This is a genomic window from Erythrobacter sp. MTPC3, assembly GCF_042854385.1.
Taxonomy (GTDB): Bacteria; Pseudomonadota; Alphaproteobacteria; order Sphingomonadales; family Sphingomonadaceae; genus Erythrobacter.
The window spans coordinates 115344-169281 of the sequence record NZ_BTGP01000004.1 but is presented as its reverse complement, the minus strand read 5'-3'; the positions used below and the strand labels follow the sequence as shown (position 1 = coordinate 169281).

General features: G+C 60.4%; 67 protein-coding genes (2 of these 67 only partly in view). 31 read left to right on the top strand and 36 right to left on the bottom strand.

Going from position 1 to position 53938, the window contains the following annotated elements; all coding sequences use genetic code 11:
- From ACGHU1_RS07445 to ACGHU1_RS07430, 4 genes are all read left to right on the top strand, one after another.
- Positions 1–145: the 3' end of an ATP-dependent DNA helicase gene (locus ACGHU1_RS07445; protein WP_390585557.1), read on the top strand. 2621 nt of this gene lie to the left of the window's left edge; 145 of the gene's 2766 nt are visible here — the last part of the coding sequence; its start codon lies off the left edge, out of view; the stop codon is at positions 143–145.
- Complete coding sequence (locus tag ACGHU1_RS07440) at positions 142–1224, top strand: helix-turn-helix domain-containing protein (protein ID WP_390585233.1); 1083 nt, start codon at positions 142–144, stop codon at positions 1222–1224. The genes ACGHU1_RS07445 and ACGHU1_RS07440 overlap by 4 nt, the downstream gene beginning before the upstream one ends.
- A 105-nt stretch (positions 1225–1329) precedes the next feature.
- The gene (locus ACGHU1_RS07435) at positions 1330–2187 is read left to right on the top strand and encodes a sterol desaturase family protein (RefSeq protein ID WP_390585231.1); all 858 of its coding nucleotides are present in this window, start codon (positions 1330–1332) and stop codon (positions 2185–2187) included.
- 185 nt (positions 2188–2372) lie between these two features.
- The gene (locus ACGHU1_RS07430; protein WP_390585229.1) at positions 2373–2915 is read left to right on the top strand and encodes a SixA phosphatase family protein; all 543 of its coding nucleotides are present in this window, start codon (positions 2373–2375) and stop codon (positions 2913–2915) included.
- An 8-nt stretch (positions 2916–2923) separates the two neighbouring features.
- Here ACGHU1_RS07430 and soxR read toward each other — a convergent pair whose 3' ends face one another.
- Positions 2924–3379: a redox-sensitive transcriptional activator SoxR gene (gene soxR, locus ACGHU1_RS07425; protein ID WP_390585227.1), complete on the bottom strand. Its 456-nt coding sequence runs from the start codon at positions 3377–3379 to the stop codon at positions 2924–2926.
- Positions 3380–3479: 100 nt separating this feature from the next.
- On the opposite strand from soxR, the gene ACGHU1_RS07420 reads away from it, so the two are divergent.
- Positions 3480–3872, top strand: coding sequence for a VOC family protein (locus ACGHU1_RS07420; protein ID WP_390585225.1), 393 nt, complete (start codon positions 3480–3482; stop codon positions 3870–3872).
- 64 nt (positions 3873–3936) lie between these two features.
- Here ACGHU1_RS07420 and ACGHU1_RS07415 read toward each other — a convergent pair whose 3' ends face one another.
- Both ACGHU1_RS07415 and ubiA read right to left on the bottom strand, forming a co-directional pair.
- Positions 3937–4584 (bottom strand): SOS response-associated peptidase, encoded by a 648-nt coding sequence (locus tag ACGHU1_RS07415; protein WP_390585223.1) that lies wholly within the window; start codon positions 4582–4584, stop codon positions 3937–3939.
- 12 nt (positions 4585–4596) lie between these two features.
- On the bottom strand, positions 4597–5499 hold the full coding sequence (gene ubiA / locus ACGHU1_RS07410) for a 4-hydroxybenzoate octaprenyltransferase (protein WP_390585556.1): 903 nt from the start codon (positions 5497–5499) through the stop codon (positions 4597–4599).
- 119 nt (positions 5500–5618) lie between these two features.
- Here ubiA and ACGHU1_RS07405 point away from each other — a divergent pair, with 119 nt between their 5' ends.
- Both ACGHU1_RS07405 and ACGHU1_RS07400 read left to right on the top strand, forming a co-directional pair.
- Positions 5619–6389 (top strand): 16S rRNA (uracil(1498)-N(3))-methyltransferase, encoded by a 771-nt coding sequence (locus tag ACGHU1_RS07405; protein WP_390585221.1) that lies wholly within the window; start codon positions 5619–5621, stop codon positions 6387–6389.
- Between the two features lie 87 nt (positions 6390–6476).
- Positions 6477–7847, top strand: a complete 1371-nt coding sequence (locus tag ACGHU1_RS07400; protein ID WP_390585218.1) for a glutamate--cysteine ligase — start codon at positions 6477–6479, stop codon at positions 7845–7847.
- A 27-nt stretch (positions 7848–7874) separates the two neighbouring features.
- On the opposite strand, the gene ACGHU1_RS07395 is transcribed toward ACGHU1_RS07400, so the two are convergent.
- The 5 genes from ACGHU1_RS07395 to ACGHU1_RS07375 form a co-directional block, all read right to left on the bottom strand.
- A complete protein-coding gene (locus tag ACGHU1_RS07395; protein WP_390585216.1) occupies positions 7875–9284 on the bottom strand; it encodes a methyltransferase family protein in 1410 nt (469 codons plus the stop codon).
- 87 nt (positions 9285–9371) lie between these two features.
- The gene (locus ACGHU1_RS07390) at positions 9372–10718 is read right to left on the bottom strand and encodes a PQQ-binding-like beta-propeller repeat protein (RefSeq protein WP_390585214.1); all 1347 of its coding nucleotides are present in this window, start codon (positions 10716–10718) and stop codon (positions 9372–9374) included.
- Between the two features lie 59 nt (positions 10719–10777).
- The gene (locus tag ACGHU1_RS07385) at positions 10778–11575 is read right to left on the bottom strand and encodes a tetratricopeptide repeat protein (protein ID WP_390585212.1); all 798 of its coding nucleotides are present in this window, start codon (positions 11573–11575) and stop codon (positions 10778–10780) included.
- 166 nt (positions 11576–11741) lie between these two features.
- The gene (locus tag ACGHU1_RS07380; protein ID WP_390585209.1) at positions 11742–12887 is read right to left on the bottom strand and encodes a glycosyltransferase family 4 protein; all 1146 of its coding nucleotides are present in this window, start codon (positions 12885–12887) and stop codon (positions 11742–11744) included.
- Complete coding sequence (locus ACGHU1_RS07375) at positions 12884–13750, bottom strand: alpha/beta fold hydrolase (RefSeq protein ID WP_390585206.1); 867 nt, start codon at positions 13748–13750, stop codon at positions 12884–12886. The genes ACGHU1_RS07380 and ACGHU1_RS07375 overlap by 4 nt, the downstream gene beginning before the upstream one ends.
- Before the next feature lie 76 nt (positions 13751–13826).
- On the opposite strand from ACGHU1_RS07375, the gene ACGHU1_RS07370 reads away from it, so the two are divergent.
- Positions 13827–15236, top strand: a complete 1410-nt coding sequence (locus tag ACGHU1_RS07370) for a protein adenylyltransferase SelO (RefSeq protein WP_390585553.1) — start codon at positions 13827–13829, stop codon at positions 15234–15236.
- A gap of 183 nt (positions 15237–15419) precedes the next feature.
- A complete protein-coding gene (astD, locus tag ACGHU1_RS07365; protein ID WP_390585550.1) occupies positions 15420–16820 on the top strand; it encodes a succinylglutamate-semialdehyde dehydrogenase in 1401 nt (466 codons plus the stop codon).
- A 19-nt stretch (positions 16821–16839) separates the two neighbouring features.
- Here the strand turns inward: astD and ACGHU1_RS07360 are convergent, their stop codons facing one another.
- A complete protein-coding gene (locus ACGHU1_RS07360) occupies positions 16840–17580 on the bottom strand; it encodes a hypothetical protein (protein WP_390585203.1) in 741 nt (246 codons plus the stop codon).
- Positions 17581–17913: 333 nt separating this feature from the next.
- Here ACGHU1_RS07360 and rarD point away from each other — a divergent pair, with 333 nt between their 5' ends.
- On the top strand, positions 17914–18837 hold the full coding sequence (rarD, locus tag ACGHU1_RS07355; RefSeq protein ID WP_390585200.1) for an EamA family transporter RarD: 924 nt from the start codon (positions 17914–17916) through the stop codon (positions 18835–18837).
- Here the strand turns inward: rarD and pyrC are convergent.
- Positions 18834–19871 carry a dihydroorotase gene (pyrC, locus tag ACGHU1_RS07350; protein ID WP_390585197.1) on the bottom strand — a complete coding sequence of 346 codons (1038 nt, stop codon included), beginning with the start codon at positions 19869–19871 and terminating at the stop codon, positions 18834–18836. The genes rarD and pyrC overlap by 4 nt on opposite strands.
- A gap of 66 nt (positions 19872–19937) precedes the next feature.
- Between pyrC and ACGHU1_RS07345 the strand changes: the two genes are divergently transcribed.
- Both ACGHU1_RS07345 and ACGHU1_RS07340 read left to right on the top strand, forming a co-directional pair.
- Positions 19938–20825 (top strand): RimK family alpha-L-glutamate ligase, encoded by an 888-nt coding sequence (locus ACGHU1_RS07345; RefSeq protein ID WP_390585194.1) that lies wholly within the window; start codon positions 19938–19940, stop codon positions 20823–20825.
- Between the two features lie 2 nt (positions 20826–20827).
- Entirely contained in the window at positions 20828–21559 is a 732-nt protein-coding gene (locus tag ACGHU1_RS07340; protein WP_390585192.1) for a YgfZ/GcvT domain-containing protein, read from the top strand.
- Position 21560: 1 nt separating this feature from the next.
- Here ACGHU1_RS07340 and ACGHU1_RS07335 read toward each other — a convergent pair whose 3' ends face one another.
- A complete protein-coding gene (locus ACGHU1_RS07335; protein WP_390585189.1) occupies positions 21561–22157 on the bottom strand; it encodes a TetR/AcrR family transcriptional regulator in 597 nt (198 codons plus the stop codon).
- Between the two features lie 30 nt (positions 22158–22187).
- On the opposite strand from ACGHU1_RS07335, the gene ACGHU1_RS07330 reads away from it, so the two are divergent.
- Positions 22188–23117, top strand: a complete 930-nt coding sequence (locus ACGHU1_RS07330; RefSeq protein ID WP_390585187.1) for a metal-dependent hydrolase — start codon at positions 22188–22190, stop codon at positions 23115–23117.
- A gap of 70 nt (positions 23118–23187) precedes the next feature.
- Here ACGHU1_RS07330 and ACGHU1_RS07325 read toward each other — a convergent pair whose 3' ends face one another.
- From ACGHU1_RS07325 to rplU, 3 genes are all read right to left on the bottom strand, one after another.
- Positions 23188–23751, bottom strand: coding sequence for a GNAT family N-acetyltransferase (locus ACGHU1_RS07325; protein ID WP_390585186.1), 564 nt, complete (start codon positions 23749–23751; stop codon positions 23188–23190).
- Between the two features lie 208 nt (positions 23752–23959).
- Positions 23960–24229, bottom strand: a complete 270-nt coding sequence (gene rpmA, locus ACGHU1_RS07320; RefSeq protein WP_390585183.1) for a 50S ribosomal protein L27 — start codon at positions 24227–24229, stop codon at positions 23960–23962.
- A 12-nt stretch (positions 24230–24241) separates the two neighbouring features.
- Positions 24242–24793, bottom strand: coding sequence for a 50S ribosomal protein L21 (rplU, locus tag ACGHU1_RS07315; protein WP_390585181.1), 552 nt, complete (start codon positions 24791–24793; stop codon positions 24242–24244).
- 236 nt (positions 24794–25029) lie between these two features.
- Here rplU and ACGHU1_RS07310 point away from each other — a divergent pair, with 236 nt between their 5' ends.
- Both ACGHU1_RS07310 and ACGHU1_RS07305 read left to right on the top strand, forming a co-directional pair.
- Positions 25030–25539, top strand: a complete 510-nt coding sequence (locus ACGHU1_RS07310) for a hypothetical protein (RefSeq protein WP_390585178.1) — start codon at positions 25030–25032, stop codon at positions 25537–25539.
- Complete coding sequence (locus ACGHU1_RS07305) at positions 25536–26234, top strand: Crp/Fnr family transcriptional regulator (protein ID WP_390585176.1); 699 nt, start codon at positions 25536–25538, stop codon at positions 26232–26234. Before ACGHU1_RS07310 ends, ACGHU1_RS07305 begins: the two co-directional genes overlap by 4 nt.
- 42 nt (positions 26235–26276) lie before the next feature.
- Here the strand turns inward: ACGHU1_RS07305 and ACGHU1_RS07300 are convergent, their stop codons facing one another.
- The 16 genes from ACGHU1_RS07300 to coxB form a co-directional block, all read right to left on the bottom strand.
- Positions 26277–26717 carry a hypothetical protein gene (locus tag ACGHU1_RS07300; protein WP_390585175.1) on the bottom strand — a complete coding sequence of 147 codons (441 nt, stop codon included), beginning with the start codon at positions 26715–26717 and terminating at the stop codon, positions 26277–26279.
- A gap of 76 nt (positions 26718–26793) precedes the next feature.
- Positions 26794–27243: a molybdenum cofactor biosynthesis protein MoaE gene (locus ACGHU1_RS07295; protein WP_390585172.1), complete on the bottom strand. Its 450-nt coding sequence runs from the start codon at positions 27241–27243 to the stop codon at positions 26794–26796.
- Positions 27244–27249: 6 nt separating this feature from the next.
- On the bottom strand, positions 27250–27492 hold the full coding sequence (locus ACGHU1_RS07290) for a MoaD/ThiS family protein (RefSeq protein ID WP_390585170.1): 243 nt from the start codon (positions 27490–27492) through the stop codon (positions 27250–27252).
- Between the two features lie 4 nt (positions 27493–27496).
- Positions 27497–28546, bottom strand: a complete 1050-nt coding sequence (gene moaA / locus ACGHU1_RS07285) for a GTP 3',8-cyclase MoaA (protein WP_390585168.1) — start codon at positions 28544–28546, stop codon at positions 27497–27499.
- Positions 28547–28556: 10 nt separating this feature from the next.
- Positions 28557–28877 (bottom strand): Rossmann fold domain-containing protein, encoded by a 321-nt coding sequence (locus ACGHU1_RS07280; protein WP_390585166.1) that lies wholly within the window; start codon positions 28875–28877, stop codon positions 28557–28559.
- 9 nt (positions 28878–28886) lie between these two features.
- Positions 28887–29267, bottom strand: coding sequence for a dihydroneopterin aldolase (locus ACGHU1_RS07275; RefSeq protein ID WP_390585163.1), 381 nt, complete (start codon positions 29265–29267; stop codon positions 28887–28889).
- A 9-nt stretch (positions 29268–29276) separates the two neighbouring features.
- A complete protein-coding gene (locus ACGHU1_RS07270) occupies positions 29277–30167 on the bottom strand; it encodes a class I SAM-dependent methyltransferase (RefSeq protein WP_390585160.1) in 891 nt (296 codons plus the stop codon).
- A complete protein-coding gene (thrC, locus tag ACGHU1_RS07265; RefSeq protein ID WP_390585548.1) occupies positions 30167–31582 on the bottom strand; it encodes a threonine synthase in 1416 nt (471 codons plus the stop codon). Before thrC ends, ACGHU1_RS07270 begins: the two co-directional genes overlap by 1 nt.
- Positions 31583–31660: 78 nt before the next feature.
- On the bottom strand, positions 31661–32227 hold the full coding sequence (locus ACGHU1_RS07260; protein ID WP_390585158.1) for an SURF1 family protein: 567 nt from the start codon (positions 32225–32227) through the stop codon (positions 31661–31663).
- Positions 32224–32673 (bottom strand): DUF983 domain-containing protein, encoded by a 450-nt coding sequence (locus ACGHU1_RS07255; RefSeq protein WP_390585156.1) that lies wholly within the window; start codon positions 32671–32673, stop codon positions 32224–32226. The genes ACGHU1_RS07260 and ACGHU1_RS07255 overlap by 4 nt, the downstream gene beginning before the upstream one ends.
- Positions 32613–33482 carry a cytochrome c oxidase subunit 3 gene (locus tag ACGHU1_RS07250; protein ID WP_390585154.1) on the bottom strand — a complete coding sequence of 290 codons (870 nt, stop codon included), beginning with the start codon at positions 33480–33482 and terminating at the stop codon, positions 32613–32615. Before ACGHU1_RS07250 ends, ACGHU1_RS07255 begins: the two co-directional genes overlap by 61 nt.
- 34 nt (positions 33483–33516) lie before the next feature.
- Positions 33517–34107, bottom strand: a complete 591-nt coding sequence (locus ACGHU1_RS07245) for a cytochrome c oxidase assembly protein (protein WP_390585152.1) — start codon at positions 34105–34107, stop codon at positions 33517–33519.
- The gene (locus ACGHU1_RS07240; protein ID WP_390585149.1) at positions 34104–34232 is read right to left on the bottom strand and encodes a hypothetical protein; all 129 of its coding nucleotides are present in this window, start codon (positions 34230–34232) and stop codon (positions 34104–34106) included. Before ACGHU1_RS07240 ends, ACGHU1_RS07245 begins: the two co-directional genes overlap by 4 nt.
- Positions 34229–35176, bottom strand: a complete 948-nt coding sequence (locus ACGHU1_RS07235) for a heme o synthase (RefSeq protein WP_390585546.1) — start codon at positions 35174–35176, stop codon at positions 34229–34231. The genes ACGHU1_RS07240 and ACGHU1_RS07235 overlap by 4 nt, the downstream gene beginning before the upstream one ends.
- A 114-nt stretch (positions 35177–35290) precedes the next feature.
- The gene (ctaD, locus tag ACGHU1_RS07230; RefSeq protein WP_390585146.1) at positions 35291–37024 is read right to left on the bottom strand and encodes a cytochrome c oxidase subunit I; all 1734 of its coding nucleotides are present in this window, start codon (positions 37022–37024) and stop codon (positions 35291–35293) included.
- 75 nt (positions 37025–37099) lie between these two features.
- A complete protein-coding gene (gene coxB, locus ACGHU1_RS07225) occupies positions 37100–38113 on the bottom strand; it encodes a cytochrome c oxidase subunit II (protein ID WP_390585544.1) in 1014 nt (337 codons plus the stop codon).
- Between the two features lie 276 nt (positions 38114–38389).
- Here coxB and pyrE point away from each other — a divergent pair, with 276 nt between their 5' ends.
- The 7 genes from pyrE (at position 38390) to ruvX (ending at position 43214) form a co-directional block, all read left to right on the top strand.
- Positions 38390–38971 (top strand): orotate phosphoribosyltransferase, encoded by a 582-nt coding sequence (gene pyrE / locus ACGHU1_RS07220; protein WP_390585542.1) that lies wholly within the window; start codon positions 38390–38392, stop codon positions 38969–38971.
- Positions 38972–38991: 20 nt separating this feature from the next.
- Entirely contained in the window at positions 38992–39747 is a 756-nt protein-coding gene (locus tag ACGHU1_RS07215; RefSeq protein WP_390585144.1) for a pyridoxine 5'-phosphate synthase, read from the top strand.
- A gap of 33 nt (positions 39748–39780) precedes the next feature.
- The gene (locus ACGHU1_RS07210; RefSeq protein WP_390585142.1) at positions 39781–40074 is read left to right on the top strand and encodes a pyridoxal phosphate biosynthetic protein; all 294 of its coding nucleotides are present in this window, start codon (positions 39781–39783) and stop codon (positions 40072–40074) included.
- Positions 40075–40208: 134 nt separating this feature from the next.
- Positions 40209–40610, top strand: a complete 402-nt coding sequence (acpS, locus tag ACGHU1_RS07205) for a holo-ACP synthase (protein ID WP_390585140.1) — start codon at positions 40209–40211, stop codon at positions 40608–40610.
- A gap of 34 nt (positions 40611–40644) precedes the next feature.
- A complete protein-coding gene (gene lepB, locus ACGHU1_RS07200) occupies positions 40645–41541 on the top strand; it encodes a signal peptidase I (protein ID WP_390585138.1) in 897 nt (298 codons plus the stop codon).
- A 21-nt stretch (positions 41542–41562) separates the two neighbouring features.
- Positions 41563–42732 carry a DUF3089 domain-containing protein gene (locus ACGHU1_RS07195; RefSeq protein WP_390585136.1) on the top strand — a complete coding sequence of 390 codons (1170 nt, stop codon included), beginning with the start codon at positions 41563–41565 and terminating at the stop codon, positions 42730–42732.
- 5 nt (positions 42733–42737) lie between these two features.
- Positions 42738–43214 carry a Holliday junction resolvase RuvX gene (gene ruvX / locus ACGHU1_RS07190; RefSeq protein WP_390585134.1) on the top strand — a complete coding sequence of 159 codons (477 nt, stop codon included), beginning with the start codon at positions 42738–42740 and terminating at the stop codon, positions 43212–43214.
- Here the strand turns inward: ruvX and ACGHU1_RS07185 are convergent.
- From ACGHU1_RS07185 to ACGHU1_RS07175, 3 genes are read right to left on the bottom strand one after another with little or no spacing between them, the layout of a single operon-like run.
- Positions 43211–44107 carry a transposase gene (locus tag ACGHU1_RS07185; protein WP_390585132.1) on the bottom strand — a complete coding sequence of 299 codons (897 nt, stop codon included), beginning with the start codon at positions 44105–44107 and terminating at the stop codon, positions 43211–43213. The genes ruvX and ACGHU1_RS07185 overlap by 4 nt on opposite strands.
- Entirely contained in the window at positions 44107–45084 is a 978-nt protein-coding gene (locus tag ACGHU1_RS07180; protein WP_390585130.1) for a HEAT repeat domain-containing protein, read from the bottom strand. Before ACGHU1_RS07180 ends, ACGHU1_RS07185 begins: the two co-directional genes overlap by 1 nt.
- Positions 45085–45102: 18 nt before the next feature.
- Positions 45103–45267, bottom strand: a complete 165-nt coding sequence (locus tag ACGHU1_RS07175) for a hypothetical protein (RefSeq protein WP_390585128.1) — start codon at positions 45265–45267, stop codon at positions 45103–45105.
- 127 nt (positions 45268–45394) lie between these two features.
- Between ACGHU1_RS07175 and ACGHU1_RS07170 the strand changes: the two genes are divergently transcribed.
- On the top strand, positions 45395–45892 hold the full coding sequence (locus ACGHU1_RS07170; protein WP_390585126.1) for a PaaI family thioesterase: 498 nt from the start codon (positions 45395–45397) through the stop codon (positions 45890–45892).
- Positions 45889–46278 carry a PaaI family thioesterase gene (locus tag ACGHU1_RS07165; RefSeq protein ID WP_390585123.1) on the top strand — a complete coding sequence of 130 codons (390 nt, stop codon included), beginning with the start codon at positions 45889–45891 and terminating at the stop codon, positions 46276–46278. The genes ACGHU1_RS07170 and ACGHU1_RS07165 overlap by 4 nt, the downstream gene beginning before the upstream one ends.
- A 31-nt stretch (positions 46279–46309) precedes the next feature.
- Here the strand turns inward: ACGHU1_RS07165 and ACGHU1_RS07160 are convergent, their stop codons facing one another.
- Both ACGHU1_RS07160 and cobS read right to left on the bottom strand, forming a co-directional pair.
- Positions 46310–48460, bottom strand: a complete 2151-nt coding sequence (locus ACGHU1_RS07160) for a transglycosylase domain-containing protein (RefSeq protein ID WP_390585120.1) — start codon at positions 48458–48460, stop codon at positions 46310–46312.
- Positions 48461–48507: 47 nt separating this feature from the next.
- Entirely contained in the window at positions 48508–49500 is a 993-nt protein-coding gene (gene cobS / locus ACGHU1_RS07155; RefSeq protein ID WP_390585118.1) for a cobaltochelatase subunit CobS, read from the bottom strand.
- Positions 49501–49655: 155 nt separating this feature from the next.
- Here cobS and ACGHU1_RS07150 point away from each other — a divergent pair, with 155 nt between their 5' ends.
- From ACGHU1_RS07150 to ACGHU1_RS07140, 3 genes are all read left to right on the top strand, one after another.
- A complete protein-coding gene (locus ACGHU1_RS07150) occupies positions 49656–50495 on the top strand; it encodes an oxygenase MpaB family protein (protein ID WP_390585539.1) in 840 nt (279 codons plus the stop codon).
- Between the two features lie 61 nt (positions 50496–50556).
- A complete protein-coding gene (locus ACGHU1_RS07145; RefSeq protein WP_390585115.1) occupies positions 50557–50916 on the top strand; it encodes a DUF1428 domain-containing protein in 360 nt (119 codons plus the stop codon).
- 4 nt (positions 50917–50920) lie between these two features.
- Positions 50921–51550, top strand: coding sequence for a glutathione S-transferase family protein (locus ACGHU1_RS07140; protein ID WP_390585114.1), 630 nt, complete (start codon positions 50921–50923; stop codon positions 51548–51550).
- Here ACGHU1_RS07140 and ACGHU1_RS07135 read toward each other — a convergent pair.
- Positions 51547–52140: a J domain-containing protein gene (locus ACGHU1_RS07135; RefSeq protein WP_390585111.1), complete on the bottom strand. Its 594-nt coding sequence runs from the start codon at positions 52138–52140 to the stop codon at positions 51547–51549. The genes ACGHU1_RS07140 and ACGHU1_RS07135 overlap by 4 nt on opposite strands.
- Positions 52141–52209: 69 nt before the next feature.
- Between ACGHU1_RS07135 and ACGHU1_RS07130 the strand changes: the two genes are divergently transcribed.
- The 4 genes in view from ACGHU1_RS07130 to ACGHU1_RS07115 are tightly spaced (at most 21 nt apart) and all read left to right on the top strand, a layout consistent with a single transcriptional unit that may run on beyond the window.
- Positions 52210–52479 (top strand): BolA family protein, encoded by a 270-nt coding sequence (locus ACGHU1_RS07130; RefSeq protein ID WP_390585109.1) that lies wholly within the window; start codon positions 52210–52212, stop codon positions 52477–52479.
- Positions 52479–52934, top strand: a complete 456-nt coding sequence (locus ACGHU1_RS07125) for an NUDIX hydrolase (RefSeq protein ID WP_390585106.1) — start codon at positions 52479–52481, stop codon at positions 52932–52934. The genes ACGHU1_RS07130 and ACGHU1_RS07125 overlap by 1 nt, the downstream gene beginning before the upstream one ends.
- Entirely contained in the window at positions 52931–53812 is an 882-nt protein-coding gene (locus ACGHU1_RS07120; RefSeq protein WP_390585104.1) for a pirin family protein, read from the top strand. Before ACGHU1_RS07125 ends, ACGHU1_RS07120 begins: the two co-directional genes overlap by 4 nt.
- A 21-nt stretch (positions 53813–53833) precedes the next feature.
- A protein-coding gene (locus tag ACGHU1_RS07115) for an SDR family NAD(P)-dependent oxidoreductase (RefSeq protein WP_390585102.1) crosses the window boundary here: on the top strand, positions 53834–53938 show its start. The gene runs 708 nt beyond the window's last position; 105 of the gene's 813 nt are visible here — the first part of the coding sequence; its start codon is at positions 53834–53836; its stop codon lies beyond the right edge, outside the window.

Here is a 53938-nt window from a genome sequence, read left to right as displayed (position 1 = left end):
CTTTCCCGAAGGCACATCGGTCCGCAGGGTGACTTTGGATGAAGCGCTTCACCGGATCGAACACGGATTGATCGGCGAAGAGACGGAGCAGATTGCCGAAACAGATGGTAATCGCTCGTCACAGGAGCCAGACACCATTCCATGATCGAAGAATGGGTCTTTCTCGTCCGCGCGCTTTCCATTGGTAGCGGACTGACGCTGATCGCCATGGTCGCGGCCAGCGAAGTGCGCTTGTCGCTGCGGGTGCCGCTGATCGGTATGCTGGTCGGCGTGATCGGTTACCTGCTCAATTCGACCCCGCTGATGGGTGCGCAGGGGCAGCTGGACCCGCTCGTGGATTTCGTGGCGCTATCATCGCCGTTCTGGATATGGCTGTTCGGTCGCCGTCTGTTCGAACGCGGGCCTGAACGGCGCATCATGTTTGGTGCTGCGGGGGTCATGATTTTCGCGTGGTTCATCCAGAATTTCGTGCCCGTGACAGGACAATCCGGGTTTGTCCTGCTGCATGTCGCCGCGCTCATATTGATCGCGGACCTTGTGCGCGTGGGTATATTCGAGCGCGAGGATGATCTGGTTGAACAACGCCGGATCATACGCCTGTGGCTCCCACTGCTTGCCGCTGCGCAGGCGGGGCAGATCCTGATCGTTGAATTGCTGGAAATGGTGTCGGATTTCGACAGCAGCTATCCGCCCGCCTCGCTGCTCAATTCGGTGATCATCCTCCTCATCATGCTGTTCGCCGCGCTCGCCCTGTTTCGCACCGAACACGAATTGCTTCCCGCGGCGAAAACCGTGCCGGATGAACCTGCTGTCACACCAGCATTGCCTGACCTTAGCCCGTCGGAAAAAGTGCTGAATGACAAACTGAAAGGCGCAATTGCAGAAGGTTTATTCCGCGAGCCTGGCCTGACGATTGCGGCGCTGGCAGAGCATCTCGACACGCCGGAACACCGCCTGCGCGCGCTCATCAACCGCCGCCTTGGCTACCGCAATTTTTCCGCCTTCCTCAACCTGCACCGCATTGCCGAGGCGCGCGAAAAACTGTCCGACCCGCAGGCCGTTGACCTGCCGATCCTGACCATCGCAATGGATCTTGGCTACAATTCCCTACCCACATTCAACCGCGCATTCCGGTCCGAAACCGGCACAACGCCCAGCGATTTCAGGCGTAAAGCGTTCGGCGGCGCGGGCGAAGAGCCTGCCGATGCGGTTGTTCAAAACTGAAAATCTAAGAACGATTTCGGAATTGATGCGGATTGTGCGCGGGTGAGACGCGCGGTGTGATAGCCTGCTTCATACAGCGGACATCAACCGCCCTGGAGATGCCCGATGACCGCACCCGAACAAAACCTAACCTTTGCAAATGCGGTGGACCGCGTGGGCGAGCATTTCCTGAACGTCATCTATTTCGACGGCGGCCGCTATCTGATCGCTGCCGGCGTGCTCACGCTGTTCCTGCTGGTGTTTAACACATGGGCCACCAATCGCCGCATCCAGCGCGCGCGAAAGGCAGGCGCTGCTGATTACCGGCGGGAAATATTGTCATCGGGCCGCACGATCCTGGTGTTCGCGGTAACGACGCTGGCGACGCTGGTGGGCCGCGAAATGGGCCTCATCAATTTCAAGATGAACGATCCGGCGCTGTTTACAATCCTGTGGCAGTTTGCACTGATCGTGCTGGTCCATGATGCGTATTTCTACTGGATCCACCGCGCGATGCATTCAAAGGCGCTGTTTCGCGCAACCCATCTTCACCACCACAAATCGCGCACACCAACACCGTGGACGGCCTACAGCTTTTCCAGTGCAGAGGCGGTGTTTGAGGCTGGTTTCATGCCGCTGTTCCTGCTCGTCACGAGCCAGCTCGGCCTTGCCTATGCGGGTTATGCGATCCTGTTTTTCCTGTGGCACATGATCATTCGCAACGTGATGGCCCATGCCGGGTCAGAGCTGTTTCCCGCAGGCTGGGTCGACAACCCGCTCACCAGCTGGATCAGCACCACGACGCATCACGATCTGCACCATTCGTCAGGCCACAATTACGGGTTCTACTTTACGTTTTGGGACAAGTGGATGGGCACCGAACATCCGCGATACAAGCACGAATTTCGCAAGAATGCCAAGCCGCTGATCATGTTCGGCCGCAAGGGCGATGCGGCTGCCGCGCCAGCCGCCGAAACGATCTGACAGCAAATCCTTTACAGTAACGGTCTGCGCTCTCCTCGCGCGGTCCGGCGGCAGTCTCTCTGGCTTTCTACGCAGAAGTCATGAGGCTGCCGCATTTGCTTTACACAGCAGCCCGGATCGTGCTCAAGGGAACGGCGCAGGTCATGCTTATGCCGCGCAATTATTGACATGGAGCTTGCAAGCGGGTGACGAAAATCCTCGGCCTCTTACGGCATGCCAAATCGGATTGGGACGATGTGGCGCAGCGCGATTTCGATCGCGGGCTGAATGATCGCGGACGCCGCGGGGCAAAGCTGATCGGGGATCACATTCGCAGCCACGGAATCAAATGGGACCAGCTGGCAGCAAGCCCCGCAGCGCGGGTTGTTGCCACGCTGGAGACGGCGCTTCCCGAATACGAGCCGCATTATGACAAGCGGCTTTATCTCGCCAGCTCCGATACGATTGTGGAAACGGTGCAGGATCTGGCGCAGCAGGGCGACGCGGAGCCGGATACGGTGCTGGTCGCAGGGCACAATCCGGGGTTGCAGGAGGTCCTGCTCGATCTGGTATCGCCCAGCCATGAGAACGATTTGTTCAAAGAGGCTTCGGTCAAGTTTCCCACCGCCACCTTTGCAGTGCTGGAATGCCAGATCGACAGCTGGTCGGACCTTAAGAATTACTGCGCGAAAATCGTTCACTTTGCCCGGCCGCGTGATCTTGATCCCGAGCTTGGCCCGGAACACTAAAGACGGGATTATCCGCGCAGGATTGTTCGCGGACCCGGCCCTTTTGACCGCAGGTGATCGTCTGCGTTGTAGATCGCGCATTTTTTAAGGCTCAGGCAGCCGCACCCGATACACCCGTCCAGCGCATCGCGCGTGCGCTCCAGTTCAGCGATACGTTTGTCGAGAACACTGCGGATTGACTTGCTGATTGCCTCCCAATCGCGCGCCGTCGGCGTGCGTCCGTACGGCAGTTTGGCGAACTCTGCCTGTATCTCTTGCAATGTCAGGCCCAGCTGCTGGGCAATCCGGATAAAGCTGACGCGGCGAATGTCGGAGCGCAGGAACCGGCGCTGATTACCGCCTGATCGCACCGGCTCGATCAGCCCTTTGTCCTCGTAAAACCGGATTGCGGACACCGCCAGCCCCGTGCGGCGCGCCATTTCGCCAATCGGGATAAGGTCTGATTTGCGGAGCCGTGCTGTCATGATCTGATGCTTTCCAAATAAACCTTGATCTCAAGTTAGGTTGAGATTGCATCATGAGTGCACCCGGCGATTCGGGCAAGCAATTCTCAGGAGGCAATCCATGCCAACAGGACAAATCGAACACGCAAACCTATCCGTCACCCAGCCTCAGCGAAGCGCGGCGCTGTTTACCGCGTTGCTGGGCTGGCAGGAACGCTGGCGCGGCAAATCACAGTTGGGCGGCGAGACCATTCACGTTGGAGAGCCGGAGAACGGGCGAACCTACATCGCGCTTTATACCGGCAATCATGTGAAGGGCGATTATGCCAAGGGGCAGCCGCTCAACCACATCGGGCTGCTGGTCGATGATCTGGATGCGGCAGAAAATGCGGTGGTCGCCGCCGGGCTTAAGCCGTTTGGTCATGACGATTACGATCCGGGCAAAAGGTTCTATTTCTTCGACTGGGACGGCATCGAATTTGAAGTGGTCAGCTATGCCGGAGCGGCCGCATGAACGAGCCTATGCCGCGCGAACCAATGTTCGGTCCGCCACCGCCTCCAAAGCCTGGACGCCGGCGTCACAGCAGGTTTCGCTGGCTCGCTGCGCCTTTCACCCAGGGCTGGTCGGTACGGTCAATCTTCAGCTCCCCCGGCCATGCCGAACACAGCGCGCGCGCTTCTTCCGGAGAGCCGGACACCCAGCCATCGTAATCTTCGCGCCGCAGCAGCACTGGCATCCGGCTGTGAACGTCCTGCGCCGCCGATCCGGCGCTGTCCGTCATCACCATCGAATAACACAGGCCAAATTCATCGCTCTCCCGCCACACGCCCGCGCAGGCGAACAACCCGCCACCGGCATCATCGCTCGCGCTGGGCAGCGACATCCAGGTGCGCGTCATGCTCCCCTTTTTCCCCTGCGCCTCGGCCCATGCGGTCAGGGGGATAAGACAGCGGCGATTTTCAAACGAATGGCGCCAGAAAAAACTGTCTAGCTTATCAGTGCGGGCATTGTTGACCGGTTTGGGTTTTAACGGCTGTCCGCTTTTCCCCTTCATCAAGAGCGGAAAGCCCCACGTCATCTGCCTGATTTCGCCGTCAGCGGATACGAGGCCGGGATAGCCGGGATAGACCTCTTCGCCGAAATTCGCCCCGCCCAGCGCCTCCACCGCGCCGAACCACTTGGCGACTTCATCCTTACCCTTGGTCATGCGGTACAGATTGCACATCAGGCCGCGATCCTAAGCATTGCCGACGACGAAACATGCCGCCGCCATCAGGGCCCCTGCCCACCGGTTTGAGCGGAAGCGCTCAAGCGGATTGGCCGGGTCCTGCGGGTCCAGCGTTGCCACCTGCCACACCAGATGCAGCGCCACCGGAGCGAGCGCGAGCAGCGCAGTCCAGTCCGGCCGATATAGCCAGATACCCAGCCCCCAAAATCCGATTGTGGCGGCATAGAACGCGCCCACACCTTCATGAACTTTTGCCCCCATTCGCAGCGCAGAGGACTTGATGCCGACCAGCGCGTCGTCCTCGCGGTCTTGCAGGGCGTAGATTGTGTCGAACCCGATGACCCAACAAATGCACCCGGCATAGATGCAGGCAAGCACATCCCAATTGTCCCAGCGCAGCTGCGTCCAGCCGACCAGCACGCCCCAATTGAACACCATGCCCAGCCACGCCTGCGGCCACCACGTGATGCGCTTCATAAATGGATACGCCGCCACCAGAGCTACACTGGCAAGCGCGACAATCTGCGCCTCCAGCCTCAGCTGCAACAGTACGATCAAGCCTACTCCGCACAAAACCAGCAGCCATCCCCAAGCGAGCTTTTTCGAAACCCGCCCGCTGGCAATGGGCCGCGCCGCAGTTCGGGCGACTTTCTTGTCGAGGTCAGCGTCAACGATGTCATTGTAAACGCAGCCAGCCCCGCGCATCGCAATCGCTCCCAAAAGGAGCCAGCCAAGCAGCGGCAATTGCCACCCCGCGCCCGTCAGCCAAACACCAAAAACGCACGGCCAGAACAATAGCCACCATCCGATTGGCCGATCAAACCGCGCCAATTGCGCAAGGTCGCGCGGCAATTGCGGCAGGCGTTCGATCAGACCGCGATGTTCAGTGTCTGGGACGATCTGCTCTGTCATGCCGCCTTCGCCTGCCGATGCGGCGAACATTGGCCGGGCAGCACTGCCGCTTTGCCGAAATGTGCTGTCTGCGCTGTCATGACTTGCTCCCTAGCGCCAGCCGCGCCTAGGGGAAAGGGATGTCCGATACGCCTTCCCCCCGCACGCCCGCATGGCCTCCGCGCAGCGCGCCGCGCCTGTTCGTGGAGGATCGGCTGGAGGAAGGGTGCGCCATCACGCTGGAGGGGCAGCAGGCGCATTATCTGGGCAAGGTCATGCGCCTGCGCGAAGGCGATGCGGTGATCCTGTGCGACAATCTGACCGGCGAATGGGCCGCTCGGGTCGGCGCCGCGAGCAAACGCCGCATTGATCTGATCGTCGCAGAGCGGCTGCGGACGCGTGAGGCGGTGCCCGACCTGTGGCTATGCCCTGCGCTGCTTAAAAAAGACCGGTTCGACATGGTGCTGGAAAAGGCGACCGAGCTGGGCGCGGCGCGCATCGTGCCCGCGATCACCCGGCGCTGCGTTGCGGACAAACTGAACCTAGATCGCGCGCAGACGATCACGGTAGAGGCGGCAGAACAATGCGCGCGCACCGCTTTGCCGCAGGTCGATGCGCCGCAAAAACTGGCCGCGATGCTGAATGATTGGCCCGCGGACCGCGCGCTGTTCTTTGCTGATGAGTTAGGCGGAGACCCGGCTGCGGAGGCGTTTGCCGCGCATCATGGACCAGCGGCGATCCTGATCGGGCCGGAAGGCGGATTTGACGATGCCGAACGCGAGGCGATCCGCGCGCATCCGGCCGCACGCCCGATCACCCTTGGCCCGCGCATCCTTCGCGGCGAAACCGCTGCGATCGCTGCGATTTCAGTGTGGATGGCGAGCGTCGGTGACTGGGCGAGGCAAGAATGATTTCGCGGATGCAAACACAATTTGCGCTTCCCACAGACGAATCGGTTTTCTAGGGCCACCGCAAAGACAGAAAGGTGCCCGTCTCCCATGAGCACACGCGAAGTATCGAACGATCCCGAACCGGTCATCGAAAGCCGCGACCAGCTGATCGCGCCAATGATCGGCGGCGAGAAAGCCAAATCGGACTGGCGCATCGGCACCGAACACGAAAAGCTTGTCTATCGCCGCGATGATCGCCGCGCGCCGTCTTACGCGGAAGAAGGCGGCATCCGCGATCTGCTGCTTAGCCTGCGAGAATTCGGCTGGGAGCCAATCGAGGAAAACGGCAAGGTTATCGCGATGAAAGGCGCGGACGGAAACGTCAGCCTTGAACCGGCGGGCCAGCTGGAACTGTCGGGCGCGCCGCTGGAAACGCTGCATGAAACCTGCAACGAAACCGGCCGCCATCTAACGCAGGTAAAACAGATTGGCGAGCGCTGCGGTGTCGGCTTTCTGGGACTGGGCATGTGGCCGGACAAAACCCGCGAAGAGCTGCCCGTCATGCCGAAAGGGCGCTATGACATTATGATGCGGCACATGCCCAAGGTTGGCAATCTGGGCCTCGACATGATGCTGCGGACCTGCACCATTCAGGTCAATCTCGATTATTCATCCGAAGCGGACATGGCGAAGAAATTTCGCGTCGGTCTGGCGCTGCAACCGCTTGCCACGGCGCTGTTCGCCAATTCGCCGTTCACGGAGGGAAAGCCCAACGGATACCTGTCCTATCGCAGCCATATCTGGTCGGATACCGATCCGCATCGCACCGGTATGCTGCCGTTCGTTTTCGAAGACGGTTTCGGCTATGAACGTTGGGCCGATTACATGCTCGACGTGCCGATGTATTTCGTGTTTCGCGACGGCAAATATATTGACGCGGCGGGGCTGAGTTTCCGCGATTTCATGGACGGCAAACTGTCCGTGCTTCCCGGCGAACGCCCGACGGCGAGCGATTGGTGGGATCACCTTTCCACCGCCTTTCCCGAAGTGCGCCTGAAAAGTTTCCTCGAAATGCGCGGCGCCGATGGCGGGCCGTGGAGCCGCATTTGCGCCCTGCCCGCATTCTGGGTCGGCCTGCTGTATGACGAAGGCGCGCTGGATGCGGCGTGGGATCTGGTCAAAGGCTGGTCGATGGAAGAGCGCGAGCGGCTTCGCAATGAAGTGCCGCGCCTTGCCCTCGATACTGCGCTGCCGGGCGGCGGGACGATGCAGGATCTGGGCCGCGAGGTGCTGAAGATCGCGCATGGCGGCCTCGCCGCGCGCGGCAAACTGAACGCCAGCGGCGACAATGAAACGGGTTATCTGGAAACGCTGGACGAGATTGTCATCTCTGGCAAAGTCCCCGCGCAGCGCCTGCTTGATGCCTATCACGGCGAATGGGGCGGCGACATTTCGCGCGTCTATAAATATTCGTTCTGACAGGCGAAGCTGAACGGCAGCGCGCGATTACTCCGCAGGCTCTGCCGATCCGCCCGGCAGCCGCTTACCCCGGCGGCTCACCAGTCCAAAGACGGCCCGTTTAAGGCGGGATAGCCGCGCGGTGATGATGCCGTGCTGCTCCATCCAGTCGTAATATTCGCGGTATTTCGTGTCTTCGGCCAGCAAATGCGCCTCTTCCGTGCGCGCGCGCCAGTAATAGATCGCGTTCACCAGCAGCAGGAAAAACGTGTTGCGCACCGCATCGGCGGCATCGCCACTGGTGACAAGGAACGGCATGACAGAGCACCACCAGAACAGGTTTTTCGATAGATAGGCGGGGTGGCGCGTGTACCGATACGGCCCATTGGTCAGCACGCCGCGATAGGTCAGGTTGGAAAACCGGATGCCGAACGCGGCCGTCGCCCACGCATAGATCGCCGTCAGAAATACCAGCCATACCGCCCAGACCCACAGCAGCGGCTCGCTCCCGCTAAGCCAGTCACCCCAGCCCGCCACGTTTTGTTCGTAACTCAGCACCTGATTGTTGCTGCCGATCAGCCCCCAGACAAACGGCGGATAGCACAGCAGCGCCGCGATCCATCCTCCCAGAAACGGGTTGCCGGACCGGATATGCGCGTCAAGCGGGCGCAGCGTAAACAGATAGCCAACCGTCCCGATCTGCACGTCGATCACAAACAGCAGCGTGATAAGCAGCATGGCGAGCGGAACCGGATTTCCGATGATCGCGGCAACATCCGCCTCGACAATGAAGGCAAAGCCGGGCGGCAGGATGGAGATCATGAATGCGCCAAAGAACCCTTTTATGATCCACGCGCGCCAGTGTTTATTGATCGCATCGCCATCCCAGCCGTCATTTCCGGTAATGGCTGCGCCAAAATGCCACAGGCTGTCGCGCGGCTCTATCATCACACGGTCGATCCAGATGATATACGGCACGCATAGCAGCGCCAGCGGCACGGCAGCGGCGGTCAGCACCTGCATGGCGAACAGATACGATCCGTCCCAATACCACCGCCCCAGACCGTATAGCGCAGCCAAGACGGCGAAGGTTGCCCACAATCCGATGATCTTGACCGCCGAAATGGGCACCACATCATCTATCGGACGCTTCAATTGCCAGTAAATGCCGGTTGATCGGCGCAGGTGCACCCGGTCGACCAGCACCGACCACAGCGCCATCGGTCCTGCGGTGAACAACATGGAGGCAAGCGCGGCGTATGGCCCGGATAGCACGCCGCGCTCCGCCGCCAGCGGGCCGGACAGGCCCAGCGCATCGGCAAAAACAGGGTAGTTGCGGCAGAACAATATCCACACGAATAGCCCAAGCAGCCCGGCAAGGCCTACGCCTGCCGAAACATCGCTTTCAGGCGGGGCCGGTTTGGTCGCCCCGCGGTCTGTCTGAACCACTGTGTCCATCACAGCGGCTGCGATACCGCAAAAGGGTTAACGCCTCGATGACCCCGCGAACGCCGCAAACACGTGCGTCACGCGGTTCGCGCAGGCTTAACGGTAAGCGTGGATCGTGCCCGAATCGTCAAGCACATAAAGATGCTCGCCCGCGACAATCGGCGGCAGGCTGACGGGCTGATCGATATCAGCGAACAGCTGCGAGGAACCCTCGCCCGTGCTGACCCGCCAGATTTCCCCGCGAGAGCTTGCAACCCACAGATGGCTGCCTGCCAGCACCGGACCGGTCCAGAAAATCGGACCTTCGCGGTCTTTCTCGTCACGGAATGCCTGAAGCTGGGTGATCCAGCGCACGCGGCCCGTCGAACGCGCAATCGCCAACAGGCGCGCATCGTCGGTCAGGGTGAAAATCCACTCGCCCGCAATGGCCGGGGTGGAAATACCTGCAAGGTTCAATTCCCAAATGCGCTGGCCGGTGACAAGTTCATACGCCGCCATACGTCCGCCCTGACCCAGAGCGTAAACACGGCCCGAATCGATGATCGGATCAGCGTCGATATCGGTGATCGAGCTGACCGCGGTTGAAATATTGGTCCGCGCCAGCGCGTCCGCCCACAGGATGCGGCCATTTTCATAACGGTAAGCGTTCAGCTCTCCGCTTGAATATCCCGCGATCACGGTCCCCTGCCCTGCCGATGGAGCAGCGACGCCGAACACGCCTGATTGCGTCGTCGAACCGGATTCATCCCATACCAGCTCTCCGTCGGAGGCCTTGAGGGAGATGATCTGGTTGTCCTGCGTCATCACGAAAATCTGGCCAAACGCGATCGTCGGCGATCCGCGCAGCGGCCCGGCGGGGGTTGCTGTCCAGATTTGTTCGCCGGTGGCCGCATCCAGAGCCTTTACCTCGCCAGCGCCATTGGTCGCGTAGAGACGGCCGCTGTCATAGCTGACGCCGCCGCCGAAAGCGGATGGCCGCATATCATCGTCCATCAGCGCATCGGTGCGCCAGACAACCGATCCGGTTACTTTGTTGAAGGCGCTGATCGTGCCGTCTGAGCCAACCGCGAAAACCTTGTCACTGCCAATCACGGGTGTCGCAGCAAGGCGTGCGCGGTTGCTGGCCCCGGCGACGCGCGCGGTCCAGACCTTCGACGGATTTTCTGCAAGCGCGAGGTGGCCGTAAGATTTGCTGGCGGAACCGCCGACCTGGGCCCATTCGGCATTCACCTGCGCAGGCGGCAGGACCACGCTGACGCTGGCGAGCTGCGGATCAACCGCTGTGCCACTTTCAATGCGCGAGAGGATGGGGGTGCGATCGCCGACTGTCGGCGTGGTTTTCTTACCCCCGCCAAACAGCCCGTCGCCCGCGCAGCCGGTGAGGGTGGCTGCCAACGCGCCCGCAATCATCGCTGTCTTAGCTTGATATAATTTCATCATCATTCGCAGTTTTTTCCACAAAAATCGGTTCGGTGCGCCGGGTGGAGCGGGATTATCCGGCGCTATTGCGCCAGCGGGACGAGGCCCTGCTCAGGATCAATCCCTTCATCCTCCAGCAATTGTTCAACATCCTCAATCGCATCCACGCCCAGCAATCCGGCCATCTGGCGAGCGCGCGAGCGTAATGTTTCCGGCTGTTCCTCATCCTTGGCAATGGCGGCGAAAAGCGCGCCAGCCTCTGCGCGGTTGCCCGCTTCTAGATGGGCGATTGCGGTCAGTTCGCCCGCGCTTCCGAAAAATGCGTTGCCGGGTACGGCCAAATCTTCGAGCCTGGCGATGATATCCGCCGGTTCGCGTTCGTCAAAATTGCTGGAGACTTCGCGCACCCGGGCAAGATCGCGCAGCACCGATGGGGCGCTGTCATCTGCCGCGACAGCTGCATACAGTTCCACCGCCTCGTCCGTGTTGCCCTGCTCCAGCGCGGCGCCCGCCTGCAAGAACCGTGCTGCGGTGCGCGGTCCGGGCTGCTGAGAATCGAGCAGCGGTGCAGCCGCTTCGGATGCGGCGGCAAAATCGCCCGAGTCGACGTAATCGAGCGCGCTGACCAGCGTTTCGGACTGCGCTTCGTATTGGCTTTCCTGATAGCTATCCCATGCCAGATACCCGCCGAACGCGGCCAGTCCCAGCACCAATGCGCTGCCGATGGCGACGCCGTATTTCCTGGCAAACTGGGTGGCATCGTCCTGACGCACGGCATCGTCGATTTCGCGCATGAGGATTTCATCCTCAGCGCTGGTTTCGGTGCCGTCTGGCGTCTTGTCTTTCGAAGGGTTCCGGGAACCTGATGGGCCTAGCGCCACGGGGCTCAATTCCTCATGCAATTACGTGTTTGGCGGAGCTTTAGGCGGGCGCACGCTCTTCCGCAATGCCGCGTATGCCCGCAGGCGGGCTGTCTCCACCGCTGAAATTAGGTCCGGCAGTTGAACGGGCCATGAAGATACAGCGTATTCCCGGCCGCAGCGGACGCTATTTCGCGCCCTTCCACCGGCCATCAAGCGCGGCCGAATAGAGGTCGCTGTATCGTTCGATCATGCGCTTTGCATCGAAGAGCTTACGCGCTTTTTCACGGTTTTCCTTACCAATTTGCGCGCCCATATCAGGATAAAGCGCGATTTCGGCAAGCATCGCGGCGAGCGCGTCCGCATCGTTCGGCACGGCGATCAGCTCACGGTTCTTCTCGCCCACCATGGCCCGGATATCGCCCACATCGGGCGCGATGACCGGCAGACCAGCCGCCATTGCCTCCACCACGGAAAGCGGAAACTGTTCGGATTTGGACGACAGCGCAAAGATATCGAACATGCCGATAACTTTGGCCGGATCCTCTATCGCTCCGGGCAGATGCACCCGGTGGCTGATATCCGCATCCACTGCCGCTTTTTGAATGGCGTCTTTTTCCGGCCCCTCGCCCAGAATGACGAGGTGCCAGCTTTCCGGCAGATGCGAGACGGCCTCTACCAGCATTGGCAATTGCTTCACTGCGCGAAGGCCAGCGATGCTTCCGATCCATTTCTCACCCTCGCGTTTCACCAGCCGCAGCGCGCGCGGATCGGCTTTTCTGGCAAACGCTTTTGTATCAATGCCGTTGGGTATGCGCACGATGCGCTGACGCGGCTGTTTCCAAGCATCGAGCGCAATCTGTTCCAGCGTCTCGCTCGGCACGACCAGCGAATGCGCGCGGCCCAGTGCGATGCGGCGATACCAGTTGCGCGTGAATTTCAGCTCGCTCGCTTCGTCTTCGTTAAAGCCGTCTTCATGATGGATCAGCGGCGGCAGACCGAAATGCTGGGCGAACACGGTGTGCGCCATCACCACGTCCATCGCGCCCCAGTTATAAGTGAGGATCAGGTCATAGGGTTTGAGCGCCTGCGCAATCCCGACCAGCCTTCCCGGCGTGGGACTACCGGTGAGCGAGGGGAAATCCGCCGGATAGCCGACATGCGCTTTCCTCCGGTCGATCAGCGCGCGCGCGCCCATCTGATCGGGCATGGCCGAAACGATGTGGTGCGACAGCCCCTTGCCAAAGGCGTTGATCAGCTTGGCGCTGCGCACCTCTTTCCCGCCTGCCGCGAAAGTCGAATGGCAGTGCAACACTTTAAGAGCGTCTGTCATTGCGCGCTTGCCATCAGCGCATTGATTGCGGTGCGCGCCTCCGGTTCATCAAGGGATGGCGCATGGCCCACGCGCGGCACCGTGACCACGGTCATGGCCGGATTGCGGGCCCGCATCTGCTTTACCGTGGCCGGAGAGATCAGATCCGAAAGCTCGCCGCGCACCAGCACCATCGGCACATCGCGCAGCGCCTCGAATGCGAGCCAGAGATTGGCCGGCGCGGCATTGCCCGGTTTGCTGAACGGTTCAGCGATGGCCATGTCGTAATCGTAGCTGATGCGCCCGTTCTGGCTGACCACCAGCGTCCGCTTCGCCATCTCGAGCCATTGATCGAGATCGTAATCGGGAAACGCGCTGCCATGCACCGATGAAAGCGAGCGGGCCGCGTGGATCCACGTGGGATAGCTGCCGCCTTGCCCGACATAGCCGGAAATCCGCTCCACGCCCGAGGTTTCGATCTCGGGACCAATATCGTTCATGACGACTGCGGCAATCCGGCCCGGCTTTGCGTGGGCGAGCATGATCGTCATCAATCCGCCCATCGACGTGCCCACCGCTACAAACCGCTCAATCGCTTCACCCGCCAGCAATCGTTCGACATCGGCGACATATTGCACCGGATTGTAGCTGTCGGAGCTTTGCGCATAATCGCTCATCCCGCGTCCGCGCATTTCGGGCACGATCACACGGCGCGTCTGGCTGAGGTGGGCGGCGAGCGCGGCAAAATCGCGGGCATTGCGGGTGAGGCCGTGCATACAAAGGACCGGCAACCTGCCCGAATCGTTTGGCCCGGCGTAATCCCGGTAATGCAGTCTCAGCCCGTCCTCACTGGTCCAGAACCGGTCTTCGTAATTGGATGCCATGTCAGGCGAATTTCCCTCACAGGTTTTGCAGGCGGGCACGCTTGCGCCCGCCATCGCTTACCCCCACTATCGCGGGATGCGAGCAGAACCGCAACCTTCGAGGTACATCGCCGACCCTGCCATTACCGCGCTTGCCGACTGGATCGGCGCGCCGGTGGAGGCTGCGGACTTTCCCGAAACCATAATGCGGTTTCGCAACGATCGCTGGGCGGCATCGGTGGGGTTGGACAGCCTCGATGATGCCGCGTGGATCAGGCATTTCGGCCGGTTTGAACCGCTGGATGGCAACCTGCCCCGGCCGCTCGCGCTGAAATATCACGGGCACCAGTTCCGCGTTTACAATCCCGATATCGGCGATGGACGCGGGTTTCTGTTCGCCCAGATGCGCGGCGCGGACGGGCGGTTGCTGGATCTCGGCACGAAAGGTTCAGGCCAAACGCCCTACAGCCGCGCAGGTGACGGGCGTTTGACGCTGAAGGGCGCGGTGCGCGAAATTCTGGCCACCGAAATGCTCGAAGCGTTGGGCGTGAACACGTCCAAGACATTCTCCGTCGTCGAAACTGGTGAACAATTGCAGCGCGGCGATGAACCCTCGCCCACACGGTCCGCCGTCATGGTCCGGCTGAACCATTCGCACATCCGCATCGGCACGTTTCAGCGCCTTGTCGCGCTCGAAGACGCTGACAATATGGCGCAATTGGTGGATTACTGCCTGACGCAATTCCCCGGCCCCTTGCCGCCAGACGATGCGCCGGGACGCGATGAACCCGCGGTTATCCTGCTGCATCAGGTGGTCGAGCGGATGGCCGATCTTGCGGCCAGTTACATGGTCGCAGGTTTCGTCCACGGCGTGCTCAACACTGATAACATGAATATCGCCGGCGAAAGCTTCGATTACGGGCCGTGGCGCTGGCTGCCGACCTGGAACCCCGGATTTACCGCCGCCTATTTCGACCACGGCGGCCTATACGCCTTTGGCCGCCAGCCAGAGGCGCTGCACTGGAATTGCGGACAGCTGGCCGTGGCTTTGAGATTGCTGGCCGATACCGAGCCATTGGTGGCCGCGATGAACCGTTTCGGTGATCTGTACATGGCAGCAATTGCGCGGCGCTGGTGCTGGCGGCTGGGCGTGCAGCCGCGCGGGGCCGAAGCGGATACGGCCCTCGTTTCGACATGCGAGCAGCATATGCGCGATGCGGCGATCGGACCCGGCGCGTTTTTCTTTACGCATCGCGGCGGGCGCGGCCATGCCGAGGGGGATCTGGCCGACGCACTCGCCGGGTATGAAAGCGTGGCGGACGGCCATGAATACTGGTCCGATGCAGCGCCGCAATCCATGCTGATCGAAGAGGTAGAGGCCATCTGGTCCGCCATCGACCAGCGGGATGATTGGTCCGTCCTCGACAACAAGATCGCCCAGCTGCGACGCATGGGCGAAGCACACGGGGAGCCGCCGGAACCCGCAGGTCATGCTCGCCCCGGATGAGCCAGCGCGCCTAACCCGGGTAACGCTGTCCCCGGCACGCCCCATTTCAATTGCGCGTCAGCCCTATCTTTTCCACGCCGCTCGCATTACCGGATTGGCCAAAGCTTGCCCCTTTGCTGATTTGTCATCATGGAGAGCAAGTGCGTTACATCCGGGGGGAAGTTGTAAAGCGTGACCAATAACATGCTGATATCTTATGATCCTGCGACGGGTGAGGAATTGTGGCAAGGCGCAATCGGCGATGTCGATGCCTGCGTCAGCGCCGCCCGGCGCGCATGGCCATCATGGGCCGCACGCCCGCTCACCAATCGGATAGAATTGGCCCACCGGTTCGCCAATGAAGTGCGGAAAGAAGCTGACGGCCTTGCCGAACTGATCGCACGCGAAGCTGGAAAACCGCTTTGGGAGGCCAGGACCGAGGTCCAGGCCGTCATCAACAAGGTCGATATCTCGGTCACCGCCTATGCAGAACGTACCGGGCAAAAAAAACTCGACAGCGGTTTGGGCGGCACAGCATCTGTCAGGCACAAACCGCACGGCGCAATGGCAGTTCTGGGTCCGTACAATTTTCCGGCGCACCTTCCCAACGGACATATCATTCCCGCGCTGATCGCGGGCAATGTCGTGATTTTCAAACCGTCTGAAAAAACGCCCGCAGTCGGCGCTGCACTGGTCGAATGTTTTCGCAAGGCGGAATTTCCCGAAGGCGTCGTGCAGGTCCTTATCGGCGGGCCTGACGAGGGCAAGAAACTGGTCGCGCATCCCGGCATCGATGGTGTGCTGTTCACCGGCTCTGCCAATGCAGGCATCGCGATCAACCGCAAACTGGCCACCAATCCGGGGAAGATCGTCGCGCTGGAAATGGGCGGTAACAATCCGATGGTCGTCATGCCCACGCCTAAATTGCAGGATGCCGCCGTGTTGATCGTGCAAAGCGCGTTCATGACCGCAGGCCAGCGATGCACGGCAGCGCGCCGTCTGATCGTGCTGGACGAGGTGTTCGATGACCTGATGGCGGAACTGATCCCGCTCACCAAAAAACTGATCGTGGGCGATCCGCTCGACGATCCGCAGCCCTTCATGGGTCCGGTGATCGACAACGAGACGGCCGACCTTCTCGGCGAGAGTTTTCTCGCGCTCGTCACCGCTGGCGGAAAGCCGCTGACGCATCTGAAACGCCCCGATGCGGACAAACCGTTCCTGACGCCCGGCATTATCGACACGACCGACATGCCGGACCGGCCCGATATCGAATTGTTCGGCCCGATCCTGCAAGTCATCCGCGTGCCGGACCTCGACGCCGGCATTACCGAGGCGAACAACACCCGATTTGGTCTGTCCGCTTCACTAATAGGCGGATCGCCAGAGGATTACGGGCGGTTCTGGGCCAATATCCGCGCCGGTATCATCAACTGGAACAGGCCCACAAACGGCGCATCGTCATCCGCTCCGTTTGGCGGCATTGGCCTCTCCGGCAATCACCGGCCTGCGGCGTTCTATGCTGCGGACTATTGCGCCTATCCCGTCGCAAGCACGGAGATGGAGCAACCGCGCGCCACCATCGGCGTCGGCTTGAAAGAGTGACGCGGCCCGCGCAGGCCTGTCAGCCCGCTTTCGTCCAGTAAATCAGATCGACGGCGGCCAAACCGCCCTGCGCAGGCCGGGTGTGCATGATCACCCGCGCTGTCCGACCATCGGCAATCATCACTTCATCTTCTGCGCGGTAAATGCGCGTATCTAACCGCGCGCGATCGGCTTTCGCAAAATGCCATTGGAGGACGTCCTGCGGCGCAGCCGGGGTCAGATATCGGACCACGCGGAGGCTGCAATTGCCCGCATCGGTGCCAGCTGCCTGCTGCACCATGCCGTGCGGCATGATCATCGCAGCATCCGGCATTTTCGCCGCCCAGTCGAGGCTGTCTGTCAGCAGGTCGGCGCAGTTAGCGGGGCTGCCAGCCGCCTTGGCAATGTCGCCTGCATATCGCAGCGCGGCCAGCGATTGCGGCGCGCCTGCCGTTTGGGCCTGCGGAATATCGGCTATCGGGCCGCCCGTCAGCAATTGCGCCAGCGCAACCTCGCGCGCCCTGCTCGCCAGCTCTGGCGAACTGGTCAGCGGGGGCAGCGCCATATCGTATCGGATGGTGAGCGCGGCGTTTGCTTCGTTGAGATGCGAAAGGTCAGGATCGGACATCAGCGGATCATTAAGCGCGCGCGCCATCACCGGATCGCGGATCTCAGCTGCATCGCCGTCGCTTTCGGCCGCTTCGGGAGCGCAGGCAGCCAGCATCGCAAACCCTGTGAGGCAGGCGATCTGTGCAGCAAGGAAAGCGCGCGGCGACATCATGCCCTAGCCCCTAACGCAGACGGGTTAAAATTCGCCCATCCCTGCGTGCGCAACACCGGCTAATCCGCACACAAAAACGCCTCCATACCCCAAGGGGCATGAAGGCGTTCCCTGCGGCAGATGCCGCGTCTTAGGCCATTGGTGGGATTGGCCCAAGCAGGTGGGGATCGGCATGGAAAGTGTTGGCTTGCCAGCGTCTCCCGATCTTGTTGTTCATGTATAGGGTAAGTAATCTGAACGCGCTGCAATCCGTTTTGAAAGCCGCCGTTCAGTTTCGAAATGCCACTTTGCCTGCTTGCCGCCGCTGCGCGCTGCGCTTAGGGCGAATAGTTCATGGCAACACTTCCCCCAGCATCAGCGGCATCCGATAGCGCCGAACCCTCCGGCCTTCCCGCCGCGTTGGCAGCGTATGTGATGTGGGGCTTCCTGCCGCTTTACCTGCTGCTGGTCACCACCGTGCCGCCGTTCGAGTTTGTCAGCTGGCGGATCATCTGGACGCTGCCATTCTGCCTTTTGATCGTCGCGCTGCGCCGCCAATTTCCCGCTTTAAAAGCGGCCCTCACCAATCGCCGCACGCTGCTCGCGCTGTTTGCCAGCGCGCTGCTGATCGCGATCAACTGGTTCGTCTACATCTGGGCGATCATGCAGAACCAAGTCTACGCGGCCAGCCTTGGCTATTACCTGAACCCGCTGCTCAATGTGCTGCTGGGCACCCTGCTGCTGGGTGAGCGGCTAAGCCGGTTGCAATGGCTGGCCGTGGCGATTGCCGCGACGGCGGTCGCGCTGCTGGCAATCGGCGCGCTGACAACGCTTTGGATCAGCCTCAGCCTTGCTTTCAGCTTTGGCCTTTATGGTATTGTGCGCAAACAAGTACCTGTCGGATCGCTGCCCGGACTTACCATTGAAAGCGCAATCCTGCTGCTGCCCGCCTCTGGCATTGCGATGTGGTATGCTGGCAGCGCGGCCGGCTCAGCCTTTGGCACGGACGCATTCCTTAGCGCGGTGATCGCATTTTCCGGCGTCGTTACCGCTGTGCCGCTCCTGCTGTTCGCGATTGCGGCAAAGCGAATGAAATATTCGACCCTTGGCTTCATTCAGTACCTTGCCCCCACGATCGTCTTCATTCTGGGCCTGACGGTGTTCGGAGAGGAACTGAAGCCCGCGCAGCTCGGCAGTTTTGTGCTGATCTGGATTGCGGTTGCGATATTCATGGGCGACCTTTGGGCGAAAAGCCGCCGGGCCGCGCAGCCCGCCTAATCCGCTATCCGCCAGCCGATGGTCTGCCCGCCATGCCACGGCACAATCGTCGCCCCGGCAAGATCCAGTTCCTGCGGCACGGCAATCTCCGCCCGTTCCAGCGTGATGCGATCCTCATTCACCGGCAGCCCGTAAAAAGCGGGTCCATTCAGCGAAGCAAACGCCTCAAACTGGTCCAGCGCACCCTCTTCATCGAAGACGGTGAGATAGCTTTCGAGCGCATAGGGAGCGCCAAAAATGCCTGCGCATCCGCAATCGCTTTCCTTGTCCCCGCGCAGATGCGGCGCGCTGTCCGTGCCAAGGAAGAATTTGGGCGAGCCGGATGTGGCCGCCTTGCGCAGCGCCAGCCGGTGCGTCTCACGCTTTGCGACGGGCAAGCAATAATTGTGCGGCTGTATCCCGCCAACCAGCATGGCGTTGCGGTTGATGTGGAGGTGCTGGGGTGTGATTGTCGCCGCGACATTCTCGCCCGCCTGCTCGACAAATTGCACCGCGTCGGCGGTCGTGATGTGCTCAAACACCACCTTCAGTTTCGGAAAGTCACGCACGATTGCGCGCAAATGCCGCTCGATAAATATAGCCTCCCGGTCGAACACGTCGATATCGTGGTCCGTCACCTCCCCGTGGATGCAAAGGACTATGCCGTCCGCCTCCATCCGCTCCAGCACCGGATAAAGCTTGGCAACATCGCTTACCCCGCTCGCCGAATTGGTGGTGGCGTTGGCCGGGTAAAGCTTTGCTGCCGTAAACACGCCTTGCGCTGCGCCGCGCGCCAGATCGTCGGGATCAGTCGTATCGGTGAGATAGCACGTCATCAGCGGCTCAAACGCGGTGCCTGCCGGTGTCGCGGCCCGAATACGCTCGCGATATTCCTGCGCAAGCTGCGCCGTCGTGACCGGCGGCGTCAGGTTCGGCATCACAATCGCGCGGGCAAACTGGCGCGCAGTATACGGCACCACGCCGCGCATGATCTCTCCATCGCGGAAATGCAGGTGCCAGTCATCAGGGCGGCGGATTGTCAGCGTATCGGTCATGCTGCCCCCCTTAAGCAGCCAAGCCGCCTCTTTCCAGCCCCGCTGTCCGCGCATATGGGACAGTGCATGACAGCCATCGGATTTCTCGCCTGCGAAACCACCCTGCCCAGCGCCGGAGAACGCCGCGGCGACGCGTTTGAGCACGACCTGATGATCGCTGCGCTGGAGCCAGCTTTCGCGGCAAAGGGGCTGGAGCTGCGCGTCATCGATTGGGAGGCGCCGCTGGCAGAATTTGACGGGCTGGCTCTTGTGATGCTGGGGACGGCGTGGGATTATCAGGACAAGGCGGAGGCATTCCTCGCCAAGCTGGAAGGTTTGGAGAAACGCGGCATAATCGTCTGCAATTCGTCCAGCCCCGTTCGCTGGAATGCGTCGAAAACCTATCTGAAAGAACTGGCGTTACGGGGCGCGCGCACCATACCCACGATCTGGCTGAATGATGTCACCCCTGCCGACGCGCAGTCAGCGATGAATGAATTTGAGTGCGACACGCTGGTGGTGAAACGTCAGGTGGGTGCGGGCGCGATAGATCAGGTGTTGCTGCGCCGCGAAGCTTTGCCCGAAACCGGATGGACTTTTGGCCACCGCGCGATGCTCCAGCCGTTCCTCCCGGCCATTGCCGAAGAGGGTGAGTTGAGCTTCATCTTCATCGACGGCGCGTTCAGCCATGCTCTGCGCAAAGTGCCGGCAGCAGGCGATTACCGCATCCAGTCGCTCTATGGCGGGATCGAAAGCGTGTATGCGCCCTCGGCGGACGAAGCGGATGCCGCCGCCGCAATTATCCGCGCACTGCCGTTCCCCGCGCCGCTTTATGCACGTATCGACATGCTGCGCGCAGAGGATGGCGGGCTGATGGTTATGGAAGCGGAGATGATCGAACCCTATCTCTATCCTGAACAAGGGCCAGACCTGGGCGAAAAACTCGCCGCCGCCGTTTTGCAGAGAGTTTCGTAATTATGTCAGCCAAGATTTTGAAAAGCCGCGCCATCGTGCGGATTGCGCCGCGCACCCCGGATGAGGATGTCGCCGCGTTTCTGCAAGGGCTGGTGACCAACGATGTCTCAGGCGAACTACCCGTCTATGCCGCACTGCTGAGCGCGCAGGGCAAGGCGATGTTCGATTTTTTCGTATGGGCCGGCGCTTCGGGTGAACTGCTGCTGGATTGCGAGGCGCAGGCGGCAGACGATCTTGCCAAGCGGCTGTCGCTTTACCGGCTGCGCCGCGAAATCGACATTGCGCGCAGCGATGATCTGGCGGTTTACTGGAGCGCGTCGCAATTTGACGGCGGAGTGCCGGACCCCAGGCTACCTGAACTCGGATTTCGCGCGGTAGCCCCTGCGTCAGAGGCCGCAAGCGGAGACGATCTGTATTTGTCTCACCGGCTCGATCAGGGGGTTGCTGAAGGCCGCGAAGAACTGGGCGACGTCCTGTGGCTGGAAACCAATGCGGTGGAACTCAACGGCGTCAGTTTTGAAAAGGGCTGCTATATCGGTCAGGAAAACACCGCGCGGATGAATTGGCGGCAAAAGGTCAATCGCCGGCTGGTGGTCGTCCCGATTGCAGCGTCTGATGAAAAGCGCCGCAAAACGGCTTACCCCGATATTGGCAAAGCGGTGGATCACCTGCGCGTTGCCGATCTGGACCCGGCGGCACTCCCTGATTGGCAAGCCGCAGGCATCACGCAATAGCCTATATCTGATAATGCTCGGCTAGGGATGCCTCGAGATTGGCGGCCGCCCTGTCCCGCGCCGTATCACGCGGCAGACCCAGCGATTTGGCCAGCGCAGCCCCGATCAGCGCATCGCCCAGCGCCAGAAGCACCAGGCTAAGCGTGTCTTCGTGAATGTGCATATCGTCGCGGTGTGTCAGCGCCTCATCCGGCGCGATCTCGTCCACCAGATCGTGAATGGTGCTGATAATCGGATTGAGCGCGTCTTCGTTACCCGTCAGCAGCATCCAGCTGGTGAGCGCGCCTGCCCCTTCGCGGTCGAACGCATCGAAAGCCAGATCCACGACCTCGCGGGCTGACCCCAGCCCCGCCCGGCTTGCGCGGACGGCGTCTATGATGGTTTCGCACACCGTTTTTGCCAGATGTTCGGCCAGCGCCTTTTGCAGGCCTGATGCCGATCCGAAATGGTGCAGCAAATTGGCGTGGGTGCGCCCGATTCGCCCGGCCACAGCCTTTAGCGTGACCGATTGCGGACCTGTTTCGATCAGAAGCGCCCGCGCCGCTTCCAGGGCGGAACTGCGCGATTCTTCGGGCGTTAACCTCTTACGACTTGTCATTAACGGATGTCCCTAATAAAAAGTTAAGCCATGAACAAGCAAACCTCATTCGATCTCGACCGCAAAACGCATGTCGAAGCCCCCGAAAATGCGGCGCAAGACCTTGGTTTGGCACGCGGAACCGCAACGCCGGAAGAACATGAGCTGATTGTTCGTAACGAACGATTCCCGCGAGAGGCAATGGTCCCGCGCCACTGGCATTCGGGCGATCCTGTGGCAACTGCCTGGTACAATTCGGTTTCCGCCAGCCTGCCGCGCGGTGAGGCATTCTTCATCGACACCTTGCGACTGTTCCGAGACGACCTCCCGCCAAAGCTGGCGCGCGAGGTGAAGGCCTTTACCACACAAGAGATCAATCACACTCGCGAACATGTCGCGTTCAATCGGCTTGTATCCGATCATGGTTACAACGTTGAAAGCATCGATCAGGGCATTCAGGCAATGCTCGCGCTGACAGAAGGCCGCCCTAAGGAGTTCAACCTCGCGATCACCATCGCGCTTGAACATTTTGCCGCGATCATCAGCCGCCACCTGCTGGAATATCCCGATTACCTTAAAGACGCCGATCCAGTCGCAGCCGAGGTCTGGCGCTGGCACGCCACCGAAGAGATCGAGCACAAGGGGCTGGTCTATGACGTGTGGCTGCACGCGACGCGCGATTGGAGCAGTTGGAAACGGTATAAGACACGCGCGCTGATTGCTGCGCTCATTACCAAGAAATATTTCGGCAACCGCATTCGCGATGCCATTGGCCTGCTGGAACAGGACGGCTATTCCCGCAGTCAGGCAAAGCGGAAACTCTACGCGTTTCTCTGGTGGAAGCCCGGCATGATGCGCCGCATGTTCTTTGAATGGGCGAGCATCCTTAAACCCAGCTTTCACCCGTGGCAGCACGATGACCGCGATCTGATCCAGAAATGGGAAAGCCCGTATTCTGATGCAGTGATGCCCGCCGAATAATACAGCGATTTGCGTTTGAAATTGAAAAGCCCCGGCGCTCAGGACGAGCGCCGGGGCTTTTTCATGAGCATCAGGCCGCCTGACTTACATCCGAATCGGAATTTTCCACCAGTTTGAGCTCATATTCTGCGGTCGGAGCCTTCGCACCGCGTCCGCATGAATGCCGCTCCACAATGCGTCCGGTGGCCTCGAAACCGAGCTTTTCCAGCACTTTGCCCGAGGCAGGATTGTCGAGGAAATGCGATGCGACGATCCGCTCGTGTCCCAGCATTCGGGCGATATCCAAGACCGCACGGCCCGCTTCCGTGGCGTAGCCTTGCCCCCAATATGGCCGCGCAATCCAGTATCCCAGTTCGGTTTCGCCGCTGGCATTGCCATCACGCACATCAATTCCGATACAACCGACCAACGCCGCGTCGCGCGCGCGGGTGATGAGGAATCGCGGATGCTGCGGAGTAACGGGAAGCTGCACGAATTTGCGCGCATCCTCGGCGTTATAAGGCCACGGAGCTCTGGCGAGGTTACGCACCACGCCTTCATCCGCAATCCCGCCAAGGACGATATTCCAGTCCTCTGGCCAAGGGGGTCTCAACAGCAATCTGGCACTGCGGTGGAACACGATTTCTCTCCTCATCGCCCCGCCTCGGCCAATTAGAACCGGTGCGTGACATTTGCATGGCGACACACGCAAATTTCTTTGCAGATGCGCCGACGTGTGAGGGAGAAACGACAAGAGGGAGATGGGCTCCCTGGTAATCAGGAAAGCCCCATCTCCCTCTACGTCTGCCGATGTGATCGGCTGGGACCGTCCTGACGGACGACCCCTTTCGCGAGTAGTCCGGTTATTCGGCTGCTTCGGCCAGTGCGTCTACCGACACGTATTTGCGGCCCTGTTTGCCTTTGTGGAATCGCACCACGCCGTGCTCGAGCGCAAATAGGGTGTGGTCCTTGCCCATCCCGACATTGGTGCCCGGATAGAACTTGGTCCCGCGCTGACGCACGATAATATTGCCCGCAACAACGCCTTCGCTGCCGAACTTTTTCACACCAAGGCGGCGACCTGCTGAGTCGCGACCGTTACGCGATGAACCGCCTGCTTTTTTATGTGCCATGGGTCCTGATCCTTACTTGCTGTCGTCAGCCTTGGGCGCTGCTTTTTTGGCAGGCGCTTTCTTGGCTGGGGCTTTCTTGGCGGCGGGTTTTTTAGCCGGTGCTGTCTTCTTTGCTTCGGTTGCGGTCGCTTTCGCTTCTGCTGCCGCGCCTTTGGCTTCTGGCTTTTCGGCCGGAGCCTTCTTCGCAGGTGCAGCTTTCGCTTCGGTCGCAGGGGCTGCTTCCGTCTTGGGAGCAGCGGCCTTCTTCGCCGGAGCCTTTTTCGCACCTTCACCGACGTCGGTGATGCGCAGCAGGGTCATCTGCTGACGATGACCGGCCTTGCGGCGATAGTTGTGGCGGCGTCGCTTTTTGAAAACGACGACCTTTTCGCTCTTCGCTTGAGCGATGATTTCTGCCGAAACACTTACTTTCGAAGCGTCAGCGACATTGTCACCTTCGCCCGCGAGCAGAACGTCGCCCAGCGTAATGGTATCACCGGCTTCGCCAGCAAGTTTCTCAACGGCAATTTTGTCTCCGGCGGCAACCCGATATTGCTTGCCGCCCGTGCGCACTATCGCGAACATGGCTTATACTCTCAATCTCTTGGCGTGTCTGATTTGGCTCGGACGGTTCCGTGTCAATCAAACGGCAATGCGGCGCTGCAACAGATGCAGCGTCGGAAAGATGGTCGCCGTTAAGGGAAAGGCTGCATCAAGTCAACGTCCGCCGGGCCAGATTCTTACAAATGCGCCGACATTTTGTATCGTTGTGAGGCCTCGCCTATGCGCAGGCATAGCAACGTGGTAATCGAAGAGCCATCATGAAACGCCTCACTCCCGCAATTTCACTGCCGGTTGCAGTTATTGTGACGCTATCGGGCTGCGCTGGCGATACCGGCCGCTATCCTTCGCTCGCGATCCGCGATGTGGAGCGCGCATCCGGCCAGTTCACCCCGACCAGCGCAGAAACCCAGTCACCGATTCGCCCCGTCGCATCTGCGGCGCAATTGTCCGACCTGCTGGAGAGCGCGCGCCAGTCGCAATTGCGCTTCGCCAACGCGCGCGGCGATACAGAGCGTCTGGTCCGCAGCGCGCAGGGCCGATCAATCGACAGCAACGCCCGCCAGCTCGCGCTGGTCGCGCTGGCCGATCTCGCCACACTGCGCAGCGATACCGCGCTCGCTATCGGCGACCTCGATCTGTTGAAAGCCGAGGCCGCGACCACCTTTGCCCCGCAGGCCGATATCGATGCAGCGCGCGCGGAGATATCCACTTTGCTTGATGCGCAGGACAGCGCGCTCGACACGCTTTGGGCTCGCCTGCAATCATGAGCCTGATGTGCGAAACCTGCCCGGTAAAAGACAGCGCCGCCTGCGCCGTCCTTACTCCTGAAGAACGCGACGCCTTGTCAGCGGCGGGCCGCACGCGAACGCTGAAACGCGGCGAAATGCTGTTTGCTGCCGGAGACGAGGACGCAGCCTGTGCCACGCTGATTTCTGGCGCATTGAAAGTGTCAGCCATCGATCAGGACGGGAACGAGCAGATTCTCTCTCTGGTTCATCCGGCAGGCTTTATCGGCGAGTTGTTCGCCCCGTTTGCGCATCACGACGTGGTGGCCCTTACACAAAGCACGCTGTGCACGTTTGCGCGCCGCGATATCGATGCGGCGATTGATACCTACCCCGCCCTCGCCCGCGCATTGCTGCGGCGCAGTCAGGAAGACCTGCTTGCCACGCGCAGCTTGCTGGAATTGACCGCGCAGGCGGATGCCGAGACCCGGCTGGCAGCGCTGATCCACGATTTCGCCGCTGCGGCGAGCGATTCGTCGTGCCATCTCGCGCAATCATTCGAACTGCCGCTCACTCGCGGAGAAATCGGCAACATGCTGGGCCTGACCATCGAAACTGTCAGCCGCAAACTGGGCGAGCTGGAAGAGGCGGGCGCAATCCTGCGCAAAGGAAAACGCGGGATCGAACTGGTCGACCCCGCGCTTCTTCAGGCTTTGTCCGGCAGGCAGGCTGTTTAACGCCCACTCGATCCCGGTGTCTGGGCAATCAAGCCCCTTGAATTACACCAGAGCGGCAATCGCAATCACGGCGCAGGCCCAAAGAACGATAAGCACCGGCAGGATCAGCATCTGGATCGCTGCATCGCGCGGCGCGAGGCGGCCGGTGTAAGTCATGATGCCGGCATTTTTGAATTTTCCCATGGTCATCGCCTTGCTGTCATTGCCAGCCAGCCTGGTCCACACCGCTGGAACACCGAATCCCGCGACGACGAATACGGCAAAGATGACAGCAGGGATAATCATCGCCGGGGCGCTGAAAGCGGCGAACATCAGTGCGATAAATCCGAGGTAGCATCCGACAGTGATGCCATAGAGAGCAGTCGGCAGCTCAAAATTGCGGTCTCCCTCGACCTGGTTGCGCTTTGGCTGAACCGGTGCGGCAGGGGCATCGACAATGCGGGCTTCGCCGCGGACGAGGTGGTCGTATAGCTGTTTACTCATGGGGCTTCTCCTTCGTTGGGAGGAGAATTATGCGAGGGCGCCCGCCCCCACCTTGATCCAGATCAAACAGAACGAATTATTTCGTCTTCCAGCGCGCAAGATCGCTGTAGTCGGCGTCTCTCGGTTCGATCCAGTGCCAGCCATCGCCGCGTTTTTCGCGTTTCCAGAACCATGCGGCGCTCTTCAAATGATCCATGCAAAAATCGACCGCATCGATCGCGCCCCTGCGGTGGCGGGCGGCGGCAGACACACATACAATTGGCTCTCCCGGCCGCATAATGCCGATGCGGTGCACCATCAGCAGTCCCATCAGATCGAAGCGATCCTGAGCATGCGCGGCGAGATCCTCCATGCCCGGGAGCGTGAGCGGTTCGTAATGCATCAGCTCAAGCGCCGATACATCCGCCTCGCCGCGCACTTCGCCCACAAAGGTGCACACCCCGCCCAGCCCCGGATGCGCAGTGGTGAACGCCCCGGTCAGATCGCCGGGAGCAAACGGCTCGGTCAAAAGGCGGACGGTCTGCACGCGCGATTACCCGCCAGAAACGGGCGGCAGCAGCGCCACTTCGTCTCCGTCCTTCGCAGCGAGAGCTGTTTTGTCGGCAAGAACCCGCCCCGCGCAGGCGATATTAACGCGCTTCGTTTGCAGCTGCTCGGCCACGGCAGGGCCGACCGCCGCGATCAGCCCGTCCCAATCGAGCGGTGCATCGACATCGCAGCTGCCTTTGCCAGCAAGGTCGCTTAATGGGCCGAGGAACAGGATCGAAACGGCCATCCGCTTAACCGCCCGTCATCGACATGTGCCGGGGCTGCGCTGGCGCCGCACCGCGTTTTTCCATGCGGAAATCGTGTTTCTCGGGCTTTATCATCATGGCCTGTGACAGCGCCTCGGCCAGATTGCGCTCAGGATCGTCGGACCGCAAAGCGGAACGCAAATCGACCCGCTCCGCCCCGCCAAGGCAGGGATAAAGCTGGCCCGTTGCGGTCACTCTCAGGCGGTTGCAACTCGCGCAGAAATTGCCCGTTAGCGGCGTGATCAGCCCCAGCCTGCCACCGGTTTCCGCAATATCGACATACCGCGCAGGCCCGCCGGAATTGTGATCGTTATCGGTCAGCGTCCAGCGCCGCTCCAGACGGGTGCGCACTTCGGCGAGCGAGAGAAACTGGTCGAGCCGGTCTTCCTCGATATCACCCAGCGGCATTACCTCGATCAGGGTCACGTCGTGCCCCTGAGAATGGCCCCATGCGATAAGGTCCGGCAGCTCATCTTCGTTTACGCCCTTAAGCGCGACCGCATTCAGCTTGACCTTCATGCCAGCCGATTTCGCAGCGGCGATCCCCTCCAGGACCTGTGGCAGGGCATCGCGGCGGGTCAGCGCGGCAAACCGGTCACGGTCAATCGTATCGAGCGAGATGTTCACCCGCTTCACGCCTGCCCTCGCCAGTGCATCGGCATGCTGGGCGAGCTGCGTCGCGTTCGTGGTGAGCGTCAGTTCTTGCAGTCCATTGCCAAGCCGGCGCCCCAGCGCGGTGAACAGATCGGCGATATCGCGCCGCACCAGCGGTTCTCCGCCGGTGATACGGATTTTGGTTACGCCGCGCGCGATAAAGCCGGTGGCGAGTTCATACAGCTCCTCAAGCGTGAGCACCTCCTTGCGCGGGAGGAACTTCATCTTTTCGGGCATACAATAAGAGCAGCGCAAATCGCAGCGATCCGTCACCGACAGCCGCAGATACGAGATGGATCGGCTGAACTTATCGACCAGCGGAGCGGCACCGCCGCCGACCGCGATCAGATCGGGTTTGCGTGCCGGTTTGCCGCTATTCATGCTGCCTCGATCATGCTTCATGCAAGGGACAATACTGTCCAGTGACGCCCTGCGCATCCCCCAAATATGCGAGTGCCGCATCCATCGCCTCACCCTGAGGGCCGCCAACCACGTTCACCCGCTTCGGAGAGTGCGCCCGTGCCAGATCGCGCGCCAGTGCCGTGCGCCAGTCATCGTGCGAAGACGGGGCGGCGGGCATCGTTATGGCGAGTGCCGTCACGCTGTCATCGGCGAGCGCGGCCTGCGCCTGCGTCAGATATTTCTCGTGAAACACTGCGCTCGCCTCGATCCCGCCATCGGGGAGTTCGCCGACTGCCAGCACGCTTTGCATCACCCGCCCTTAGCTGCCGTTCGGGCGTTCGCGGTGCATCGTGATGCCGATCTTTTCGTTCGCCTCGGCAATGGCGAGTTTCACGATCTTTACAGTGACCGCTTGCACGCGTTTATCCTGCACAAACAGGCTTTCGCAAATATGATCCGCGACCGCTTCGATCAGTTTGAAATGCACGCCCTCTGGCAGGCCGTCGGAAGCTGCAAATTTGAGGTCCATGTAATTCTTGCTCGCATCCAGCGGCGTGTCGGGATCATATCGGTCCGCAATGTCATAGCGGGCCTGAATGGTGATCCGCAGCGGCTGCGGCTTGCCGGTTTCTTCGGAATAGATGCCGGTCAGGACATCCACTTCAAGATCGGCGACTTCGAGGATCAGCGAATCGTTCATGCGCAGCCTTTAGCGGGGATTGCTCCAACGTGCGAAGATTGCTGTGGGCAATAACCGCCCGCCTTCGCCCTCTTCGCGAACGGTCAGGTCGCCGTGTTCGATGGTGCCGGGCAAATGGCGCAGTTTTTCCTCAAGCAGACCGGCCAGCGCGACTGAACTCATGCGCACGGCATAGACGGTCAGAAACAGGAATGCGCTTTTGTCATCAAGCAATTGTGCACAGTCCCCGATCAGGTCCGGCAACCCGTCTTCAAGCCGCCATGTTTCATTCTTCGGACCGCGTCCAAACTTGGGCGGATCGAGGATAATGCCGTCATACCGGCGTTCGCGGCGCACCTCGCGCGCGGCAAATTTGGCCGCATCGTCGACCAGCCAGCGGATCGGCCTGTCCTCCATGCCCGACAACGCGGCATTCTCGCGCGCCTGCGCGACCGATTTCTTCGACGCATCGACATGTGTGACCCGCCCGTGTTTGCTCAGCGCGAGCGTGCCGAGGCCCGTGTAGCCGAACATGTTCATCGTTTCCGCGTCCTCGCGGCCGCTCAGCCGATCACGCATCCAGTCCCAGACGGGCGCCATGTCGGGGAAGAATTGCAGGTGACGGAACGGAGTTGGGAGGGCGGTAAAGCGGACATCGTTCCAGCTCAAATCCCACCCGTCTTCCGGCAAGGTCTGCTCCATATGCCAGCGCCCACCGCCATCTTCGTCCGATCCGGGAATGAACTCGCCCGCTGCGGGCCATTCGGCAAGGCGCGGTTGCCATAGCGCCTGCGGTTCAGGGCGGATGAAGGCGTGCGGGCCGAACGCTTCGAATTTGCGGCCCGCACCGCTATCCAGCAGGCGGTAAGCGTCCCAACCGGCGCATTCCATCAGGACAGGCTGCGGCGCAATGTCTGCCATCAGGTGCGGGCGGCGTTGTGCAGCACAAAATCGCGTGCAGCCTCATAATCGCCGCCAAGCTCTGTAAAATGTTCCTCGCGCCCGAATAGGTCGCCAACGCGCGATGGCAGTGCCGGGCGAAACCCGGTCGCCCGCTCAACGGCGTCGCGGAATTTCGCTGGATGCGCGGTTGCCAGCGTCACGACAGGCAGTCCCGGATCGAAATAGTCACCGCCCTTGGCCAGAGCCATTGCCGCGTGGAGGCCAACGGCGGTGTGGGGGTCGATCACCTCGCCCGTCTGCTGATGCGCCCATTGCATCGCCTGCGAGGTTTCATCCTGACCCGCAGCGCAGCTAAGGAATAGATCGCGCGCACCGTCCCGCTGAGAATTGGTGAGCGCCATTGCCTTCCTGCTTTCAAAGGCACGCATCTGTTCGGCCATCGCCGCGCCGTCTCGTCCGCCGCAATCAAACAGCAGGCGTTCGAAATTGGAACTGACCTGAATGTCCATCGAAGGCGTGATCGTGGCCGTTACGCCGCCGGCTGAATAATCGCCGTTCAGCAAAGCTCGGTGCAGGATGTCATTAACGTTCGTGGCGACGATCAGCTTTTCAATCGGCAGCCCCATTTGCGCCGCGACATAGCCTGCGAACACATCGCCGAAATTGCCGGTCGGGACAGAATAAACGATTCTGCGTTCAGGCGATCCCAGCTGCAGCGCGGTGTAGAAATAATAGACCACCTGCGCCATCAGCCGCGCCCAGTTGATTGAGTTGACCGCGCCCAGATTGAGCGTGCCTGTCACATCGGCATCGCCGAACATCCGCTTCACATGCGCCTGCGCGTCATCGAAACTGCCGTCAATCGCCATGTTGTGGACGTTGGGCGCGCGCACCGTGGTCATCTGGCGCCGCTGGACATCGCTGACCTTGCCCCTTGGATGGAGCATGAAAATCTCGACGAATTCCGACGCCATAACGCCGCGGATCGCCGCAGAACCGGTATCACCGCTGGTCGCACCGACAATCGTCAGCCGTTCATCCCGCCGCCGAAGAAACGTATCAAAAAACCGCCCCAGCAATTGCAGCGCCACGTCTTTGAAAGCGAGGGTCGGCCCATGAAACAGCTCTAGCAGCCAGTTGCGCTGATCCAGCTGGACAAGAGGCGTCACGGCTGCGTGGCTGAACGATCCGCAATAGACCGATTTGCAGATCTCGCTCAGTTCCTCCTCGGTCAGACTGTCGCCGACGAAAGGCTGCATCACCCTGACAGCCAACTGCCAGTATTCCAGCCCGCGCATCGCGGCGATCTCAGCCTCGCTGAAACGCGGCCATTCGCGCGGTAGATAGAGTCCGCCATCGCTCGCCAGTCCGGCAAGCGTTACGCCTTCGAAATCGAGCGCGGGCGCGCTTCCTCTGGTGGAGATGTATTCCATAGGTGCGATGCGGTTAGCCGCCTGTGGTTGCAAGGGCAAGCAAGGGTCGCTTGACCCGTCCGCTAGTCTTTCTTTCTGTCAGCGCTTCTTTCGAAACCGCGATCGTAGCGCAAATCCGTAGATAAGCAGCGCGGTGAGGGCGAAAAGGAACCACTGACCGGCATAGGCCAAGTGGTTGTTGGGAAGCTCGCTCGGATCGGGCCGGGCGAGCGGGCGCAGATCGGCCTGCGGGGGATCAGCGACTAGCCGCGGACCTGGTGCAATAATGCCGGTCACCGTGCCGCCCTCCCAAACGGGTGGTTCAATCTCGCGTGAAAAGCCCAGATCGACCAAAACGCCCCCCTCACCGAGAGTGCAGGTCGCGCGCTGCGTCCAGCCCTTTTGCCCGTTGGCGGCTGTGCCAGCGACCGTTTCTATGCCGCTGACCTCGGCACAATCGATGGCGCTCTGACGGAACCAGACATCCTTGCCATCACCTGTCACGGGGAACGGCACCTGAACACCGGTTTCTACCGCAGCATCATACCGGGCGAGCATCTCGGCCTTTTCATCTGCGCGGTCGAGCTGCCAAAAACCCAGGCGGATCATCGTGATCGCGGCAGCCAAGACGATAAGCGTCGGGATAATCGGGATGCGGGAGATCATTCGCCCTGCGCCTTTTGCTCGATTTGAATGTCGTATTGACGGTAAAGCAGCGCGGTCTTGTAAAACCGCAGCGTGCCGATTGTGGCCGCGATCGTGAATGGTCCCCAGAATAATGCCTGAAGCCAGAAGGGCGGATTGATCGCGATATCGACGCCGATTGCCGCTCCGATAAGCAACGCGGCGATCAGGATGGTCACAAGGCCAGCCAGCCTTGCGCCGCGTTCCAGCTTGGTAAAATCAAGCCCGCAGGCCTCGCAGGTTATCGCCACGCTGGCGGGTGCCTCAAACAATGTGGGCTTGCCGCAGCGCGGGCACAAACCAGAAAGGGCAGCCTGGAATAGTCCCGGCTGCCCCTCGCTGTGTTTCGATTGCTGGTCCGCGTCGATCAATGGACCGGAGCGCCCCAACCACCCCAGATGTACACTGCGATGAAGAGGAACAGCCACACCACATCGACAAAGTGCCAGTACCACGCAGCCGCTTCAAAACCGAAGTGCTGGCGCGGTGTGAAGTGGCCTTTGTAAACGCGGAACAGGCAGACCGCGAGGAAAATGGTGCCGACCAGAACATGAAAGCCGTGGAAACCGGTCGCCATGTAAAACGCGGACGAATATGTGTTGCCACCGAAGGTGAACGGCGCAACCGCATATTCGTATGCCTGAATGAAGCTGAACAGCGCGCCAAGGGCAATGGTTGCCCAAAGCCCCTGCCGCAGACCTTCACGATCACCGTGAATCAGCGAGTGGTGCGCCCATGTTACCGTCGTGCCCGAGCACAGCAGGATCAGCGTGTTGAGCAGCGGCAGGCTGAATGGATCGAGCACTTCCATACCCTGCGGCACAAAGGTTGCCAGCGCGCCCGCCTGACCGAACAGTGTCGTGGTTGTGCCGGTTGCGGCATCGTATTCCAGCGGTGTGGGGAACAGCGAAAAGTCGAAGAAGCTCCAGAACCACCCTACGAAGAACATCACTTCGGAAGCGATGAAAAGTATCATTCCGTACCGCATATGAAGCTGCACGACAGGCGTGTGATCGCCGCGCTCCGCCTCGACAACGATGTTCTTGAACCACATGAAGAAGGTTGCGATCAGACCGGCCAGACCGGCCCACATCACTACGCTGCTCGCTGCACCGAACAGGTCCGGGTAAAAGCTCAGCACCATACCGCTGGTAAAGACGAGCGCCGACAGCGAGCCGATCAGCGGCCAGATATCGGGTTCGAGAATGTGATAATCGTGGTTTACGTTGCCAGCCATGGTGTCGTTCCCATCCCTCAGGATACGTTATGCGTCAGTTCGAGCGGTCGAGAGCCGTGCTTACGGGCTCTTTCGCGCGGTGGAAAGTGTAACTCAGCGTAATCTGTTCGACGTCAGCCATAAATTCATCTTCGAGGATGGCCGGATCGACGTAATACAGCACGGGCATGTTCACTTCCTGCCCGGGCTGGAGCGTTTGCTGCGTGAAGCAGAAACACTGGATCTTGTGAAAATACTTGCCCGCCTGTGCAGGCTCGACATTGAATGTGGCCGTGCCGGTGATCGGCACCGATCCGTCATTGCGGGCCACATAGGAGGCAAGGTCGCGCTGCCCGATGCGGACGGTGTCCGTCGCCTGTGCCGGGCGGAAAGCCCATGGAACATCACGCGCGGTCGATGCATCAAAGCGGATTGATATCTCTTTTGAAATGCCCGCACTGGCCGCACTGCTCGCCTCAGCCTCGGTCGCGACCTGTGTGGTCCCGCCAAATCCGGTAACGCGGCAGAACAAATCGTAGAGCGGGACCGCCGCGTAGCCCAGGCCGAGCATCGCCAGCGCGCCCAATAGCGCGAGGCCGCCGGTGCGAAGGTTCCGATCGTCGATGGAGGCGTGCGCTGTGCTCACTGGCTGCCAAGCCTCGCAATCGTGATCGCGTAAAACAGCACGACAAAGAAAATCAGCGTTCCGCCCAGCACCCAATTGCGTGCTTTCTGGCGGCGCTTTGTTTCGGTTTCCTCTTCAGGCGTCATGCGAACATGCCTCCACCGATCAAGCCATTTTTCTCAAGCAGACGGTCAGCCACCAGAGCGGCGAACAAAATGAAAAGATAATAGATGCTGAATTTGAACAACGTCTTTTCCTGGCTCATCGCGTCTTCGTCAGCCCGCTCGCGAACGCCCACCGGCATCGCATAGGCGAGGAACATCAGGGACAACACGACCGAAACCGATCCGTAGACCCAGCTCGTCGCGCCGATAGCCCACGGCGCAATAGCAACAGGGGCCAGCAAGACAGTGTAGACAAGGATCTGGCGGCGCGTCGAACGCTCGCCCGCGACGACCGGCATCATCGGAATGCCGACCTTCGCATAGTCGGACTTCATGAACAGCGCGAGCGCCCAGAAATGCGGCGGCGTCCACATGAAGATGATCGCGAACAGCAGCACCGGCATCAGCGTAATCTCGCCTGTGACGGCTATCCATCCGATGAAGGGCGGAAATGCACCCGAGCCGCCGCCGATTACGATGTTTTGCGGCGTGCGCGGTTTTAGCCACATGGTGTAGATAACGGCGTAGTAAATGATCGCCACGGCGAGCGATGCAGCAGCAAGCCAGCCAATCGCCACGCCCATGAGCCCGACCGATGTAGCAGACAGGAATATCCCGAAATCGCGCGCGTCGACGCCGCGCAGGCGCCCGCTCGGCAGGGGGCGGTTCGCTGTCCGCTTCATGCCTGCATCAAGGTCCGCTTCCCACCAATGGTTGAGAGCGGCGGACCCGCCAGCACCCATCGCAATCGCGAGAATAGCAGTAAAGCCGAGAACCGGGTGAATGCTGCCCGGTGCCGCCAGCAGACCGCAAATGCCGGTGAAGATCACCAGGGTCATCACGCGCGGCTTGGTCAGCGTGAAAAAATCGCGCCAATCCGCCGGCATGCTTTGCGGCTTTGCAGTGGGGGTCAGCAGGGTGTCCATATGGCGGTTTGTTTCAGTTTCCATTTGAAGAGAGCGCACTTTTGATAGCGCGCCCTCCCCGTTTCGATTGTCTAAGCGCGCCGCATCAGATCAGCGAACCGCGCCCAGGTCAGGTTACGCCGACGCAGGCTTTGCATCGCGCGGCATGTGATCGTGGTAATCGTGATGATCCTCAATCACCGGAAGCGTTTCGAACTGGTGGTATGGCGGCGGACTGGTCAGCGTCCACTCCAATGTCGTTGCGCCTTCGCCCCACGGATTGTTTCCAGCCTTGCGGCCTGCCGTGAAGGCATAAGCGAGGTTCGCGAAGAAGATCAGCATCGAACCGGCCATGATGAGATAGCCATAGGAGCTGATTTCATTCCAGAATGCGAACGCCTCTGGATAGTCCGGATACCGGCGCGGCATTCCGTTCATCCCCAGGAAGTGCTGCGGGAAGAAGATCACGTTCACGCCGATGAAGAATGCCCAGAAATGCAGGTGCGAAAGCAGTTCGGAGTGCATCCGGCCGCTCATCTTCGGGAACCAGTAATAGAAACCGGCGAACAGTGAGAAGACTGCACCCATCGACAACACGTAATGGAAGTGGGCAACCACATAATACGTGTCGTGCAGGTTATCGTCGATGCCGCCATTGGCAAGAACAACGCCGGTCACGCCGCCAACGGTGAACAGGAAGATGAAGCCCATCGCCCAAACCATCGGCGATTTGAATTCCATCGATCCGCCCCACATCGTGGCGATCCAGCTAAAGATCTTCACGCCGGTAGGAACCGCGATAACCATGGTGGCTGCCGTGAAATACATCTTCGTGTTTACGTCGAGGCCGACGGTATACATGTGGTGTGCCCATACGATGAAGCCGACGACACCGATGGCGACCATGGCATAGGCCATGCCGAGGTAGCCGAAGACCGGCTTGCGGCTGAAGGTCGCGACGATCTGGCTGATCATGCCAAAGCCCGGCAGGATCATGATGTACACTTCGGGGTGGCCAAAGAACCAGAACAGGTGCTGGTAAAGAACGGGGTCGCCGCCGCCAGCCGGATCGAAGAAGGTCGTGCCAAAGTTACGATCGGTCAGCAGCATGGTGATGGCAGCTGCAAGCACGGGAAGCGCGAGCAGCAGCAGGAATGCGGTGACCAGAACCGACCATACGAACAGCGGCATTTTGTGCAGCGTCATGCCCGGCGCGCGCATGTTGAAAATGGTCGTGATGAAGTTAGTCGCACCCAGGATCGAACCGGCACCGGCAAGGTGCAGCGAGAAGATCGCGAAATCGACCGCAGGGCCCACCGAACCGCTGGTGGAAAGCGGTGCATAGACCGTCCAGCCCGTGCCTGCGCCCGGCCCCGTACCGCCCGGTACGAACAGCGAGAACAGCAGGCTGAAGAAACCGGCAACCGTCAGCCAGAATGAAACGTTGTTCATCCGCGGGAACGCCATGTCAGGCGCACCGATCATCAGCGGAACAAACCAGTTACCAAACCCGCCGATCATGGCCGGCATGACCATGAAGAACACCATGATAAGACCGTGGGCGGTGATAAACACGTTCCACATGTGAAGCGCGGTGTTGATATCGTTCGTACCGCCCATGAACTGAGCCCAGAACTGCAGATACTGGATGCCCGGCTCCGCAAGTTCAGCACGCATGATACCGGAAATTGCACCGCCAACGATGCCCGCGATAATCGCGAAAATCAGGTAGAGCGTGCCGATATCCTTGTGGTTCGTCGACATGAACCAGCGGGCGAAAAAGCCCGGCTTGTGGTCCGCATGATCATGCGAATGATCTCCGCCATGTCCGGCGATTGGAGCGTCAAAACCTTCTGCGGTGGTAGCCATCGTTCAATGTCTCTCGGGTTCTTCGTTTCTTATCGTATTCAGTCGTTTGCGTATCAGTTACGCAATCGACGCTATTTAAGCTTCGTCTTCGCCGATGATGTCGAGGTCTTCGTCAGTCTCGTCAGCGTTGATGTCAGCCGCTTCCAGCTCTTCGTCCGCGCCGGGCAGCGAACCGCCCTGCTCCAGAACCCAAGCCTCGAACTGCTCCATCGGAAGCGCCTCGACGGCGATTGGCATGTAAGCGTGGCGCGCACCGCAAAGTTCCGAACACTGGCCGTAATATACACCCGGCTCAGGGATGGTCAGCAGCTTTTCGTTCAGGCGGCCTGGCACAGCGTCCATCTTGAACCAAAGCGAAGGCACGGCGAATGCGTGGATCACATCGGCACCGGTCGTCTGGATGCGGAGCGGAACACCGGCTGGCACAACCATGCGGTTATCGACAGCCAGCTGGGCAGGCTCGTTATTTGCGATCGCATCGGCATCGGACAGCATGTTGGAGATGATCTCCACATCGCCGTGGTCGGGATAGGTGTAACCCCAATACCATTGATACCCGGTCGCCTTGATCGTGATCGCATCTTCTGGCGGCGTTTCGTACTGGCGTGCCAGCAGCGTTATCGAGGGGACGGCGATGATCACAAGGATAATCACCGGCACAATCGTCCAGACCACTTCGATCAGGGTGTTGTGCGTCGTTTTCGACGGCACCGGATTGGAGCGGCGGTTAAATTTCAAGATCACCCACAGCAGCAGTCCAAGAACGAACAGGCTGATCAGCGTGATGACCGGCAGCAGGATATAATCGTGCATGAACAGCGCGTATTGGCCATCCGCCGTATACTGGTCCTGAAAGGTCATGCTGGCGAGCAGGTCATCCTGGGCCGAGGTTGGCATACCCTTACCCTCTGTCGGGGCCATTGGCACATAAGCGCCACTTGCCTCGGGCGCTTCGGTTTCGCCAGCCGGCACTTCGAGCGGTTCAGCCGTTTCCGGAACCTCTGCGCCGACAACTTCCTGAGCCATGGCAGCCTGCGGAGCCAACATGGCCATGGCAGCTGCAAGGAGTGCAATTACCCCGAATTTCATACGGGTATGGATGTGACCCATCATAAATGTGTCCAGATCGCTTTCGATTTTATCCCATGCTGCCCGATTCTTTCGCCCCTGTTCGGTGGACGAAACGTGCAGCGCCAATGCCGACATTTCTGCCAGCTTCGAGTGCCTATTAGCCGCGCTTGCCCGCTGTCTCAAGCGGTTCTAGGGAGAAAAATATGCAATGCGGCATGACCGCCGCGCAATCCACCCGGTCCAGCCGCCTGTATCCCGAGATATTTTGCCATGAACAACACCGCAAACCTCCCCTTGTCACAGGCCCAGGTGCTGGACGAATTCCGCAGTTGCGGCGCCCTGTTGGAAGGGCACTTCAAGCTGTCATCGGGCAAACACAGCGGGCATTATCTTCAATGCGCCAGAGTGCTGATGAACCCGGACCGCGCCGCCCGACTCGCGCAGGCCGTCGTCGCAGGCATTCCAGCAGACGTGCTCGCCAAAGTTGATGTCGTCGTCTCCCCCGCGATGGGCGGCATTATCATAGGGCATGAGGTCGGGCGCGCCCTTGGCAAGGACGCGATTTTCCTTGAGCGGCCGGAGGGCACATTTCATCTGCGCCGGGGATTCGCACTTGATAGCGGGGCAAGGGTTCTGATGGTCGAGGATGTGGTCACAACCGGCCTTTCCAGTCGCGAGGCGATTGCGGCAATCGCCAAGGAAGGCGGAGAGGTCATCGCGGAATGCGCGCTCATCGACCGGTCGGTTGGCACGGTCGATCTGGGCGTGCCGTTCTATCCGCTCGCCGCGTTTGATTTTCCCACCTACGATGAAGACAGCATCCCCGATGATCTGGCGAACGTAGCTATTACAAAACCCGGCAGCCGCAAGGAATAGGCAACAGGAGCCGACAAGCCATGAACATATCGCTCCATCCCAACCCGCTGCGGCTTGGCGTGAATATTGATCACGTCGCCACCATTCGCAATGCGCGCGGCGGCGACCATCCCGATCCCGTTCGCGCTGCTGAAATCGTGGCGAGCGTTGGCGGCGACGGGATCACCGCGCACCTTCGCGAAGACCGGCGGCACATCCGCGACGAAGATCTTGCGCGGATACAGGAGGCGACCGACCTCCCGCTCAACCTTGAAATGGCGGCGACACGCGAAATGCTGCAAATCGCGCTGCGTCACAAACCGCACGCGGCCTGCATTGTCCCCGAAAAGCGCGAAGAGCGCACAACAGAGGGCGGGCTGGATGCGGCAGGACTTCACAACACTCTCGTCCCTATCGTCGATGAACTGCGCAGCAACGATATCCGCGTGTCGCTGTTTATCGAAGCGAATGAGCGCCAGCTGGACGCAGCCCTGCGGCTAGGCGCGCCGGTGGTCGAATTCCACACGGGCGAGTATGCGCACGCCGTAATTGATGGCGACAGCGAGCGCGTGGCGAGCGAGCTGAAGCGCATCTCGGACATGGCCGCGCTTGCTTCCTTGAACGGGATCGAGCCTCATGCGGGTCACGGGCTGACATTCGACAATGTCCAGCCAATCGCCGCTATTCCGCAGATGGCGGAATTGAATATCGGCCATTATCTAGTAGGTGAAGCGGTGTTTGTCGGGCTGGAAAACGCGATCCGCCGGATGCGCGAACTGATAGACGATGCCCGCTAACTGCGCGCACCAACCAGATCCGGTCACGACGTGATGCCACCTTCCCCCGATAATCAGCCTGCGCCTGAATTGTCGTCCAGCCAGAGGCTTTGGGCATTCGCGGCCGCAGCGCTGTTCCTCATTTCCATCGGTTTTCTCGGACTGTCGCTCAATTTGGGCCGGATGATGCCGTTCGCGATTGGCTGGACCGGGTTTCAGATATTCGGGTTTGTCGGCGCGCTTCGCATCGGAAAGGGTGACTTCACCCACCCGCTGTTTAAAAGTCAGGTTTGCCTGCACGCTCTGGTATTTGCACTTGTGATTGCGCTGTTCCTGCGCGGTGCATGATTGGCCAATCGGCACTACATGCGTCCCGCCGAAGGTTTTCATGAGCCCTATTGTTTGCGATGCGCGAACGGGTTTTACGGCGCGAGCATGATCGCAGTTTTCGGTTTCGCGGTTTTCACAAGGGATTTGAGTATATGATTATCGGCACCGGATCGGACCTGTGTAATATCGAAAGGATACAGAACTCTATCGACCGGTTCGGAGAGCGGTTCGAGAACCGCGTCTTTACCGAGATAGAGCGTGCAAAGGCCCGCCGCCGCCCTTTCACCATCGCCGGAACCTACGCCAAACGCTTCGCAGCCAAGGAAGCTTTCAGCAAAGCGGTCGGCACCGGTTTCAGGCGCGGCGTTTACATGAAGGATATCGGCGTGGTGAACGCTCCTTCAGGCGCACCAACGCTCGCACTGGAGGGCGGCGCTGCAAAGCGGCTTGAAGAAATGATCCCCGCAGGCCATGAGGCGCATATTCATCTGACCCTAACCGACGATCATCCATGGGCACAGGCATTCGTGATTATCGAGGCCCTGCGCAAATGATCGTCCTGACTGCCCCCGAGATAAAGCAGAACCCGTGACGTCCACCGATACCAAACAGGCCAGCACCGCTCCCGCATCAAAAGATGGAGGAGAGGACAAGATCAACTGGTTCGCAGAAATGCGCGGACTGGCGCTTATGCTGCTCGCCGTGCTGGCCTTTCACAGCCTCGTGGCGAAACCGTTCTACATCCCCTCGACATCCATGATGCCGACGATGTGGGTGGGGGACCGGCTGGTCGTCAGCAAATATCCGTATGGCTGGTCATGGGCATCGGCGAGCTTTCATCTGCTGCCGCGCGGCGAATGGCGCATCATGCCCGATACCCCGGAATATGGCGACATCGTGATCCCGGTGCATCCAGTCCGTGACGAGGATTATATCAAGCGGGTTGTCGCCCTGCCCGGCGACACCATCGAAGTCGCCGAGGGGCAGATCATCCTGAACGGCACACCGATCAAGCGCGAACAGGTGCCCGATATCCGCATCCCGTTCGAACCGGAATTGACGTGCGAAGCAGGGCCGTGCCTCAACAATTTTGAGCCATACCGCGTAACTGGCGAGGACGGGCGCGATTACTTCAAGATGGAGGCATACCGCGAAACGCTCCCGAACGGGGCGACATATCTCACCATCGACCACAGACAGCAGCGCCTCGACAATTTCGGTCCCTACACCGTGCCTGCCGGCAATGTTTTCGTTATGGGTGACAACCGCGATGAAAGCGCCGACAGCCGCGCCGCGGCAGAAGCCCGCGGTCTGGGCGGCGGTATCCCGCTGGAGAATATTGGCGGGCGTGCAGAATTCATCACGTTTTCGCTCGATGGATCGACCACCTGGAACCCAGCCTCGTGGTTTTCCAGCCTCAGGCCCGATCGCGCCTGGTCCACTTTACGGCCACCGATCGCCGACGGCTATGAAACCGAGGAGTAGCAGGCGCGTTAGCTGACAATCATGGCCAAAAAATTCCTCTACTTTATCGCCGCCTGCATCGTGCTTTTTCTGATCGGACGGATCGGATACGAACTGTTTCAGGATGAGCTCGCCGAAATGGCGTTCGTCCCGTCCGCTGAATTCACTCCGACAGAGCCGCTTGAGGCGAACGCTTATCAAGACCCGGCGTTATGGATTTCGCGCCCCGGTTTTGGGGTAAACGATCCTGCGCGCTGGCAACCGAGCGTGGCCGCGGCGGCGGGCGAACCAGGCACCGAGGCCAAGCAGCCGGCAAACACAGCTGCCAGCGAAGTGCCGAATTTCGCGATCTTCTTCATCCATCCGACCAGCTATCTCAGCCGCGAAAGCTGGAATGCGCCGATAGAAGAGGCCGCAGACAGCGACGCCGATACCATCGCCCGTACATATGTGCGCGGCATGGCCAGCCCGTTTAACAAAGCGAGCGAGATCTGGGCTCCGCGATACCGGCAGGCAACGATGGGCGCGTTTCTGACCGATGCACCCGAGGGCGAACAAGCAATCGATGCAGCCTATGCCGATGTGCTCGAAGCCTACCGCTACTTCCTAAGCTCGCTGGATGCGGACACACCGATTGTGCTGGCCGGTCACAGTCAAGGATCGCTGCATCTGCTGCGCCTTTTGCGCGAAGAGATTGCAGGATCGTCCGAAGCGGACCGGCTGGTCGCAGCCTATGCCGTAGGCTGGCCCGTCTCTATCGATCATGACCTGCCCGCGATGGGCATAGATGCTTGCGCCACACCGTCACAAACGGGCTGCCTGCTGTCATGGTCAAGTTTTGCCGAACCTGCCGATCCATCCAGCGTGATGAAGGCGTATTCGAATTCTGTCGGGTTTGACGGCGAATTGCGCGGCGACAGCACGATTCTTTGCACCAACCCGATCACCGGCACATTCGGCGGCTCCGCTCCTGAAAGCCAGAATCTCGGCACGCTCGTCCCCGATGACAGCATGTCGAGCGGCGACCTGGTTCCCGGCGCGGTCCCTGCACGCTGCGATGAACGCGGCCTGTTGCTGATTGGCGATCCGCCAGAGCTTGGTTCTTACGTGCTGCCGGGCAACAATTATCACGTATACGATATCCCGCTGTTCTGGGCCAACACACAGGCCGATGTAGCGCGCCGGGTGCGGGCTATGGACACAGCGAACTGACAGGCATGGTGCTCATCACGGAATCGGCGAGCGAATTTGCCGATGCGCTTCCCGATGGCGGAGTGCTCTTGGGCCTCGATCTGGGTACGAAAACAATCGGCACTGCGATCTGCGACGCGGGCTGGCGTTTTGCCACCAATGGAAAAACGCTGGGCCGCGGTAAATGGGCGCGCGACAAAGGCGTGATCGCAGACCTGATCGCAAACCGCCGCGTCCAGGGGATCGTCATCGGCCTCCCGCGCAATATGGATGGCAGCGACGGGCCGCGCGTTCAGGCCAGCCGTGCCTTTGCCCGCAATTGCGCAGAATCCTTCGCCCTCCCCGTCCTGCTTTGGGATGAACGCTGGTCGACGCAAAGCGCCGAGGCAGCAATGATCGGTCAGGACATGAGCCGCGCAAAACGCGCCGAGGCCATCGACAGCCACGCGGCCGCAATCATTTTGCAAGGGGCGATAGACCGGCTTGCTGGCGGAGTGCTTTAACGATCAATCGCCGCCCGGCGCTGCGTTGCGGCGGCGACCAGCATCCGGCTTCCCGATAGTTCTGCCTCGCGCCACAGATCATCCTGATCGCCGAGCGCACATAGCCGCGCCGCGCGCGCTTCATAACTGGCGAGGCGCAACCGTTCGCTGGGATGGGTGCGCCCGGTTTGCTCGGCAAAATCCAGCGCCTCATCGCTTCCCAACGCGACAGCCACGCGAAGGAAGGTCTCGGTCGCATTCGGGCTGAGCACCCGCGTCACCTCCAGCTGCTCCAGATCAAAGCCATATTGATCGAACCAGCACTGCGCCGGATCGACATGCATGACGTTGAGCGAGACAGAGAGGCTGTCCGGCGGCAATTGCGAATGGACATCGCGGTGTGCGCGGTAGAGCATCAGCTTGCCCTCATTAAGTGCACTGCGTTCAATGAAGCGCAGCGGGACCGCCTCTCCTGCAAAGCCCGTGACCTCTTCATAATCGTATTCGTAGTAATCGCTGCTGTAACCCGGCCCCAGATATCCGCTCGTCAGAAACGAGAAATTGTGGTCGTGCGGCACCCCGTAAACAAACGCTTTTGCGCCGCTGGTGCGGAAACACAGATCCTGCTGCGCGGGCCAGATATTGGCGCGCAGAAACATGTTTCCCCGCCTTGGGCTGAGGACCAACGCCTGCGGTCCATAGCCGCTATCGACGGCGCTGCCCGCTTTGCCTTGCAACCGATCTATCAGCACGTCGGCAAGGAAAGCTCGGTTATTGGTCAGCTTCCGCAGCCAGCCCGCAGCCTCCTGCGTGCTCGAAGGATCGCGCGGATCGAAATCGAGCGCGGCGAGCGCCTCGATACAATCCTCAAGCGTGCACGTTTCTGCCGATAGATTTTCGATAATCTGGGGCATCACGCAGCCTCTGCGATGTAGTTGGAGATAGACGGATTGGCGCGGATCAAACTGTCGAGGAGATCGCAGGCCGGGCCAGCCAGAGGATCAGCTTCATCACGGCGAAGTATGTCGAGCAGGGCTATCCCGCGCGCCGCATCGATGGACAGCGTCTGCCGCACCGCCTCCCACCGCACATCGGCATCCTCTGCCTTGTCGAGCGCCCTGCCCCTCATCACCGGCAGCGCCTTTTCGGATTGCGCCGCACCCAGCACCGCAAGCGCCATCAGCCGCTGGCTGGCCGATTTGTCGCCGCTGGCCAATTGCAAAACCTCTCCATCGTCCAGCTGCAATTCCTGCGACGGCCCTGGCTTTTCCGCGGTTCGAGAGAGTTGGAGCAGCACCATTGATCCCTCGACTTGCGATATCTGCCGCGCCTGATCTGCGCCTGCCAATTCTATCGTGTTGCCGCTTTTCCAATGCGCCGGGTTGCTTGCGATCAAGCCCTTACCGGTTGATCCCCCCTGCCGGTGATGGAGAGTGCCAGATCCACTTCCGGCCAAAACCAGTTCCCGGCACTCGCGATCTGCGAACAGGGCTGTCTGCGGCGCAAGCGTTTGTGATCCGCCACGCCGTTCATATGCCAGAATACTCAGCGCCGCACGGCCGTGTTCCATCAGGCGGATATTGGATAACCCTGCCGAGCAGGAATAATGGTGCGGCACCTCACCCAGCGGCTCGCGGGAAAGCGCGCCCAGAATGCGGCTTTGCCACTCAGCCACAAAAGCCGCAGCGACCGGCAGGTCGGTCAGCAGCGAGGTCAGGCCAGGACACTGCGAAAGCGGCTGACCCGCGCCGTATTGCGCCAGTTCGCACGAAATGCGGCGCGCCTGAGGCAGGCGATGCCAATCAGCCTGCGCTTCGCGCATTCGGTCCTGGGCGCAGCGCTGCGATGCCGGATCGGTTCGCAGCGCCGCGATTTCGGGATGCACATGCATCGGTTCAGTCCGCTCCGATCAGAACAGGCCGGGAGGCGGAGGCGGCGCGGTTTCGTAAACATAGACCATGATCGCCACGATGGTGTCGTCATAGGTCGCGCCCATTTGCGTGACCGAGCCGTAAAGCGCCTGCGCGGTGTCCAGCCCGGGCAATGCGTTGATCTCGATTTTCGGAAGATTCATCGGTTTCCCCTCGATTATCCGCCGCAGCGGGATTGCTGGCGGCACGGCCCGCTAACTGGCGCGCCGACCCGCGACTGAGAAATTAAATGATTGTAATGCAGCGTCCCGGCTTCCAATGATCGCCGCGATGAGCACTCCACTCCCCAAATTTGACGCGAGCAAAGCGTCGGAATTCTTCTTCTCGCATGGCCATTCAGGCTGGCTCGGCCTGAAATACAGCGCGCATGAGGATAATTGGGTTGAGCTTGAACTGCCTTGGGGCGAGCATCTTCTTGGCGAACCGGACCGCGCGGTCCTCGCATCCGGGCCGATTATCAGCCTGATGGACATGGCAAGCGGTATGAGCATCTGGCAGACAACAGGGACGTTCACGCCCATTGCGACACTGGACCTGCGGGTCGATTACCAGCGTCCTGCGCGCGAACGGTCATCGGTCTGGGGCAGGGTGGAATGTTATCGCACGACGCGCTCTGCCGCGTTTGTCCGGGGCATCGCGCATGACGGCGATCATAGTGATCCGGTTGCGCATGTGGCCGGCGTATTCATGACCATCAATAAAGACCCGAGAGACGGCAAAGTGATGCAAGAAGGCGATAGCTCTGGTCATGAAAGCGGCCCACAATGACCGCCGACGCCCTGCCCGCCTATGCCCGCGCACTCGGTATCAAGATCGCCGATGAAGAAGACGGTGTGCCAGTCCTTTCGGTCGAATTCGGCCAGTCAGTTGAGGGGCGTCCAGCGTTTTATCACGGCGGCGCAACGGCAGGCCTGCTGGAAAACGCAGCCTATGCCGCTCTGCGCGCCCGCCTGATCGAAGAGGGGCGCGAGGCGCAGATGAAGCCGGTCAATATAACCGTCCAGTATCTTTCAGCCGGAAAAGCGCAGCCCAGCTACGCCAAGGGGCGGATCACTCGGCTGGGTCGGCGAAATGCAAATATCTCGGTCGAGGCTTGGCAGGACAATCGTGACCGGCCCATCGCGACCGCCATCCTCAACATCCTGATGGCCTGATACCGGGCAGCGGCGCAGCTTTGCGGGTACGCTATTCCGCTTCGGCGGGCTCTATCACCAGACCGCCATCATCCAGCCTCAGCTCAAGCGGAAAGCCATCCACTTCGGCGCTGACAGTGATCCCGTCATCATCGAAACGGATGCGCGATCCGTTTTCATCCAGCGGAAATTCTGCGCCGTCTTCGATATCAAATGGCTGGATTGGCCCTTCGGGATCGGGAGAGGCGCTGGGCGCAGGCGCTGGCAGCGATAGCGCGCCGCGCATGAAATCTTTCCAGATGCGTGCCGGCAGCCCGCCGCCGGTCACCCGGTCGAGCGGTGAGTTATCGTCATTGCCGATCCACACGCCCACCACCAGATCGCCCGCGTATCCGACGAACAGCGCGTCGCGATAATTCTGCGTCGTGCCCGTTTTCCCGTAATTCGCGATCGGCAAGGTCGCAGCCCTGCCCGTCCCTTCGTTAATGACGGCACGCAGCATCTGTTCAAGATCGGCGTGGGAGCGGCTGGACACGTTATCTTCGGGTGTGGTCAGCCATTCCCACCAGCCCTCTTCCTCGTCTGGAAAAGCGTGGGCGCAGACCGGGAAGGAATTCGCCGCGATCCCAGCATAGGCCGATGTCAGCTCCAGCAGGCTCATTGATGATGTGCCCAGCGCAAGACTGGGATCGCCCTCGGGCAGCGGCGAAGTCACGCCCAGAGAGCGCGCGGTGCGGATAACGTTTTCGCTGCCCACTTCGTTGAACAGCCGCACCGCCGCAACATTGCTGGATGTGGCCAGCGCGTCTTCCAGCGTGATCGTGGGCGAGTATCTGTTGCCGGAATTTTTGGGACGATAGTTGCCGGTTTCTATCGGCGTGTTGTCAATCGTATCATCCGGCTCCCACCCCGCTTCCAGCGCGGCGAGATAGACGAACAGCTTGAACGTGGAGCCGGGTTGCCGTTTTGCCTGCGTGGCGCGGTTGAACGGGGATGCCGAGTAATTCTTTCCGCCCACCATCGCGACGACCTCTCCGCTGGGCCGCATCGCCACCAGCGCCACCTGCGCATCGCCAAGTGCGGCGTTGTTTGTGACTCGGCCAGCAAGTTCCTGAAGCCGTGCATCCAGCGTAGTGGTGAAAGTCTGGCGGGAATATGTCTGCTCCACATCCTTGCGCGCTATCGGCAGCGCCCAATCGGCGAAATACGTGCCGGTGGGCACATCGTTACGCGCGCGGACATCCATCTTGGGATCGGGCAGCGCATCCGCCTGCGCCTGCGTTAAATACCCCTCTGCCACCATCGCGCCGATGACGAGGTCCATGCGGCGTTTCGCCCGGTCATAATGCTTCGCCGGATTGTAGCGCGACGGGGCCTGCAACAGCCCGGCCAGCATCGCGGCTTGCTGAGGCAGCAAGTTTTCCGGCTGGCGGTAGAAATAATGCAGCGACGCCGCGCGCAAACCGTATTGGTTGGCGCCGAAATAGGCGTTGGAAAGATACCGCTCCAGAATTTCGTCCTTGGTCAACCAGCTTTCCATCCAGAACGCTATCAGCGCCTCACGCGCCTTTCGCGACAGGCTTTGTTCGGGTGTGAGAAAGGTGAATTTGGCAAGCTGTTGCGTGATGGTGCTGCCGCCGCCCACACCCGTCCACGCGGCGCGGGCGACCCCGCGCGGGTCCACGCCCCAGTGCGAATAAAACCGCCGATCCTCGATCGCCAGAAATGCCTGCACCACGTGCGGCGGCAGCGTTTCGATCTCGACCGGCGCCTCTACAACCGCGCCGCTGCGCGCAATCGGCGTGCCATCGCTCGCCAGCAAAGTAATCTGCGGTGTCGCAATCGGCTCAAGCGATTTCGATAGCGGGGCTGTCACCGCAAGCCATGCAATCATCGCCATGAAGAGCAGCAAGCCAAGCGCGAACAGGCGCACAAACCACCAGCGTTTGCGCCGTCCGCGATACCGCGCAGGACGCCACCACGGCAGGCGGTTGCGCTCCTCCCGCGCGACATCACCATCGAGCGATGAGAGCTTGCTGTCCCAACGATCAAAATCGGACGAATAGCGAGAGCCGCCGTCAGCCGCGAAATCGTCCGCGTCCCAATCAGGTCGCTGCGATTCGTAAAGCGGGAAATATCCCGCCTCGCTTTCGCGGCGGTCCTGCCCGCCGGAGCCTTTTCTAAATCGCGCTAGAAAACCCATACTAACTGTATTAGCAGGGTATTACACCAGCGATCAAGCGCCTTTCGTTACGCGGATTTAACGGCGCTTTCCGGCAGGTCGTCGTTGAACACCCGCTGGTAATATTCGCTTACCAAAGTCCGCTCTGCCTCGTCACATTTGTTGAGGAAGGAAAGACGGAAAGCAAAGCCGACGGAATTGAAAATCGCGGCATTCTGCGCCCAGGTGATGACGGTGCGCGGGCTCATCACAGTTGAAATATCGCCGTTCATGAATCCCTGACGGGTCAACTCGGCAACCTTTACCATGTCCGCAATCATCGCATCATCGCCATCGGGCGCCTTTGATTTGACAATTTGCTGTTCGGTTTCGGCGGGCAGATAATTGAGCGCGCACACAATGTTCCAGCGGTCCATCTGCGCCTGGTTGATGGCCTGCGTGCCGTGGTACAGCCCGCTGGTGTCGCCAAGGCCGACCGTATTGGTCGTCGCAAACAGGCGGAAATTCGGGTTCGGTGTAATCACGCGGTTCTGATCGAGCAGCGTCAGACGTCCATCAAATTCCAGCACGCGCTGGATCACGAACATGACATCCGGCCGGCCCGCATCATATTCGTCGAATGTCAGCGCCACGGGATGCTGCAGCGCCCAGGGAAGGATGCCTTCCTTGAATTCGGTTACCTGCAATCCGTCTTTCAGGACGATCGCATCACGGCCGATCAGATCGATGCGGCTGATATGCGCATCTAGGTTCACGCGGATGCTCGGCCAGTTGAGGCGCGCGGCGACCTGTTCGATGTGGGTCGATTTGCCGGTGCCATGATAGCCCTGAACCATAACGCGGCGATTGTGCGCAAAACCTGCAAGGATCGCGAGCGTGGTGTCTGGGTCGAACACGTAAGACTTGTCGATATCAGGCACATGATCGTCGCGCACGCTGAATGCGGGCACCTGCCAGTCCATGTCGAGCCCGAATGTATCGCGAACATCCACGGTGGTGTCGGGCGAATCGAGGACGGTTTGCTTCGAAGGGTCGAATGAGTGATCGGTCATGTTATTCATTGCGCAATCCGGTTAGAGCGCGATTGGCGATGCCGCAAGCCGAAGGGGCCTGCTAAATTTGCAAGTGCGCCCAATTTGCCTGAAATTCGGGGTTTGTGCAGCGTAGCTTTGCGGTGCGGCTCGAAAAATCCAGCGGGCATCCCTACATCTTCCAAATGGCCGATCCCATCGAATCGCTGCGCACCAAACTTGTCGAACAGGTGCGCGGCGTCTTCAACGACACATCCAAGGGTCAAAAACCCGTCCCCCCATCGGATGACGCACTGTTTGCGCGCGATACGCCGATCCGCATGGTGCATGCCGATCTGGTCGGTATGATGACTGGCGGCATTCGCGGGCTGATGCTGCAAATGCTTCATCCGCACGCGCTGCAGGGTGTGCTCGACCATTCCAATTTTCGCGAAGACATGCACGGAAGACTGCGCCGCACCGCAGGGTTTATCGCGGTCACGACGTTCGGCCACCGCGATGAGGCAATGAAAGCGATAGAGCGGGTAAACCGCATCCATGCAAAGGTTGGCGGCACTCTGCCCGATGGATCCCCCTACAACGCCAGCAATCCGCGGACGCTTGCATGGGTACATGTCGTGGAGGCGCAAAGTTTTCTGGCAGGATATTTACGGCATGTCCGGCCCGATATGCCCTATGCTGACCGCGATGAATATTACCGCCAGTTCGCCGTAATCGCCCGCGCACTGGGCGCGGACCCGGTGCCCGAGACGCAGAACGAAGCGGACAGCATTTTTCGCGAACTGCGCAGCGACCTCAGCGCCTCTCCTGCGGCGCGCGAGGTTGCGCAGCTCGTGCTCAGTCAGCGACCAAAAGGCGCTCCGCCTGCATTGCAGACGATGATCGGGGCAGAGGCGGTGGCGATGTTGCCCGATTGGGCGCGCGGGATGCTGCGCCTGCAAAAGCCGGTTTTGACCGCCCTTCCCGCCCGCGCTGCCACGTGGGGCATGGGCCGCACGCTGCGCTGGGCCTTTCGCCAGAACTGATGGATCGGGCCGGGCGGTCCGTGTTATGTGTCCCGCCGGGAAGATGGACGGGAGAGATACAATGTATGTGGCAGTGGCGGCGCTATCCGTGCCGGAGGAAAACCGTGAAGCTTATAAAGAGGCTGCGGAATTCATGGCGAACTGGTCGATGGACCACGGGGCAATCGAGGTGATGGAAGCGTGGGAACAGGACGTTCCCGACGGCAAGAATACCGATTTCCGCAAAGCCGTGGCTGCGCCCGAGGGCGAAAAGATCGTCGCGGGCTGGGTCATCTGGCCCGACAAGCAGACTTTCGAAAAAGCCAACGAAGCGATGATGAAAGGCGAAGGGTTCGAAGCTCACCCCGGCGAAGAAATGCCCTTCGACGGATCTCGCCTGATCTATGGCGGCTTTGAACCGATCCTCACCAAAGGACGCTGATACAATGGCCGAATTTACATTTTACACCGTCGCCATGAGCCGCGGGCAGATATCGCGCTGGGCCTTGCACGAAGCAGGCGCAGATTATGAACAGATCGCGTTTGATTGGGCGAAACGTCCCGATGGCTTCGCCGATATCAATCCGATGAACAAAGTGCCGACCCTCGTGCATCATCACGGGGATCACGATCACGTGATTTCAGAAGCGGCAGCAATCAATCATTACCTCGCCGAAACGCATCCCGATAAAGGGCTGCTTCCCGATGCCCACGAACGCGCGTCCTATTTTCGCTGGCTGTTCTTTGCCGCCGGACCGCTGGAGCAGGCCGTCATAGCCAAGGCGATGGACTGGGAAGTGCCGGAGGAGCGCACCGCGATGGCCGGGTTTGGCAGTCTGGAAAAAACACTCTCGGCGATGGATGGCTGGCTATCGGAGAACGATTTCGCTGCCGGAAACCGTTTTACGATGGCGGACACATATGTTGGGAGCCAGTTTATCTGGGGGCTGCGGTTCGGCTCGATCCCGGCAACGCCCGCGTTCGAGGCGTATGTCGCGCGCTGCACCGACCGCGCCGCTTACAAGGAAGCAACCGCCATTGACCAGCGACTGATTGAGGCGGCTGGCGAAACCTAACTGATCGCTGCGCTTTTTTTCAACAGCTGATAGGCATCGACAACCTTGTTCAGCCGCGTTTCGTATTGCCGGTCCCCGCCATTGCGATCCGGGTGATACCGGCGCACCAGTTCTGAATAGCGGCGGCGCAAACGGCGGCTGTCGGTGTTGCTGCCCAGCCCCATCGTTTCCAACGCCTGCGCCTCGTCTTTGGAAAAGCGGCCACTCATCGCCATTTTCGCCTCACGCTCGGCGCGGCTGCGTATGCCGCCTGCGCGGGCAGAGATTGCATCGAGAGGATCATCGTAATCCGCCCAGCGCGGCATTCCATCGACGGCGGCCTTGGGAGAAAAAGCCGCGCTTTCTGTGCGCCAGCCGCTGGCGGGAGATTGCGCGGACAGTATTTCCTCCGCGCTCATCCCTTCGAACCAGTCATAGCCCGCGTTGAATTCTCGCACATGGTCAAGGCAGAACCAGCGCCACTCGCCCGGCCCGTCAAAACCGTTGGGGCGATAGCCCGGTGCACGGAATTCTCCTGCGTCGCGGCAAGTGGGGTGTTCGCACACCCGATCCGCGTCCTCGACACGGCCATGAAACTTTGACGAAGCCATAAGGGTTGAGAATGGTGCCTAAGGCCCCAAATTCCAAGCCGAAGATTATTGCAAAAAGGACAAGCCGGAATGAGCGGAACTATCGCACACGAAATGGAAGAGCGGCTGACCGGCGCTTTTGCACCGTCCAAACTGGAAATCATCAATGACAGCGCCAGTCACGCGGGCCATTCCGGCGATGATGGATCGGGGGAAAGCCACTTTACCATCATCATCGAGTCCGCCGCGTTTGAGCCGATGAGCCGCCTCGCCCGCCAGCGCGCTGTCATCGCGGCGCTCGGTGATATTGTGGGAGAGCGCGTTCATGCTGTCGCGATCAAGGCAGGCGTGCCGGCCTGATGGCCGATCTCAACCCTGAAAAACGCCTGCGCCGGTCCGCCCGGATCATCCTGATCGAGCCGCAGGGACGCGCCCTGATGTTCCGGTTCGATGTGCCCGGCCGGCCGCCTTTCTGGGTGACGGCAGGCGGCGAATGCGAAGCGGGTGAGACGTTTGAGCAGGCTGCAAAGCGCGAACTGTTCGAAGAAACCGGATTGGCTGCTGAACCCGGCCAGCAGATCGCGCGGACCACGCCTGAATTTGTCACGGTCGAGGGTGAGCCTGTGCAGGGCGACGAGCGGTATTTTATCGTGCGCACCGATCATGCAGACATCGACACTTCGCGTCACACCGAGCTTGAGCAAAACCTGATGACGCAGCACCGCTGGTTCACGCTTGCCGAGCTTTCAGACTGGCATGAGGCATTGTTTCCTGAGAACCTGCGAGACATCATCGAAAGCGAGCTGGCGAAATGATCACACAGACCATCACCCCGACGACGCACGATCTCGGACAATTCGAGGTGCGGCGGGTTCTTCCCTCCAAAGCGCGGACAATGGTGGGCCCGTTCGTGTTCGTCGATGAATTCGGACCCGGACAGCTGGATATCGGGACGGGCATGGACGTTCGCCCGCATCCGCATATCAATCTGGCGACCGTCACGTGGCTGTTTCAGGGCGCCATCGAACACCGCGACAGTCTCGGCACGTTTTCCACGATCCGGCCCGGCACGGTCAATTTGATGACCGCCGGACGCGGTATCGTGCATTCCGAACGTTCTCCTCAGGATGAACGCGCGAAAGGTCCGATGCTTTACGGAATGCAGACATGGCTCGCGCTTCCCGACGGAAAGGAGGAAATCGACCCGGCTTTCGAGGCGGTTCGGGATCTTCCGCTCGTCGAGGATAAAGGCGCAAAAGCGTGGGTCATCATGGGCGATCTGTGGGGCGAAAGCGCAGCCACCACGACCTATGCAGATACGATCTATGCTGAAATCCTGCTTGGTCCCGGTGGTTCGATCCCGATAGAGGCCAACGCGGATGAACGGGCGGTGCTGCTGGTTGGCGGGGAGGCATCGGTCGATGGCGCGGCTCTTGGGTCCTTTGAACTGGCGGTGCTCGCACCGGGCGCTGAAATGACGCTAACCAGCAAGGATGGCGCACGCGTGATGCTGCTGGGCGGAGAGGCTTTCGCTACCAAGCGGCACGTATGGTGGAATTTCGTGAGCTCCGACAGGGAACGGATCAAGCAAGCCAGAGAGGATTGGCGCGAAGGGAGGTTTCCGGTCGTCCCAGGCGATGCCGAAGAATATATTCCCTTGCCCGAAGTGCCCAAGACGGTCAGCTATCCCTGAACAGAATTAGGGGAGAGAGACATGGATTACACTGGGAAAGTGGTCTGGATAACAGGCGCGTCATCCGGGATTGGCGCAGCTCTGGTGCGCGATTCGGCCTCGCGCGGTGCGCATGTGATTTTATCA

Coding starts and splice junctions, on each gene's coding strand:
- ACGHU1_RS07125 (WP_390585106.1), top strand. CDS start 52,479: ATGGCCGATCTCAACCCTGAAAAACGCCTGCGCCGGTCCGCCCGGATC.
- ACGHU1_RS07170 (WP_390585126.1), top strand. CDS start 45,395: ATGAGCACTCCACTCCCCAAATTTGACGCGAGCAAAGCGTCGGAATTC.
- ACGHU1_RS07370 (WP_390585553.1), top strand. CDS start 13,827: ATGCGAGCAGAACCGCAACCTTCGAGGTACATCGCCGACCCTGCCATT.
- rarD (WP_390585200.1), top strand. CDS start 17,914: ATGGCAACACTTCCCCCAGCATCAGCGGCATCCGATAGCGCCGAACCC.
- ACGHU1_RS07235 (WP_390585546.1), bottom strand. CDS start 35,176: ATGGACACCCTGCTGACCCCCACTGCAAAGCCGCAAAGCATGCCGGCG.
- ACGHU1_RS07395 (WP_390585216.1), bottom strand. CDS start 9,284: ATGGACACAGTGGTTCAGACAGACCGCGGGGCGACCAAACCGGCCCCG.
- ACGHU1_RS07405 (WP_390585221.1), top strand. CDS start 5,619: ATGTCCGATACGCCTTCCCCCCGCACGCCCGCATGGCCTCCGCGCAGC.
- ACGHU1_RS07185 (WP_390585132.1), bottom strand. CDS start 44,107: ATGCCCCAGATTATCGAAAATCTATCGGCAGAAACGTGCACGCTTGAG.
- ACGHU1_RS07175 (WP_390585128.1), bottom strand. CDS start 45,267: ATGAATCTTCCGAAAATCGAGATCAACGCATTGCCCGGGCTGGACACC.
- ACGHU1_RS07415 (WP_390585223.1), bottom strand. CDS start 4,584: ATGTGCAATCTGTACCGCATGACCAAGGGTAAGGATGAAGTCGCCAAG.
- ACGHU1_RS07250 (WP_390585154.1), bottom strand. CDS start 33,482: ATGGCTGGCAACGTAAACCACGATTATCACATTCTCGAACCCGATATC.
- ACGHU1_RS07135 (WP_390585111.1), bottom strand. CDS start 52,140: ATGGCTTCGTCAAAGTTTCATGGCCGTGTCGAGGACGCGGATCGGGTG.
- ACGHU1_RS07380 (WP_390585209.1), bottom strand. CDS start 12,887: ATGACAGACGCTCTTAAAGTGTTGCACTGCCATTCGACTTTCGCGGCA.
- ACGHU1_RS07290 (WP_390585170.1), bottom strand. CDS start 27,492: ATGGCCGTTTCGATCCTGTTCCTCGGCCCATTAAGCGACCTTGCTGGC.
- ACGHU1_RS07275 (WP_390585163.1), bottom strand. CDS start 29,267: ATGAACGATTCGCTGATCCTCGAAGTCGCCGATCTTGAAGTGGATGTC.
- ACGHU1_RS07195 (WP_390585136.1), top strand. CDS start 41,563: ATGGCCAAAAAATTCCTCTACTTTATCGCCGCCTGCATCGTGCTTTTT.
- pyrC (WP_390585197.1), bottom strand. CDS start 19,871: ATGACCGATACGCTGACAATCCGCCGCCCTGATGACTGGCACCTGCAT.
- ACGHU1_RS07345 (WP_390585194.1), top strand. CDS start 19,938: ATGACAGCCATCGGATTTCTCGCCTGCGAAACCACCCTGCCCAGCGCC.
- ACGHU1_RS07390 (WP_390585214.1), bottom strand. CDS start 10,718: ATGATGATGAAATTATATCAAGCTAAGACAGCGATGATTGCGGGCGCG.
- acpS (WP_390585140.1), top strand. CDS start 40,209: ATGATTATCGGCACCGGATCGGACCTGTGTAATATCGAAAGGATACAG.
- thrC (WP_390585548.1), bottom strand. CDS start 31,582: ATGGAATACATCTCCACCAGAGGAAGCGCGCCCGCGCTCGATTTCGAA.
- ACGHU1_RS07120 (WP_390585104.1), top strand. CDS start 52,931: ATGATCACACAGACCATCACCCCGACGACGCACGATCTCGGACAATTC.
- rplU (WP_390585181.1), bottom strand. CDS start 24,793: ATGTTCGCGATAGTGCGCACGGGCGGCAAGCAATATCGGGTTGCCGCC.
- cobS (WP_390585118.1), bottom strand. CDS start 49,500: ATGAATAACATGACCGATCACTCATTCGACCCTTCGAAGCAAACCGTC.
- ACGHU1_RS07400 (WP_390585218.1), top strand. CDS start 6,477: ATGAGCACACGCGAAGTATCGAACGATCCCGAACCGGTCATCGAAAGC.
- ACGHU1_RS07215 (WP_390585144.1), top strand. CDS start 38,992: ATGAACATATCGCTCCATCCCAACCCGCTGCGGCTTGGCGTGAATATT.
- ACGHU1_RS07180 (WP_390585130.1), bottom strand. CDS start 45,084: ATGCATGTGCATCCCGAAATCGCGGCGCTGCGAACCGATCCGGCATCG.
- ACGHU1_RS07260 (WP_390585158.1), bottom strand. CDS start 32,227: ATGATCTCCCGCATCCCGATTATCCCGACGCTTATCGTCTTGGCTGCC.
- soxR (WP_390585227.1), bottom strand. CDS start 3,379: ATGACAGCACGGCTCCGCAAATCAGACCTTATCCCGATTGGCGAAATG.
- ACGHU1_RS07145 (WP_390585115.1), top strand. CDS start 50,557: ATGTATGTGGCAGTGGCGGCGCTATCCGTGCCGGAGGAAAACCGTGAA.
- rpmA (WP_390585183.1), bottom strand. CDS start 24,229: ATGGCACATAAAAAAGCAGGCGGTTCATCGCGTAACGGTCGCGACTCA.
- ACGHU1_RS07210 (WP_390585142.1), top strand. CDS start 39,781: ATGCCACCTTCCCCCGATAATCAGCCTGCGCCTGAATTGTCGTCCAGC.
- ACGHU1_RS07375 (WP_390585206.1), bottom strand. CDS start 13,750: ATGGCATCCAATTACGAAGACCGGTTCTGGACCAGTGAGGACGGGCTG.
- ACGHU1_RS07335 (WP_390585189.1), bottom strand. CDS start 22,157: ATGACAAGTCGTAAGAGGTTAACGCCCGAAGAATCGCGCAGTTCCGCC.
- ctaD (WP_390585146.1), bottom strand. CDS start 37,024: ATGGCTACCACCGCAGAAGGTTTTGACGCTCCAATCGCCGGACATGGC.
- ACGHU1_RS07340 (WP_390585192.1), top strand. CDS start 20,828: ATGTCAGCCAAGATTTTGAAAAGCCGCGCCATCGTGCGGATTGCGCCG.
- ACGHU1_RS07140 (WP_390585114.1), top strand. CDS start 50,921: ATGGCCGAATTTACATTTTACACCGTCGCCATGAGCCGCGGGCAGATA.
- ACGHU1_RS07270 (WP_390585160.1), bottom strand. CDS start 30,167: ATGGCAGACATTGCGCCGCAGCCTGTCCTGATGGAATGCGCCGGTTGG.
- ACGHU1_RS07280 (WP_390585166.1), bottom strand. CDS start 28,877: ATGCAAAGCGTGCTGGCAGTCGGCGAACTCCCCGATGGCGGGATCGAG.
- ACGHU1_RS07440 (WP_390585233.1), top strand. CDS start 142: ATGATCGAAGAATGGGTCTTTCTCGTCCGCGCGCTTTCCATTGGTAGC.
- ACGHU1_RS07160 (WP_390585120.1), bottom strand. CDS start 48,460: ATGGGTTTTCTAGCGCGATTTAGAAAAGGCTCCGGCGGGCAGGACCGC.
- ACGHU1_RS07435 (WP_390585231.1), top strand. CDS start 1,330: ATGACCGCACCCGAACAAAACCTAACCTTTGCAAATGCGGTGGACCGC.
- coxB (WP_390585544.1), bottom strand. CDS start 38,113: ATGAAATTCGGGGTAATTGCACTCCTTGCAGCTGCCATGGCCATGTTG.
- ruvX (WP_390585134.1), top strand. CDS start 42,738: ATGGTGCTCATCACGGAATCGGCGAGCGAATTTGCCGATGCGCTTCCC.
- ACGHU1_RS07165 (WP_390585123.1), top strand. CDS start 45,889: ATGACCGCCGACGCCCTGCCCGCCTATGCCCGCGCACTCGGTATCAAG.
- ACGHU1_RS07325 (WP_390585186.1), bottom strand. CDS start 23,751: ATGAGGAGAGAAATCGTGTTCCACCGCAGTGCCAGATTGCTGTTGAGA.
- ACGHU1_RS07330 (WP_390585187.1), top strand. CDS start 22,188: ATGAACAAGCAAACCTCATTCGATCTCGACCGCAAAACGCATGTCGAA.
- ACGHU1_RS07300 (WP_390585175.1), bottom strand. CDS start 26,717: ATGAGTAAACAGCTATACGACCACCTCGTCCGCGGCGAAGCCCGCATT.
- ACGHU1_RS07305 (WP_390585176.1), top strand. CDS start 25,536: ATGAGCCTGATGTGCGAAACCTGCCCGGTAAAAGACAGCGCCGCCTGC.
- ACGHU1_RS07420 (WP_390585225.1), top strand. CDS start 3,480: ATGCCAACAGGACAAATCGAACACGCAAACCTATCCGTCACCCAGCCT.
- ACGHU1_RS07360 (WP_390585203.1), bottom strand. CDS start 17,580: ATGATGTCGCCGCGCGCTTTCCTTGCTGCACAGATCGCCTGCCTCACA.
- astD (WP_390585550.1), top strand. CDS start 15,420: ATGCTGATATCTTATGATCCTGCGACGGGTGAGGAATTGTGGCAAGGC.
- ACGHU1_RS07130 (WP_390585109.1), top strand. CDS start 52,210: ATGAGCGGAACTATCGCACACGAAATGGAAGAGCGGCTGACCGGCGCT.
- ACGHU1_RS07310 (WP_390585178.1), top strand. CDS start 25,030: ATGAAACGCCTCACTCCCGCAATTTCACTGCCGGTTGCAGTTATTGTG.
- ubiA (WP_390585556.1), bottom strand. CDS start 5,499: ATGACAGAGCAGATCGTCCCAGACACTGAACATCGCGGTCTGATCGAA.
- moaA (WP_390585168.1), bottom strand. CDS start 28,546: ATGAATAGCGGCAAACCGGCACGCAAACCCGATCTGATCGCGGTCGGC.
- ACGHU1_RS07240 (WP_390585149.1), bottom strand. CDS start 34,232: ATGACGCCTGAAGAGGAAACCGAAACAAAGCGCCGCCAGAAAGCACGC.
- ACGHU1_RS07150 (WP_390585539.1), top strand. CDS start 49,656: ATGGCCGATCCCATCGAATCGCTGCGCACCAAACTTGTCGAACAGGTG.